The sequence below is a fragment of the Streptococcus sp. 2022WUSS135 genome, assembly GCF_044427045.1.
Taxonomy (GTDB): Bacteria; Bacillota; Bacilli; order Lactobacillales; family Streptococcaceae; genus Streptococcus; species Streptococcus hashimotonensis.
This window is the reverse complement of sequence record NZ_JAOTGL010000015.1, coordinates 1-51513: the sequence shown is the minus strand read 5'-3', so window position 1 is coordinate 51513 and position 51513 is coordinate 1. Positions and strand designations below refer to the sequence as shown.

Here is a 51513-nt window from a genome sequence, read left to right as displayed (position 1 = left end):
TTATAATCATCAACGATTTCAAGAACGCAACAACGGCCTTGCCCCTCTTGAAATGAGGAACAAGGCCGTCGCCTAATCTTTTATTATTTCATTGTCCACTTGACAGGGAGCAGTTCATGTTCTAGGCTAGTTTTGTTATCTGATTATCATTTGTTTTGTGTAAATTAATACTCAATGAAAATCAAAAGTAGCCTAGGAAACGAAGCCGAAGATAGAACTCTGTTACTTTCTTATTTCAAGGTAACAGGCTGAAAACCTCCACTGGAGCTTTTCACTCATCAAGGCAAGTTGACAACGGTTATTTTTGGTTTTCGAAGAGTATAAAAGCAGATAATTTCAGGGATTTAATATGTTTGAGTGGATGAAGACAGGAATCTATAATAAAGTAGTTGATGTTTCAAAATAGTCAAAATGATTGACTATTTTTCTTTTTTTGGTAAAATAGTAAAAAATATTGACTAACATGATTACAGGAGGAAGTCGTTGTGAAAATTGTTGTTGTTTTGAATACTAGTAGACCAGAGGCTTTTAGTAAGGTAGTTGTGCTCACTGAGGAGGGGGAAGGATGATGGAAGTTGAGAAAAGGAGTAAGGATTATGCTCGTATGTTTGACCAGCAAGTCGGTCTTTATGAAGACTATGCTCGTGGACATGGACTCAATGCAAAATGCTTATCCATTCTCATGTGGATTTATTATAATCCCGGAGGTGTGACGCAAAACTGGGTCAGCAAGAAGACCTATTCAAGCAAACAAGTTGTCAATGCTACTGTAAAGAAATTTTTGGATGGTGGCCTGGTAGTTTTTGAGGAGAATCTAGCAGATAAGCGACATAAGAAAATTAAATTGACAGAGGAGGGGCAACAATTTGCTAGTCGCATTTTGGACCCCTTAGAGGAGGCGGAAAATAAGGCGCTGTCTCAACTCAGTCAGGAGGAACAGGAGCTTATGCTAGGATTAATTCAGCGCTACAGTCAGAGTCTCATGGCTATTTTAAAAGGAGAAAATGATGATTGATTATCAAAATGTATCCCTGATCTGTAAGGTTAGCGGACCAATCTTGAAAAATTTGACCTTTGATATTCAAGAAGGGGAATTCTTTGTCTTAATTGGACCGAGTGGTAGTGGAAAGACAACTACGTTGAAATTGATTAACCGTCTAATTGAGCAGACCGAGGGAGAGGTTTTTTTTCAAGGTAAGCGACTTAAGGATTTCGACCTGCGTGAATTACGTTTGGAGACAGGTTATGTTCTTCAGCAGATAGCCCTTTTTCCAAATATGAGGGTAGCTGAAAATATTGCTCTTATTCCTGAAATGAAAGGTTTGGGCAAGGAAGAAACCTTGACGAGGACGAGAGAGCTCTTGACCAAGGTTGGCTTGGAACCAGACAGCTATCTGGATCGTTTGCCCAAGGACTTGTCTGGGGGAGAAAAACAGCGGGTTAGCATTCTGCGGGCCATCATTGCAAATCCAAAGGTCTTGCTCATGGACGAACCTTTCTCAGCTCTAGATCCAATCAGTAAGGCTCAGTTGCAGGACTTGATTAAGGAGTTACATGAGGAATTCAAGATGACAACGGTTTTCGTTACTCATGATATGGATGAGGCGGTTAAATTGGCGGATCGCATCTGTCTCATGCAAGATGGACAAGTTGTGCAATTAGGAAGTCCTGATGAATTGAGGAATCATCCTGCCAATGATTTTGTCAAGGAATTTATCAGAGCTCGAGGAGGTATGTAATGAACCTATTTGAAACCTTTATAGAACGCAAGGATGAGTGGGGAATCGCTCTTTTTGAACACCTTCGCATCTCCCTTCTAGCTTTGATTATTGCGATTGCAATTGCAGTACCTTTGGGACTGATTCTATCTAGTAAAAAACGCTTGACTGAGTGGAGTCTGCAAATAACAGGTATCTTCCAAACTATTCCATCCCTTGCTTTGCTTGGTCTTTTCATTCCTTTTATGGGAATTGGAACCTTGCCAGCAGTAGTAGCACTCGTTATTTATGCTATCTTTCCTATCTTGCAGGGGACATTGACAGGCCTTGGAGAAATCGACCCTTCTCTGGAAGAAGCAGCAACCGCTTTTGGTATGAATAAATGGGAGAAGTTGAAAAAATTTAAGTTAGCTCTTGCCATGCCTATTTTGATGTCAGGGATTCGGACGGCTTCCATTATGATTATCGGAACGGCGACTCTGGCAGCCTTGGTGGGGGCTGGGGGTCTAGGCTCCTTTATTCTACTTGGAATTGACCGCAATGATTCAGCCCTGATTTTGATTGGTGCGGTATCGTCGGCTGTCCTTGCAGTACTTTTCGGTTACGGAATTCGTCTGTTGCAGGATAAGAAACCCAAGACAATTTTGTTGGCTCTATTGGTGACTTTATTTACTGTTGGAGCTAGTTATGTTCCCATGCTTAATTTTTCCACAAAACAGTTGGTCATTGCAGGGAAGCTCGGTGCAGAACCTGAAATTCTCATCAATATGTATAAGTTGTTGATTGAAGACCAGACAGACATCAAGGTGGAGATAAAACCTAATTTCGGAAAGACTAGCTTCCTTTATGAGGCACTCAAATCAGGTTCTATTGATATTTATCCTGAATACACAGGGACCATTACAAGTACTCTTTTGAAAAATTCATCAATGGATTTATCTACTAATTCTGATGAGGTTTACACTTATGCCAAAGAGGCGATTTTGGAGCAGGATGGCTTGGTTTACCTGGCACCAATGACTTTCCAGAATACCTATGCTTTGGCTGTAACGGAAGATTATGCTCAGAAAAATGGGATTGAAAAGATTTCGGATTTGGCAAAAGTGCAACAGACAGCTGTCGCAGGCTTCTCTTTAGAGTTTAATGACCGCGAAGATGGTAATATCGGTCTAAAAAATCTGTACAATCTCCAACTTAATGTCAAGACCATGGAGCCAGCCCTTCGTTATGAAGCTATTAAAAACGGAGATGTGCAGATTGTTGAAGCCTTCTCGACAGACAGCAAGGTGGTCACTTATAAGCTGAAAATCTTAGAAGACGACAAACAGCTCTTCCCACCCTACCAGGCCGCTCCGCTATTGTCCAAAGAAACCCTAGAAAAATACCCTGAGTTGGAGCAAGTCCTAGGGGTCTTGGCAGGCAACATCTCGACCGAGGAAATGACCCAGATGAACTATGCGGTCGATGTGGAAGGCAAGTCGGCAGAGCAAGTGGCGAGGGAATATTTGGAACGAGAAGGATTGTTAAAATAGGAGAACATCATGTCACATCAACTAGATAACGCTAAAAATCTTTACCTTCGTGGCATTCGGGACGGGGAAATCAAGGAAGTTCATGAAAACTATATGGGTGCCAGTTATACCCAGCACAGTACGGGTGTGCCTGATGAGAAAGAGGGCTTTTTCAAACGCAATCCCAAGCGGGAAATCACCATTGTGCGTGCCATTGAGGACGGGAATTTTGTCTTTGTCCATGTTCACCAGAAACTCTATGACGGTGAAGCTGAGTGGGTGACGGCGGACATCTTCCGTTCGGATGAAAATGGTCGTATTGTTGAACATTGGGATGTTATCGATGCCTATCCAAAAAACATTGGTGAAACAGACCCGATTTACGCAGACTTTGAGCTGACTGACCCGGACAAGACTGAGGACAACAAGAAAATCGTCCGTCGTTTCTTGGTCGATGTCCTTCAAAATGGGGAAATTGAGAAGTTTGACGACTATGTAGCGGCAGACCTGATTCAGCACAACCAAGAAATCGCCCAAGGCGGTGCGGCCTACAAGGACTATCTGGTAGAGAATCAAGTCAACTACGACTTCGTCTTTAAGGTGATGGGACAGGGTGACTATGTCGTGGCTTATTCGAAAGTCTGGATTGCAGGTCAAGACTACGCCCACTTTGACATCTACCGCCTCAAAGACGGAAAGATTGTTGAGCACTGGGACAACAAAGAAGTCATGCCAGACAAAAAAGACTTGACCAATTTAGGGAAGTTTTAATCCATTAAATGATGAAAGTAGGCATATGCTTTTGTTAATGCCATTAAGTTAACTGGTAGTTGGAAATACTTTGTTTGTAACAGTCATAGAGGTCAGATTTGGAGTGTAAAACACAAACCGTGGAAATGTGCTCTGCAAATCCTATTTAATCTTTGAGGCTGCGCGAAAAGACTTAAAATATAGAAAATAGCTTAGAATTACGTCGTCAAAAACGTTGATTTTAAGCTATTTTTGTTTGTTCAAATTTTAATTGAAGCGGGAAACGAGCGTAGCTTCCGTCAAACAGTCTGTGGGGGAGCGTTGAAAGTTTGAAATAAAGCAAACATAGTGTATCTATAAAATGAAATCCTTTTTACACGTAATGCTATGTGCAAATCAAAGGGGAATTTGAAAAATTCTAGAAAAAATTTAAAAATATACATTTAGAAATATATTAAATTTTATATTTGTTAAGTTCAGAATGCTTATTCTATAAGGCTTCTAAAGAATGGCTTTTGGGTGAAATAATAGTATTAGTCTTCAAACGAATAAAAATACAGATAAAACAGGAAAAATATTCACTTTAAAAGCAAGTTTATTTCTTTAAAAAACGCATAAAACCTTGACAAATTTGAAGATAGGGTGGTAAAATAAACAAGCTAGTAGTGAATGGCATTTAATAATTATAGTTTTAAGTTATCTTTTTATAAATTTATAAAACTGTCCTAAAGTGAGGCAAACTGTAGAAATAGTTTGAAGTATCAATGTCAGTTGCTCTGGTTATGTTTTTTAATAAAGAAGGAGATCGTTAACATGGAACGAAAACGACCGAAAAAATTTGATTGGTACAATGCCAAGCAACGTTTTTCAATTCGTAAGTATCATTGTGGAGCCGCAAGTGTATTACTTGGGGTATCGCTTGCTTTGTCAGGAGGTATGGAAGTTTCAGCATTGACGATGGATACAGCGCCATCAAATTCTGTTGCTGAGACAATAAGTTTATCTACTGATAAAACGGAGGTATCCACTGATGCAACAACATCAACAGATACGACTGCAACAGATGCTGTGTCCTCTAAGGATGTGGTAGAGCGTGCAACAAAAATTGACTATACAGTTGAATATCAAGATGAAACTGGTACTGCTGTAGCTACAGTAGCCAAATCAGTTTCCTTGACTACAAAAGACCCTATTGCGATTGCAGTTGTGACTGAGACAGCCGAGCTACCGAAAGGGTATCAACTAGCAGCCAATGAAGTGGCAACGATTAATTCTGGAGTAGTAGAAGGAGGAAGTACAAAAATTGTTTTCAAAGTTGTGAAGCAAGCAGCGGAGACAGCAAGCGTAACAACCTCAACTTTACCAATTGATACTGCAATCTCAACGTCATCAGCTGTACCAGCTGAATTTAAAGCAAGGGCAGCTACAGAGCCAGCAACTATTGAAGACGTAAAACATCTTTTAGCCCAAGTGTCATCTGAAGCGGCAGTTCTTGCCTCACAGGGTGAGAGATTGGTTGCAAAAACTGAATCTAATAATTCATTGCTAAAAACTGTAGTGACAAATGCTCGTTTGGTAGCTAATCAGTCAGAAGTATTACTGGCAAATTCAGCCGCAACGGTTGAACAGTTGTATAAACAGATTGATTCGGTTCGTACAAACGTAGAAGCACTAGCTGTGGAATTGCGCAAATTTAGTCCAGATGGTGTCATCACGGCTCAATTAGGTGCAACAGCCCTTGCGGACCCTGTGGAAGTTTTAAATCGTCCATCTGATTGGAAGAATGGCATCAAGTCAGTTACGTCTCAATATATTGGTAAAGACTCAGAAGGCTTAGATATGGTCAAATGGGTGATTACCCATGATTCCAAATCTAAGTGGCATTGGCAGTATATGGTAATTGCTACTAGTGATAAGTTTAACAATACTGCTGGTGGGGGTGATATCAATATTACATCTGGTGCTTCAGATTTGAAAGTTTATGATGCTCAAGATCGTTTGGGCTATATTAATTTTGATGGTGAACTGGCTAAATATTTTGGAAATAGAGGTGGCAACGCCTTTGCTCCAAATGAAAAACCATCCAAAGGAGCTGGAGCGAACAGAATTATTTTGAAAGATTCATCTTGGCGTGATGTAACTGCTCCTAACTATATCATTGAAGTAATTACTCATGGTTCAAATCACACTCTATATGTTAGGACAGCGGCATCTCGAACAGAACTAGATACTGAGCAAGATATGAGAGACTCCTCAGCTATTAAAAACCCTGACTGGGATGATACTCTAACCCGTTTAACTCAAGAGCAACGTTATGGAGATAGAAAAATCATCACTGATGACGGTTTCTTGAAGGGTGCTGGTCCGATAGAAGAAAATACACCATCGACAGCTACCAATAAGCACGACATCTTTATCTTCAATAAGACACCAATTAAGACAGTTGATAGCTCTAATAAGCCAGATGGTTTGGATAAGGTAAAAATCGCTGACTTAGTAGATCCAGAAGGTATTAAGTCTGTCGAAGTTAACCAACCAAGTTCATTAGGTTATTCAGTAGACAAAGACGGAAACGCATACGGTACTGCTTCTGTAGACAAACTTGGTTATTATTCTCGCGGACTGAAAGTGACAGATAATAAGGACAATGTAACCGATGTCCTTTCCAACAATAAATACATGACCTATGTTTTGGATACTGCCGTTAAAGGTACTGTAATCAAAGAAGACTGGGAAGGTGTCACTGAAAGCGATATTCTAAGCCAAGTAGAAGTCAATACAGGTGGTGTAGCTAACGTAGCAGAAGGCAAGGGGTACCGTAAAGTTCTCTTGAAGAATGAGAATGAAGATTTGTCTAAACTTAAAGCCGGTACTTATGTATTTACAGTCAGAGTTGTTACAGATTCTAACGTCTACAAAGAGGAGGAAGTCACTGTCATTGTGAAAGCCACTGTAAGTACAGTTGAAATTACTGACTTTAAAGAAGGTGACAGAAGTGTTGAGCTTGTTCCAAAATCTGACGTTGACCAAATCTTTGTCGGAGTTCAAGGGAAATCTGTTAAATTAGTGAAAAAGCCAGATGGAACTTATGTGGCGGAGGAAAATGCGGCGAATGTCACTGTATCAACTAATCCAAAAACAGGAAATATCACTCTAACCTTACCAGATGGAAAAACTTTTGCGGCAAGAGATCGTGTTGTTACTCGTGCTGAAAAGCAAGATCCTACCGAGCTAGATGGCTATGTTAGATCTCCAGAAGTAGAGAAATTTGCGACTGCCTTGAGCAATGTTGTAAAAGCAAAGCCAAACTATCCAGTCACAAATGTCGTTCCAGGTACTCCAGCTATCTCAACACCTACATTTACAGATGCAAGCGGTCGACCAGTAGCAGCTCCAAAGAATGCAACTTATGAAATTCCATCAGATTTCAAAGTTCCAGAAGGATATACTGCAAAGATCAACCCAACGACAGGCGTTGTAACAGTTACAGTTGCTAATGGCACGACAGTTGAAAGCATTGAAGTACCAGTTAAGGTGACTTATGAAGATAAGACTGTGGAGAATGCGAAAGCTAAGTTCCAATTAGACACAGATGGTGACGGTATGCCAGATGTGACCGATAAGGATGATGATAATGATGGTATTCCGGATACAGAGGATAAAAATCCTAAGAAAGCAACGAATACAGTTATTACAGCAGATGATGCTACAGTAACCGAAGGTCAACCAGTTAAACCAATCCCAGTGACTGTAACATCTGATAATCCAAAGGCAACAGTTAAAGTAACAGGCTTGCCAGATGGTCTCACATTTGATCCAAATAAAGGAGAAGTCACAGGAACTCCTAAGAAGATTACAAATTGGGGCAAAGATGAAGAGAAACGTGATTTCACTGTAACAGTTGAAGCTAAGGATGATAAAGGTAATCCGATTGTCGACAAAGACAATAAACCAGTAATCAAAACCATTACAATTACTGTTCAACGCGATACAGATGGCGATGGTATGCCAGATGTGACCGATAAGGATGATGATAACGACGGTATTTCAGATGAAGTCGAAAAAGAAAAAGGTACTGATCCAAAAGTTCCGAACGCTGGTGTAACAGTAACACCTAAAGATGTTCTTGAAGGTCAACCAGTTCCGGATGGCACTCAAGTTGTCAAACCAGAATCACCTAAGACAGTAATCACACCATCTGAGCCAGTCAACGGCGTATCAGTAGATGGCAATGGTAACCTTGTAGGCACACCAAAAGTAGACGATTGGGGCAAAGACGAAGAAGAACGTGGAATCACTATCCCAGTCACTGTTACAACAGATGGCGAATCTAAAGTAATTGATGTTCCAGTTACAATCCAACGCGATACAGATGGCGATGGTATGCCAGATGTGACTGATACTGATGATGACAACGATGGCATCTCAGATGAAGTCGAAAAAGAAAAAGGTACCGATCCAAAAGTACCGAATGTGGGCATAGCAGTAACGCCTAAAGATGTTCTTGAAGGCAAACCAGTTCCGGATGGCACTCAAGTTGTCAAACCAGAATCACCTAAGACAGTAATCACTCCATCTGCCCCAGTCAACGGCGTATCAGTAGATGGCAATGGTAATCTTGTAGGTACACCAAAAGTAGACGATTGGGGTAAAGATGAAGAAGAACGTAAGATCACTATCCCAGTTACTGTTACAACAGATGGCGAGTCTAAAGTAATTGATGTTCCAGTTACAATCCAACGTGATACAGATGGCGATGGTATGCCAGACGTAACCGATAAAGATGATGATAATGATGGTATTCTAGATACAGAAGATCCAGCTCCAAAGGATCCAACAAAACCTAATACAGGTGTAACCGTAACGTCTAAAGATGTTCTTGAAGGCAAACCGGTTCCAGATGGTACTCAAGTTGTCAAACCAGAATCACCTAAGACGGCAATCACACCATCTGCTCCAGTCAACGGCGTATCAGTAGATGGCAATGGTAACCTCGTAGGCACACCAAAAGTAGACGATTGGGGCAAAGATGAAGAAGAACGTGAAAACATTATCCCAGTCACTGTTACAACAGATGGCGAATCTAAAGTAGTTAATGTACCAGTCACCATTCAACGCGATACAGATGGCGATGGTATGCCAGATGTGACTGATACTGACGATGACAACGATGGTATCTCAGATGAAGTCGAAAAAGAAAAAGGTACTGATCCAAAAGTTCCGAATGTGGGCATATCAGTAACACCTAAAGATGTTCTTGAAGGTCAACCAGTTCCGGATGGCACTCAAGTTGTTAAACCAGAATCACCTAAGACAGTAATCACTCCATCTACTCCAGTCAATGGTGTATCAGTAGATGGCAATGGTAACCTCGTAGGCACACCGAAAGTAGACGATTGGGGCAAAGATGAAGAAGAACGTGAAATCACTATCCCAGTCACTGTTACAACAGATGGCGAATCTAAAGTAATCGACGTACCAGTTACGATCCAACGCGACACAGATGGCGACGGTATGCCAGATGTGACTGATACTGACGATGACAACGATGGCATCTCAGATGAAGTCGAAAAAGAAAAAGGTACCGATCCAAAAGTACCGAATGTTGGTGTGACAGTAACGCCTAAAGATGTTCTTGAAGGTCAACCAGTTCCAGATGGCACCCAAGTTGTCAAACCAGAATCACCTAAGACAGTAATCACTCCATCTGCTCCAGTCAACGGCGTATCAGTAGATGGCAATGGTAACCTCGTAGGCACACCAAAAGTAGACGATTGGGGTAAAGACGAAGAAGAACGTAAGATTACTATCCCAGTTACTGTTACAACAGATGGCGAATCTAAAGTAATTGACGTTCCAGTTACAATCCAACGCGACAAAGATGGCGACGGTATGCCAGATGTGACTGATACTGATGATGACAACGACGGTATTACTGATGAAGTAGAGAAGGAAAACGGCACCGATCCTAAGTCTCCTAATACAGGTGTAACAGTATCACCTAAAGATGTTCTTGAAGGTCAACCGGTTCCAGATGGCACTCAAGTTGTCAAACCAGAATCACCTAAGACAGTAATCACTCCATCTACTCCAGTCAACGGTGTATCAGTAGATGGTAATGGTAATCTTGTAGGTACACCAAAAGTGGACGATTGGGGCAAAGACGAAGAAGAACGTAAGATCACTATCCCAGTTACTGTTACAACAGATGGCGAGTCTAAAGTAATCGACGTTCCAGTTACAATCCAACGCGACACAGATGGCGATGGTATGCCAGATGTGACTGATAAGGATGATGATAACGACGGTATTACTGATGAAGTAGAGAAGGAAAACGGCACCGATCCTAAGTCTCCTAATACAGGTGTAACCGTAACGCCTAAAGATGTTCTTGAAGGTCAACCAGTTCCGGATGGCACCCAAGTTGTCAAACCGGAATCACCTAAGACAGTAATCACTCCATCTGCTCCGGTCAATGGCGTATCAGTAGATGGCAATGGTAACCTTGTAGGCACACCAAAAGTAGACGATTGGGGTAAAGACGAAGAAGAACGTAAGATCACTATTCCAGTTACTGTTACAACAGATGGCGAATCTAAAGTAATTGACGTTCCGGTTACAATCCAACGCGACACAGATGGCGACGGTATGCCAGATGTGACTGATACTGACGATGACAACGATGGCATCTCAGATGAAGTCGAAAAAGAAAAAGGTACTGATCCAAAAGTACCGAACACTGGCGTGACAGTAACACCTAAATCGACCGAAACTAAGTCAACGAAATCTACGACAGCTCAACTACCAAATACAGGTGAAACAAGCACTGTTGCAGTTTCAGCTCTTGGTGTAGGCATGTTGATTGCAACACTTGCCTTTGCAGGTAAGCGTCGTAAAAAAGGTGAAGAATAATTAGGTTTAAGAACCCATAATCTCCACTTTTAAATATACAAAACAACCTCCGAGATTTATTCTTGGAGGTGGTTTGTTGTACGAATAATCACCCAAATAACGAGGTATCTATCCAATCACTCCCTTCTTCAGTATACTGTTAGAAAAAACAAAACTGGAGGGTATTTTGATGTCACCCCCTCTTCTGCGGAGATTGAAAGAGTTGGCTTGAATGAACAAGAATTTTTGCTATTATATAAAGGTTTTTGATAATAAAAAATAACTTAGTTAAATGGTGAAAAAGATGTTGGATAGGTAGCTTGTTGAGGAGAAATAACCTCATTTTTACTGTAAAATAAGACTCAATTCCTTGGGGGTGAGATGCTATTCTTAGAAAATTGTAAATATCATAAAAACACGCTGAAGAAATTATAGACCTATATAATAAATACATGTATTTTTTGTTGGAATGGCACGCTTGATTTGTGATAATGTTAGCTTTTCATAAAGTGCTGTGATATAATCAGTTGTGTATTGATAACTTATCTTGTGCAGTTGCGACTTAGCATAAGAGGAATTAATGAGGAAAAAAAGTGAAAAAAAATAAAATTAAATTATATTCAGCGCTCATATTAACAAGTCTTGTGACAGTAGACATTAGTAGTGGTTGGAACATTAGTGCTGAAATTATAAAACAAGTACTTACCTTGGAAAATGCAATAAAGATTTCAGAAGGGAAAATCACATTAGAAAATCGTCAAGTAGACTCTCTTTTACTTGGTAGTGATATTCTGCCAGATAATGATAATGATGGTGATGGTTTAGCAAATAAAGAAGAAATCTATACCTATGAGAAAGACAAAACTACTTATTTCGGTTATTATAGTCATCCATTTCTTAAAGACAGTGATGGTGATGGTTTTTCAGATGGCACGGAGCGGACGGTTACTGATTCCCATCCTCAATTGACAGATCCCTTGAAATGGGATGTTACGTCTAGAGAGATGGCCATGTTTATGGAATTGGCTTATAGAGACGATGATTATATAAGAAAGGTACTAGATCCACTACAGCCACTTGATACTCTTTATGATGGTAGACAAGAGTATGCTATGATGCATAAGGAACTCTCTCCATACTGGCGAATGGTAAGAACTTTCCATGAAAATAATGGATTTGATGCAGTTTTGTTCGAGACGACTTCTAATTATCCATTTATCAATGCTGGTGAAGTGCAAGTCCTTGCAATTAGGGGTACAAAAGGAACTTCCGATGTGGATGATGATCTTAGTATTTTCTTTGCAACAAATCCCAAACAGGCAAATAGTATTGAAAGATTGATGGATCAGCTTCAGCAGTCCACACAAATCAATAATTTGTATTTGACAGGACATTCTTTAGGTGGTTATCTTGCGCAACGTGGCTTTATTTATGCTAATCAAAAGAACTATGATTGGGCAAAAAAATCCTACACATTTAATGCCCCAAAAATAAAAGGCCTTGTTAGCAATCTCAATGGTATTGCTGCAATAGGAGACCAGCTGACAAATGAAGGAAAATCGATTCATTATGCAACAGATAATGATACTTTAATTACTAATGGTGTTGGGCATTTTTCTGGCACAAAATTTGTTGGTAAATCCGTGGCGGGGCACGGTTCTAGATCTTTCTTAGAACCGTTAATGAATGGGCAATATGACTTTACAACGGGGGACAAGAAAAGCATTAATGAGACAGGTTACATTGATCCCAAATTAGCTAATTTATATTATTTTACATTGCCAGAAGCAAATGTCTATGAACCAATTTTTTCTGATGAAGAAATTTTTGAGGGAGAAGAAGTAGATTTTAATGATAATCTTACCAATTCTAAGGACCTCCCTAATACTATAACTATACAAGATATTACTCCAAAAGGCACTGTTAATACGAATAAAGAGGGAGATTATCTTGCAACTGTACAAGTTTTGTATTTTGACAATAGCTATGATGTACTGCAAATTCCTGTAAAAGTGCATAAGAAAGACTATCCTGCCTCTCTAAGTGTAGCCCTTCCTGAAGCTGTCATTATGGAGAAAGAAATCCCTTTTGATACCCTTTATCAAGACGATCCCACACTTCCAGTTGGTCAAGAGTTCGAGCAAGTTGCCGGTGTAACAGGAAAAACCAATGTGATTAGTATTGGAGACCAGACGACAGAGGTCATTACCACTGCCAAAGTAGATCGCATTGTTAGAGTTGGTACGAAGTTAGCAGCTGCTCAGAGTGCAGACCTTGCCGAAGCTGTTATCACGGAGAAAGAAATCCCTTTTGATACCCTTTATCAAGACGATCCCACACTTCCAGTTGGTCAAGAGTCTGAGCAAGTTGCCGGTGTAACAGGAAAAATCAATGTGATTAGTATTGGAGACCAGACGACAGAGGTCGTTACCACTGCCAAAGTAGATCGCATTGTTAGAGTTGGTACGAAGTTAGCAGCTACTCAGAGTGCAAACCTTGCCGAAGCTGTTATCACGGAGAAAGAAATCCCTTTTGATACTCTTTATCAAGACGACCCTACTCTTCCAGTTGGTCAAGAGTTTGAGCAAGTTGCCGGTGTAACAGGAAAAACCAATGTGATTAGTATTGGAGACCAGACGACAGAGGTCATTACCACTGCCAAAGTAGATCGCATTGTTATAGTTGGTACGAAGTTAGCAGCTGCTCAGAGTGCAGACCTTGCCGAAGCTGTTATCACGGAGAAAGAAATCCCTTTTGATACCCTTTATCAAGACGATCCCACACTTCCAGTTGGTCAAGAGTCTGAGCAAGTTGCCGGTGTAACAGGAAAAATCAATGTGATTAGTATTGGAGACCAGACGACAGAGGTCGTTACCACTGCCAAAGTAGATCGCATTGTTAGAGTTGGTACGAAGTTGGCAGCTGCTCAGAGTGCAGACCTTGCCGAAGCTGTTATCACGGAGAAAGAAATCCCTTTTGATACCCTTTATCAAGACGACCCTACTCTTCCAGTTGGTCAAGAGTCTGAGCAAGTTGCCGGTGTAACAGGAAAAACTAATGTGATTAGTATTGGAGCCCAGACGATAGATGATGTTCGAGAGGTTGCTGCTGGTTCATTAGACTTGGTTTCTACATCTGACTTAGGGGAATCTCGGGAGTACACTGCTAAAAATAAGGTAATTAATGGTACAAATACAGATGATGTTCCAAAACCTAAGAGACTTCCTCAAACCGGAGAAAATAAAGGGAGCTTACAGACTTTTTTCGCAGTAGTTGGTATCGCAATGATTAGTGTTTTGGTTTATGTTAAGAATCAAAAAAATCTGATTTTCTCGAAATTAAAACAAAAGATGTAGAACACTGTAAATCCTTTTTGTATCAGCAAGTCGTGCTAATACTAAAGATCTAATGATTCAGTCAACTGAAATGGATTAAAGATTATTTGTTAAGTAGGAAAAGTTCCAGAATTAAATCGTAATTTTGGGACTTTTTTTCAATATACTCCATTATTGGGCGGTACAGATTATCCGTTGTCAACTTGCATTGATGAACCCTGGTTCTATCTTTAATTTTGTTTTTAAGGCTACTTTTGATGTTTATTGAGTAGAATATGAGAGTGTGGCAATCATATATTCCTTTTTGGTACGTCGGGGATGAAGTGAAAGTTCTTTGTGGCATCTGCTATTGGTATTGGTGAACCCAAAATAGACTTTTAAGCCTGACTACTGTGAGGCGGCGGATTAAAACGACTCCCTAACTGTTTCAATCAGTCAAGGCGTGTTCAAACAATCCACTGGAGTTTTTCACTCGTCGAAGTAGTAAAATAGAAACTAAATGATGATACAATCAGTATTCTCTCAAAAAATTAACTTGATTAGCGACAAACTATTTCTTACAGAAAAGTACTTTACTTGGGAATGTTTGTATATTTATACGTAATTTTAAGTAATATGGTACAATAAGAGCAGAATAAATAAAAGTAGGAAGTCTTATGAAATTACCACGTTTTGGCGTTGAGGAATGGCTGAATGTCCATGAAAATAGCGCGATTTATGATATAGCTGGGGTGTCCATTTCTTCATTGACTTTGGAGGAACTGTTTACCTTGTCGGGCACCAATCCTGAGGATTTTTATGAGAAATTGCAGGGAACCAAGCTCAACTATGGCTGGATAGAAGGTTCGCCAGCATTTAAAAAATCGGTCAGTCAACTCTATACAGGCGTCAAGCCAGAACAAATTCTCCAGACCAACGGGGCAACAGGGGTCAACTTGTTAGTTCTTTATAGTTTGATTGAACCAGGAGACCATGTCATTTCCCTTTATCCGACCTACCAACAACTCTACGATATTCCAAAGTCCTTGGGAGCGGAAGTAGATTTGTGGCAGATTGAGGAGGAAAATGGCTGGTTGCCAGACTTGGAAAAACTGCGTCAGCTCATTCGTCCTAACACTAAGATGATTTGCGTCAACAATGCCAATAATCCAACTGGTGCTGTCATGGATAGGACTTATTTGGAAGAATTGGCGGAAATTGCTGGTGAAGTTGGAGCTTACATTCTATCGGATGAAGTCTATCGTTCCTTTTCTGAGCTGGATGTGCCATCTATTATAGAAGTCTATGATAAAGGAATTGCTGTAAATAGCTTATCCAAGACCTACTCCCTGCCAGGTATTCGCATTGGTTGGGTGGCTGCCAATCTTGAAGTGACAGATATATTGAGAGATTATCGGGATTACACTATGATTTGTGCAGGTGTCTTTGACGATCTGGTGGCTCAATTAGCTTTGGCCCATTATCAAGAAATTCTAGAACGAAATCGGCGTATTTTAGAAGAAAATCTAGCAATTTTGGACCAATGGATTGAGAATGAACCCCTCGTTTCCTATATCCGCCCAGCGGTTGTTTCGACCAGCTTTGTCAAGATTGCAGTAGATATGCCCATGGAAGATTTTTGCTTGCAACTTCTGCAGGAATACGGTGTTCTCCTAGTTCCTGGTAATCGATTTGAACGTGACGGCTATGTCCGTCTAGGTTTTGCCTGTGAACAAGATATTCTAATCAAAGGATTAGAAAAACTATCCCAATTTTTAAGAAGATTTGATAAAGAAAACTAGCTCAGTGGTTGAGCTAGTTTTCTTTATTTTCAGCTGTATTTCTTTTGAAAAGTTTCCGCCAATCTGGTAGAGAGATTTCAGGGCTTGGAATGGAGGTGCTAATATTGTCCCTCCAAATTTGGTAGCGGGTGTCAAAGAGTAGCCGAATGAGTTTGTCCATCATCTCAGCTTCTTCTGGAGCTACTTCTTTTCTCAGTCGATCAATTTCTTGTAATTTCTGTAGGGGATTTACCGTGATGTCGCTAAAACGTTCAATTCCTGCTTTGATGAAAATGCCGAAAAATAAATCGAAGAAGTTTCGTAATTCATCGTCTGTTAAACTAGCCGTCCAAGTTTTTAAGGCTTGGTCTGTTTGTAGGCTATCGCTGGTCAGGGCAGGGGCTAGTTTGAAGTCGCTTCCGTCAACCTCCCAAGAAAAACTGATGTGTTGTAGAATGCCGAGGGTATTACTCTGAACGATTTGAGCATTTTCTGGTGTTTCTAACATCATACCGACAATTGAATTCTGGGGAATGACAGGGAAAATCCGTTGGTGAATAGCTTGGTAACTAGGTGCTTCCAAGTGTTTTTTGTGTAAGCCAGGTGAATCAAAGGGATAGATAGCTAGGATTCTATCCTGTTGGTCTGTAGCTTGCTGGCATGCTGCATAGAGGGCTAAATTTCCGCCTTTCGAATGACCGGCCAGATAAAAATGGCCCATCTGCTGCATCATAAGTTTTTCTAAGTAGCCACTCGCTGCACGCTGGGCAGGAATTTCATCCATATAGGTCATGTGGAAGTCTTCCTTCCAACCGATAATGGTGTCATCTGTTCCTCTGAAGCAAGTCACAATTGTTTTTCGGTCAATGCGATAGCTGATTGCTGAAAACTGCTTTTCCTGTTCCAACTGATAATCGTCAACGAAGCCAAATGCCTTGATAGATTTGAAGCGTTTGGATTTGGCTAGAAGTCCAAGTAAGGCTAGGCGGTTTTTGGTCACCATAGAAAAGGGAGGGAAATTATTTTTGTAGGTCTCTTCAAAGGCCGTTGCCAACCGATCAAGTCGTACACCATTTTCTGTAAAAGAGTAGGGGACCAGATTATCAAAAGGGAGGTAGGAAAGTTCGGTCAGAGCCAGAATATCTAGCTTATTGATAGGTTTATCATAAAAATTATCGTATTGAGTTTCTTCAATATAGGTTAATAAATTCGGCATAGGAGTCCTTTCCTTTTTTATCTAGTATAACGAAATATGTGGGGAATGACAAATTTGCACCACTGATGACCTGGTTTTTTAGTCAACTTCTTGTGTAAATGTATAAAAATACTCAAATTTGTTCCAATGTAAGCTATAATAAATGGTAGGGATATGAAAGGAGATAGTTATGCAGAAAATACTTCTTGTTGAGGATGATAAAACCATTAGCCAACTAGTTGCCAAAAACCTGATCAACTGGGGCTATCAGGTTCAAGAGGTCAAGGATTTTCAGACGGTTTTGGACCAGATAAGAGATTTTCAGCCCCATTTGATTTTACTGGATATTGGGCTGCCTTTTTTCAATGGCTATTACTGGTGTCAGGAAATTCGCAAGACATCCCGTGTGCCCATTATGTTTCTGTCTTCCCATGACCAGCCTATGGATATTGTCATGGCAATCAATATGGGGGCGGATGACTATGTGACCAAGCCCTTTGAAATGACGGTTCTCCTGGCCAAAATACAGGGGCTTCTCAGAAGAACCTATGACTTTGTTGGCGAACAAAGTTTACTCTGGTTTGAGGAGATTTCTCTAGACTTAAAGACCATGCAGGTGTCCTATGGACAGGTTGTGGAAGAGCTGACACGAAATGAATTTCAGATATTACGGGTGCTTTTTGAGCATGGCAAGGAGGTGGTCAGCCGTGAGGAGCTGATGAGAGAACTCTGGAACAGTGATATTTTTGTGGATGACAATACTTTGTCGGTTAACATTGCTCGCCTGCGTAAAAAGTTGGCAGAACTGGGTCTGCCAGATGTGATTGCGACCAAGAAAGGAGTAGGCTACGGCCTGGTGTGGACACATGAATAAGGATGATTTTGGCTCATTAGTACCAGGATTTTTGACCTCATGGCTTGGTCATCGCTTGATTTTTCTGATAGCCTACGCCATTTTTGCTGTGGCTATTCTGGCTTATAGTAGCCTCTTTGACATCAAAAGAAACCTGATTTTCTATGCCATCCTCCTCCTCAGTATTTGTTGGATTCTCGCCCTCCTCTGGGATTTTGTCAGGGAAGTTTCTCGTTTTAGAAAAATCTGGCGTGGTCAGAAAGTGGCTACTGGGACAGCCAGTGAGCGTTGTTTGCAGGAGAGAGTGGAGCGACTAGAAGTCCAAAACAAGCTCCTGCTGGAAAAACAACGTCAGGAACAGACAGAATTAGATGACTACTACACCCTGTGGGCCCACCAAATGAAAACGCCTATTGCAGCCAGTCAGCTCTTGGCCAAGGAAGTGGACAGCAGTTCAGTCCGTCATCAGCTAGAATCCGAACTTTTTAAAATCGAACAATATACAGGTTTGGTCTTGAACTACCTCCGTTTACAATCCTTCCATGATGATTTGGTTATTGAATCTGTCAATTTGGAAGAGCTGGTCAGATGTCTGGTCAAGAAATATTCCCTCTTTTTCATTCAGGTCAATACCAGCCTGGATCTGGGTCAGCTGGATAGGAGCGTAAAGACAGACAAACGCTGGCTGGGCCTGTTGATAGAGCAAATTTTATCTAATGCCCTCAAGTATTGTCAGGAAGGGACCATTTCGATTGTTTTGGATGGAGATGATTTGGTCATTCGCGATACGGGAATTGGGATTGCAGAGAGTGACTTGGAACGGGTCTTTGAGCGTGGTTTCTCAGGTTTCAATGGGCGCAGAACCCAGCAATCTTCGGGTCTGGGGCTCTATCTCTCACGGAAAATTGCTGCGGAGCTGGGCTATTCCCTAAAGCTAAAATCAAAAGTGGGGCGGGGAACAGAGGTGCGAATCGGTATCAAAGAAGTGGAGTTGATTTTTGATTAATCTTACAAAACTGTCACGTAAATGAAAGCTAAGGCTATGGTAGTTTATCTTGGGACCGTGTAGAATGAAGGTAGAAAAATGAAGGTAGAAAAAGAAAAGGAGTCAAGTTATGTCAGTTTTAGATGTTCAACACGTTCAAAAGATATACAGTTCTCTCTTTAAGGCGGGACAGGTTGAGGCTTTGAAGGATATTCATTTTACAGTGGAAAAGGGTGAATATGTCGCTATTATGGGTGAGTCTGGTTCTGGAAAATCCACCTTGCTCAATATTTTGGCAACCCTTGATAAGCCAACGCAGGGCAAGGTCCTGCTTAACGGATTGGATACCCAGTCTATCAAGAGCAAGGAAGCGGCAGCCTTTCGTCGGGAGAAATTGGGCTTTGTCTTCCAAGATTTCAATCTCTTGGACACCCTCTCTGTCAAGGACAATGTGCTCTTACCTCTGGTTTTATCCCGCTATCCGATTGATGAGATGAACAAGCGACTCGTTCATACGCTTAATAGCCTGGGAATTGCGACCTTGCAAGACAAGATGCCCTACGAGATTTCGGGTGGTCAGCAGCAGCGAGTTGCGGTGGCGCGTGCCATCATTACCCAGCCAGAAATACTCTTAGCGGATGAGCCGACTGGGGCTCTCGACTCTAAATCAACGGCAACTCTTCTAGATATTTTTGAAAAAATCAACCAAGAAGGGCAAACTATTCTGATGGTAACCCACTCGACAGTAGCAGCTAGTCGTGCCAAACGGGTCCTCTTCATCAAGGATGGCATTCTCTACAATCAAATCTACCGAGGTGAGAGAACCAGTCAGGAAATGTATCAGCTGATTTCAGATACCTTGACACTTATGGCGAATCGAGGTGAGTAGTATGTTTGGACTAACCGTTCGATTGGCTCTGACCAATCTCAAAAAGAACCGCAGACTCTATTTTCCCTATGCCCTGATGACCATTTTGTCCACAGCCATTGCCTATATTTTTGCCTCGCTTGCCTTTCATCCTGATTTAGGTCAGGTCAAGGGGGCCAATGGAGTGATTCAAGTGCTGGGCTTCGGTATGATTGTGGTTATGCTGGCCGTTGCCATCATGGTCTTCTATGCCAATAGTTTTGTTATGAAGCAGCGGTCAAAAGAGTTTGGTGTCTATAGCATTCTTGGTCTGGAGAAAAAACATCTCTTCTTGATGACTTTTCTAGAAAATCTGGTCTTTTCAGTCGGTACCATTCTATCTGGCTTGCTCTTGGGACTGGCTCTAGATAAACTCTTCTATGCCCTCTTGCTGAAAGCTATGCAGATGCCTGTGGTCCTGGCTTCAACCTTCCAGTTGAAAAGTCTAGTCACTGTACTTATCTATCTCTTTGGCATTTTCGCCTTGGTCAGCCTCTTTAATATTGGAAAACTGGGCTTGACCGACTCACTCAAACTGGTTCAAGGTAAGAAGCGTGGGGATAAGAAATCAGGCTTACTCTGGCTACAGACCCTCTTAGCTCTTATCTTATTGGGGGCAGGCTATACCATTGCCCAACTAGTGACCAGTCCGATGCAGGCTATTCCAAGTTTCTTTGGAGCGACTCTTCTGGTTATCCTTGGGACCTACCTGCTCTTCCACGCAGGTGTTATCAGTCTATTAAACTGGCTAAAGAACCGTCAGACCTATTATTATAAGCCAGATAATTTCATTTCTGTATCCAACTTGATTTTCCGTATGCGGAAAAATGCTCTGGGCCTTGCGACCATTACTATCCTCTCTAGCATGTTTTTGGTGACCATGGTTGGAGGACTCAATATTTACATCGGTGGTAAAGATTATATCGCCAATCAAAATCCAAATGATTATTCTATTGATTTTGGAATGCAACCAACCACTTCAAAAGCTCAAACGGAGAAGTGGGAGGAGTGGGCGGAAGCTATCTTAGAAGAGACAGATATTCCTGTTGAAAGTAAGGTGGTCTATCCTTATCAGCAAGCCTATTTTTCTGAGGTGACAAATCAGCAAGTAAAATTTTTGACAGAAAAAGAGTCATGGATGGATTTTTCTAATCAAGTAGGTGTAGGCTATATTTTGGATAAAGCTACATATGAAAAAATGACTAGTCAAAAACTGGAGTTGGCAGCTGACCAAGTGGCCATTTATAGTAAGGGAGTCCAGTATCAAGCTGGTCAAACCCTCACCTTTGATGAAAAGGAGATGAAAGTTGCCCAAGTCTTGCCCAAGAATGTGACCTTGGGACATCTGCCTGACCATGTGACTTTTAATTTTAGTAAGTATTTAGTCATTGTTGTTCAAGATTTGACAATATTTGAAAATCTAGCCGAAAATCGCTATTATATGGGCTTTGAAAGTAGTCTATCAGAAGAAGAGCAGGTAAATAGCCAGGAGGTCTTCTTATCCGGTACCTTTGAAAGTGAGCTTTGGGAGTCCAATATATTACCGAATGGAACGAACGCCATCAGTCTCGCCTACCGTGCCTATGCGATGCGTAGTTTCTTCAGTTTTGCAGGTTCACTTTTCTTCATCGGCCTCTTGCTATCACTCATCTTTTTGATGGCGGTGGTGCTGGTGATTTACTTCAAACAGATTTCAGAAGGCTATGAAGACAGAGATCGCTTCGTCATTATGACCAAGGTTGGTCTGGATGAGGATCAGACGAGACAGTCCATTCGCAAGCAATTGCTGACCGTCTTTTTCCTACCTATCCTACTTGCCTTTGTTCATCTTGCATTTGCCTACAAGATGCTCTCGTCTATCTTGTTGTCTATTGGTGTGGTCAATGCAGGGCTTATGCTGCAAGTAACGGTAGGCATCTGTGGTGGCTATCTCCTCCTTTACCTAGTGGTATATGCCATCACGACACGGTCTTACAAACAAATTATTTCCTAAACTTGGGACAACCCAAGTTTTTTATGTGTTTTTAGATATGTTGCTACCGTAACTTTTTATTTCCAACTTCCAACAATTTCCCAGATTGTTTGGACACAAACTGCGTTTGTTTTATTTCCCACCTTCAACAGTCTCTCCCCAGACTGTTGAAGCAATCTATCACTGTGCTGAGATGTTGACACAAACTTTGAGTAGTAGTGTTGATTTTTTTACTCATTTTCCACTATTTTGCTTTACATACTAGCTACCTTGTGTTACACTATAGATACAATACTAATAGGTAAAACAAACTAGTGATAGAAGACAAAGAAAATCACTTTTATTTTTACAAGACTAGTGTGTATTACAAACTAGATGGGGAGGCAGTATGAAACTGGATAAGAAAAGTCGGGAAAGTTGGAAACTAGCAGGTATCACGCTTGTGACGGCCATTATAACTGGCTGGGCCTTGGATTCTATTTTGATTTTAGGTATCCTGTTAGCATCAGGCTTGCTGTTTGGATTTTTTACAGATGATGAGGAGGGCTTATGAAAGAAACCCAAATGCTAAAGGGGGTCCTAGACGGCTGTGTCTTACAAATTATCAGTCAGAAGGAGATTTATGGTTATGAGCTGGTTCAGGAGTTGAGAAATCAGGGCTTTGAAAACATGGTCGGAGGGACAGTCTATCCCCTCCTTCAGAAGTTAGAGAAAAATAGCCTGATTCTTAGTCAGAATAAGCCCTCGCCAGACGGACCGGACAGGAAGTATTTTTATCTGACAGACCAGGGAAAGGCTTATCTAGAAGATTTTTGGAGCCAATGGACGGAATTGGTCCAAAAGGTTCAGCGATTGAAAGGAGAGTAGGATGAGCAAACAAATGGAATACCGCAAGCAGATTGAAGTGATTGAAAGCCAGCTGACTAAGGAAAACAAGGAATACATGGGCCGTATCAATGGCTACATGATGATTGCCTCTGTCTTTCACAGGCAGGAAGAAGCAGTGACTGCCCAGCTCTTATCCATTTACCAAGATGTTCTTGAAGCCCAAAAAGACGGGCTTTCGGCGGAGGATTTTCTGGGTAAAGATAGCAAGCAGATGGCGGACGACCTACTCAGCTATCTCCCTCCGATTGGTTTCGTGGAAGTTGCAAACCTGAGTGGCCTCATGCTCATCATTTACCTCGGTAGCCAATGGCTCATGGATTTTGCAGGGACAGGAACCATCTCCCTCAACTGGCTGGACTTGATCTGCGACGCGGTACTTAGCCTCCTCCTCCCAGCAGGGATTTTCCTCATCATTCGCAGTCTGATTTACCAGACCAGCAAAATCAAGGTTTGGGCAAGTTTTCTCTGCATCCCCCTTCTTTTTCTCGTGATTTGTGGACTTCGTCTCTGGGCAATGCCCAAGGAACCTGACCTAGTCTTGACTGGCTGGGGGCTTCTAGTGCCACTCACTTTGCTCGGTCTTGCTCTGCTATTTTTCCAAAAGGAAAAATTAGTCCGCTATGTCTTTTTACCGACCTATCTCTTCATGATTGTTGGCGGTGTGGTAAATATGGTCATGACCGTTCCAGTTTGGCTCAATCTGATGTTGGTCATTCTTCCAGCGATGGCCTTTTGGATTGGAACTGCGGTTTTGTTGGTGAGGAAAAAGAAATAGATGGTATATTTTGGTATAATAAAGAAAAACAGGAGGTGCCTGTATGGAGTTTGAGGAAATTCTTGCATCGAAGACGATTTGCAATGCCATGAAGCCTTGTATTCTGTTTTTCACGAGGATGAGCGGTTGGTTAGTCAAGCTGGATAGTTTGAATTTTTGACCACCTTTCGTGAGTTGGAAAAGTATGTGACTGACCAGTCTAAGATATTGGACATTGGGGCAGGGACGGGAGTTTATTCTTTTCCCCTTGCAAAGATTGCTAAGGAAGTAGTCGCACTAGAGCCTGCCTCTCGAAACTACCAAAGATTGACAGAAAAGATTGTGACTAGCCAGCTCACCAATCTAGCAGCCCAACAGAAAAGCTCCTTGGAACTGGAAGAGTTTCCCAGCGGATATTTCGACATCGTTTTACTATTCGGACCGCTTTACCACCTATCGCAAGTAGCAGACCGTGAGGAAAGTCTTCGCCAAGCTAAGCGACTTCTGGCACCAGGGGGCAAGCTGTTCATCGCCTTTATCAATCATGACATGATACCGATGACAGAAACTGCCCGGAATCCTCATTATCTAACAGCTCAGGACAGCGGTTTTCAGGCAGATAAAGGACGCGTCAGGAATAGACCTTTTGTGTTCTTTACTTTGAAGGAGTGCCGAGAAATGCTGGAACAAGTAGGTCTGTCTATTCTTTCTATCCTTGCCACCGACGGATTTGCTGAAATGCTGGCTCCACAGATCAATGCCATGGATCAGAGGACCTACCAGACCTATCTGGACTGGCATTTTGCTCACTGCAAGGATCCCCATTTACTTGGGGCCAGCAACCATTTTCTATTTATTTGCCAAAAAGATGAATTCACAAAGGAGTAAATCATGACATTTGAAGAGATTTTACCAGGCTTGAAAGCCAAGAAAAAGTACGTTCGCACAGGTTGGGGCGGAGCGGAGAACTACGTCCAGCTCTTTGACACCATTGAGGTCCACGGGCAAAAGCTGGAGGCGACGCCTTATTTCCTCATCAACGTGACAGGCGAGGGCGAAGGTTTCTCCATGTGGAGCCCGACCCCTTGCGATGTCCTTGCGACCGACTGGGTGGAAGTCCATGACTAAGACAGCCCTCATCACCGGCGTTTCCAGCGGCATTGGACTAGCGCAGGCGGAGATTTTTTTGGAAAATGGCTGGCGTGTCTACGGCATTGACCAGTCCAACAAGCCTGATTTGTCAGGCGATTTCCACTTTCTACAACTAGACCTAACTGGTGATTTATCCCCAGTCTTTTCGTGGTGCCAGACAGTTGATGTCCTCTGTAATACCGCAGGCATTCTAGATGATTACCGTCCCCACCTCGATATTGAGGAGGATGAATTGGCACATATCTTTGCGGTTAATTTTTTTGCGGTGACCAGACTAACCCGCCCCTATCTGCAACAAATGGTGGACAGACAGTCGGGTATTATTATCAATATGTGCTCCATTGCCTCCAACCTAGCAGGTGGAGGAGGCTCTGCCTATACTGCCTCCAAGCACGCTTTGGCAGGATTTACCAAGCAGTTGGCACTGGACTATGCCAAGGACAAGGTCCAGGTCTTCGGCATCGCCCCTGGTGCTGTCCAGACAGGCATGACCCAGAAGGACTTTGAGCCTGGTGGCCTGGCGGACTGGGTGGCAGACCAGACCCCTATCGGACGCTGGACACAGCCTCAAGAGATTGCAGAGTTAACCTTCATGCTGGCCAGCGGAAAACTGGCTTCTATGCAAGGTCAAATCATCACCATTGACGGCGGCTGGAGTTTGAAGTAGGGGGGAAGTGATGTTGATTTTTGATGATAATCCTCATGTAGCAGTGGTGATCTGTAAACACATAAGTGAAGAGAATAAAACGATAACCTATATCAGTCACGACTTGGAAGATGGGATGTGGCAATTTCTTTGTGGAGATATTCATGACATTGCAGATGTTCAATTAATTGCTTTAGTTGAGATACTCCAGTTTGGGATAACCGAAACACTTCTAAATCAAATCCCTTATGGATTTGAGGCTTTACTTGATCAAGCAAAGAATTGGCAAATTTCTAGAAAGGTCCCCCTATGACCCCAACACAACTCTGGCAAGAATTTCTTGCCATCAATCCCCAAGCAGGTCCTGAGCCGGAGGCCTGGGCCTTTGGGGCGGAAGCTGATCGGCTGGCTGATTTGGTGGCTAGAGGCATCAAAACCTCGACCAGCTCTGCTCATGCCCTTTACGCAGTAGAGGGAGAAGAAATCCCTACAGCTGGTGGCTATGACATCATTCTTGACGGGCAAGGTCAGGCTGTGTGCATTATCCAGACCACCAAGGTCTATGTGACGCCCTTTTCCCAAGTGACGGAAAATCATGCCTATAAGGAGGGCGAGTTCCGTCAGGAAGGTGACTTGTCTGACATAAAAGCGAAAAGTCTGATTCACTGGCGACAGGTCCATGAAGAGCTTTTCACTATCTGGCTGGCAGAAGCAGGCCTATCCTTCTCAGAAGATATGCTGGTCGTCTGTGAAGAATTTGAATTGGTTTACCCTAAAAATTAGATCCTTGCTTGATTATTTTAGTTATTTATATTATAATAATATAAACTTAAACAAGGAGGTTCCTATGGATAAGGAACGTGTCATCAATTTATTGGACCAGCTTTCTTCTATTCTTGCTGGAAAAGAGGAGGAGATTGGCAAAGAGAAGACAGGGAAGTTGCAGTCGGTCTTGCTTGTTGCCAAGGAAGATGTGGCTAGTAAGGAAGGAGTGGCTTTGGCAAATAGTTTGTCAGGCTTTGTGCAGACCATTTCTAATGCTAGTCTTCCAGGTGCCAATCTCCGTTTTACAGACCAAGAACGCCCTGTTTGGGAAGAGTTTAAAGCCTTGACAGAGAAAGCAAGAGAAGATGGTCAACGAGGTCTTCATCTAATATTCTAAGGAGCTCAGGCTCCTTTTTCTATCCTAGATTGTAGCATCTTTCTTGAACCTGGCATCAAAACAGTCTAGGCTATTCAGTGAACTGATTCAGCCTAAACTTAGAAAGGGAAAAGCGAGGAAAAAGTTGGGAAGTTGGCGGTAGTCGGTTTACATCATTCAGGAACTATAGTTAGCCCAGACTAGATGTTTGGAAGTGAGAGGAATACTTTGCATTTTGTCGAGTTCTATTTCACTTCTTCCGCTATTTTCCAAAAACATCAAAATTTGCTATAATAGGAGTATATCATTGAAAAGAGAGAAAACTATGAGCAATAACTATGCAATTATCCTAGCGGCGGGTAAGGGAACTCGCATGAAGTCTGACTTGCCAAAGGTCTTACACAAAGTGGCAGGAATTACCATGTTGGAGCATGTCAAACGGGCTGTAGATGCTATGGAACCTGCTAAAACAGTAACTATTGTCGGTCACAAGGCAGAATTGGTGCAGACTGTTCTCGAAGGGCAGTCAGAGTTTGCCCTTCAATCTGAACAGTTGGGGACAGGCCACGCCGTTATGATGGCTGAGCCAGCTCTTGCAGGTTTGGAAGGTCAGACCCTTGTTATCGCAGGGGATACACCGCTGATTACAGGAGAAAGCTTGAAGAACCTCATTAACTTCCATGTCAGCCACAAGAACGTTGCGACTATCTTGACAGCTCAGGCTGATAACCCATTCGGATATGGTCGGATTATTCGCAATGCTGATGGGGAAGTGCAAAAAATTGTTGAGCAAAAAGATGCCAACGATTTTGAAAAACAAGTGAAAGAAATCAATACAGGAACCTACTTGTTTGATAATAAACGTCTTTTTGAAGCGCTTAAAGATATTAATACGGACAATGCCCAAGGTGAGTACTATCTGACAGATGTTATTTCGATTTTCCGTCAGGCAGGCGAAAAGGTTGGTGCCTATGTATTGCGTGATTTTGATGAAAGTTTGGGTGTCAATGACCGCGTCGCTCTTGCGACTGCAGAAGCTGTGATGCGCAAGCGAATCAATGAAAAACACATGATTAACGGAGTGACTTTTGTTAATCCAGAAGCGACTTATATTGACATCGATGTGGAAATCGGTGCAGAAGCTGTTATCGAAGCTAATGTTGTCTTGAAAGGTCAAACGGTGATTGGTGAACGCACTGTCTTAACCAATGGTACTCGTGTACGCGATGCGAAAATTGCAGCAGATGTAGTTATCAGCAACTCAGACATTGAAGAATCTGTCATTGAAGAAGGTGTGACGGTAGGACCATACGCCCATATTCGTCCAGGTAGTCTTTTGAAAAAAGATGTTCACGTTGGAAACTTTGTGGAAATCAAGGCTTCTACACTTGGTCAAGGAACGAAGTCTGGTCATTTGACCTATCTAGGAAATGCAACGCTTGGCAATAATGTTAACGTTGGTGCTGGTACCATCACTGTCAATTACGACGGTAAAAATAAATTTAAAACAACCGTTGGAGATAATGCCTTTGTTGGCTCTAACTCAACCATTATCGCACCAGTAACTATTGGGGACAATGCCTTGTTGGCTGCAGGTTCTGTTATTACAAAAGATATTCCAGAGGATGCCATCGGTATTGGTCGTGGTCGTCAAGAAAACAAAGAAGGTTATGCGACTCGTTTTCCGTTCCATCCAAGTCAAAAATAGGTAATCGTATGAATTTTGAAGAAAAAACCATTGAGCGGACAGAAATTTTTAAAGGGCACATTTTTGATGTAGTAGTAGATGATGTTGCCTTGCCAAATGGTGGAACTGGTAAGCGCGAACTCATTTTCCACAAGGGAGCAGTTTGCGTTTTAGCCGTCACTCCAGAAGGTAAAATGATTTTAGTCAAACAATACCGCAAGGCTATTGAACGTACTATTTATGAAATTCCGGCGGGGAAATTGGAGCTGGGCGAAGAAGATACGCTTGAAGATGCTGCTTTGCGTGAATTAGAAGAAGAAACAGGCTATACTAGTGACAAATTGACCTTGTTGGCAGATTTCTATTCAGCCATCGGTTTCTGTAATGAACGGATTCGCCTTTATTTAGCAGATAACCTTATCAAGGTTGAAAATCCTCGTCCAATGGATGAAGATGAGGTTATCGAATTACATGAGGTAACCTTGGAAGAGGCTTTGAACTTGGTGGCTACTGGCGATATTTGTGATGCAAAGACCATCATGGCTATCCAATATTTACAACTCATGAGAAAGTAGGAAACTAGCAATGGGCAAGCCCTTGTTGACGGATGAAATTTTAGAGAAAGTGAAAAAGAAACAGTATTCCGACCAATCTAGCCAGTTTGGGCACTATCGTCCAAACCAGGATATATCAATGGATGATGCTCTATTCGATCCATATCTAGAAGAAGATTATCAGGGATATGAAGAGGGACAAACGATCCGAATCCCGGTCAAACCTACTGTAGTAAAAAGTCGCCGTATCGAAACCATCAAGCGAGAAGCTTTCCGCAGTAAGGTAAACAAAATCCTTTTTTGGGTCATCATCTTACTGATAATGTTTATCATTGCAGTATTATTTATTTAGGAGAAGAGATGAAATTTGGAATTATCGCAGCCATGCCTCAGGAATTAAAGATTTTGGTCGAGCATCTACAAGATGCAACTGAAATCGATGTCTTGGGTCGAACTTACTATCAGGGACGAATCGGTCAACATGAAGTCGTTCTTGTTCAGTCAGGTATCGGTAAGGTTATGTCAGCTATGTCCGTGGCTGTTTTGGCAGATCGTTTTTCAGTTGATGTCATTGTTAATACTGGCTCGGCAGGAGCTGTTGCCGAAGGTATTGCCATCGGTGATGTGGTTGTAGCAAATCAATTGGCTTACCACGATGTGGATGTGACGGCTTTCGGCTATGCTTACGGACAAATGGCAGGGCAGGAATTATATTATCCAGCAGACCAAGCCTTGTTAGAACAGCTAAGAACCGTTTTAGCAGAGCAGGAAATGATTAGCCATGTGGGTCTGATTGTGACAGGTGACAGTTTTATCGCAGGTCAGGAGAGAATCGCTACGATCAAAACTCATTTCCCAGAAGTCCTTGCCGTAGAGATGGAAGGAGCAGCTATCGCTCAAGCAGCTGTCAATACAGGTAAGCCATTCTTGGTTATCCGTGCCATGAGTGACACAGCTCAGGGAGATGCCAATATCACCTTTGATGAATTTATTATTCAAGCAGGAGAACGTTCTGCCCAGACCTTGATTGCCTTTCTGGAGAAAAATTAAGCAGATTTTGACAACAATACATTGAAATAGGATGACAGTAGCAAAAAGTTGTTACTGTTTTTCTTATGCAGTGATTTGAGCCCGATATTATAAGGTTTCAGCCATCTGTCCCCAGACAATTTCTGATAAGAGTTATTGAAAAGCTCGTGAAAATACTTTACAATTTTGTTTAAGAAAAATAATTTAGGAGGTTGTTATGGTTCAGCGATTATTGCTTGCAAATGATTTACCTGGTGTGGGCAAGGTTGCCCTAGCCACTAGCATCCCAATTGCAGCAGCCTGTCAGGTAGAAACGATTCTTTTACCAACGGTACTACTTTCTTCTCATACGGGTGGTTTTCCAGATGTTGTCGTTGAAGATATGACTGACTTGAATCGAGCCTATTTTGAACAGTGGAAGAACTTGAATTTGGAGTTGGCAGGCATCTTGTCTGGCTACTGTAGAAATCCTCAGCAACTAAGTCAATTGGCTATGTATGCTAAACAAACAGAGACACTATTGATTGTTGATCCGGTCATGGGGGATGGAGGGAAGTTGTATACAGGTTTCACCCCTACCTATGTAGAAGCCATGAAAGAATTGATTCAGTCGGCCAAGCTCATTCTCCCCAATGTAACAGAGGCAGCTTTTTTGACAGGGAGGGATTATTTGGGAGCTTGCTACGATAGGGCGGCTATTGAGGACTTACTGGAAGCTTTAGCAGAGCAGGTGTCTGCAGATATTGTACTGACAGGGATTTCCTTTGATGATAGCCAAATAGGTGTAGCCTATTTTCAGCAGGAAACAGGGGAAATAACTACCTATATGTCTAAAAAATATCCAGCAAATTTCTTTGGAACAGGTGACATTCTATCTACCTTGTTGGCTGTAGCAACCATCCAACAAATCAATCTCCATCAAGCCATCCCACTAGCTTTAGATTTTATCGATAAGAGTTTAGAGCGTACTCTCGCTTTGGATAGAGACTTGAAATTTGGGATTTCCTTTGAACCTTTTCTAGCAGCATTACAGCAGGCATTTCAAACATTAAAGGAGAAATTATGAAACAGAATCAATTACGTCAATTAACCGAAGTTAGTTTATTTGCAGCCCTTATTTGTGTGGTTGTCTTCTTTATTCGTATTCCTTTTGGGAGTCAATTTGTCCATCTAGGCAATGCTCTGGTGGTAGTAGGAGTACTAATCTTTGGTGCCAAAAAAGGGGTATTGGCAGCCTCACTCGGTCTAGGCATCTTTGATTTACTGTCGGGATATGCTTCCGTTGCTTGGATTACCATTCTAGAATCACTCATTGTCTGTTTTGTCCTCCACTTATTTTATGAGAAATTCCTACAGGCAAACGATAGTCTATCAAATATTATGTTGGTTGGGATAGTTGCAGCCCTCACAAAAATTATCTTGAACCTGTTGAAGTACACATTGACGGGGAGTTTAGTCGGTGGACTAACGCCATCAGCATCATTTTTAGCTGCTTTGGGTCGGATTTTAGGAACCTATGGCACTGCGATTACGACCATCATTGCTGTACCTATTCTCTATCAGGTATGTAAAAAGTTATATAAGAGAAAATAATTTATATTGGTGACATTAGTTAAATTCAATATGAAAAAAGGTCAGAAGGACTACACTGTAAGTGACGAAACAAACAGGAGGTTATACTCTTTGAAAATCAAAATTATCCGTTGTCAACTTGCCTTGATGAACTCCAGTTATATCTTCGGCTTCGTTTCCTAGGCTACTTTTGATTTTCATTGAGTATTAGTACAAGTTCTTTCAAATATCGCCGCAATGTTGTCCTATCTTATAGTAGAGACAAAAATAAAAGCACAGACAATTCGGCTGTATTTCATCAAAAATCAGCTTGAATCTATCTGTGTTTTTATTGGCTAGTTCTTATACTCATGTTTGTTGCGTATTTTTTAAAGCTCGTCAGTAGAGTGGGTTAGTTTTTCCGGCGATGACTAACATCATTAATTCGTCAAGCACAAAGCCCTCACTAAGATTATACACCTAGTGAGGGCTTCATATTTATTTTCATTATTCTGTGGGGGAGGTCGGAACCATCAGGGATGCCTTTCCCAGCTTTTTTTATTATTTTTCTAAAGTAAATTCTTCATTTCCGTTAATAATGGTGGTATTTCCCTTGCGAGAATAGGAAATAATATCTTTTACGGAAATATCGTATGTAGTCAGTTGTTTGATTGCTGCGTCATTAATTTTTGTAATGGTTACTGTATGGAGGAGCTGATCGACATCTCCCTCGAAAAAGGTAGCAGAGATAGTACCAGTTTCTTGATTGTATGTGGCACCTAGTTCTTTAGCATACTCGTCTTGGTACTTATGAAATTCTTTTTCCGCCTCAGCTTGTGTAGGTAGAAATGATTTCAATTGCTTTTCATAGTCTGCTCCGAGAGCGGTTGTTAAGTATTCTTCTACGGAAATTCCCAGAGAACTTGCTTCTTTTTGTGCTTCCTCTAACATTACCTTATAGGCTTGATCCAAGGTTAATTTTGCGATTTTAGGAATATCAAAGCTTGTTGTAGCGGTGAAGACAGCTTTCTTATCTACGACTGTCATCGTATAAGTTGCATCAATCCACGTTTTATCGATACCTGGAAGTTGATTTTGTAACTCCTTGATACTGGTTTTGACAATGTCTTGTTCAGCTTGGGAATTGCGCCATGTACCGCTAATGTTGCCACTATTATATTTGAATAATGCAAGACAGGCAAAAAATACGATAATAGCGGTAAAGAGTGTGATAATAATTCTAAGGATGCGATTACGTTTCTTTTTCTGTTTCGCAACGAGTTCTTCGAAAGTTTGAGTAGATGTATTTTCCATATATTCTCCTTTTATTTCCCTATTTTTAATATACTATAGTTTGTTTGCTTTGTCAATGGTCGTAGGGATGGAAACACGCTATCTGTATGAAGAAAAAGGTATGTAACTATTTTCTTGTTGTATACATTTTTTTAAAAGCTTTTGTAAAACCTTCGCTTTAACAAGGACAATCCCTCATTTCCAAGGCTATTATATTACATTTTTTCTACTAAAAACTGACAGCAGTCGTGAAAATATGGTTTATAAAACAAATTTTTTCATACGTTTGTCGTGGAATGGAAAATTTATTCATGAACAATCATTGTCAGTTGTTTTTTCTTGCAAAAATCAAAAATAAAATATATACTAGTTAATTGTTAACTGGTTAATAAGCCTAGGAGGACAAAAATGAAAAAGAAAACAACCTTATTTGCCTTGACAGGCATTATCTTATCTTGTCATCTTTTTTTGGCGGGTTGCCAAAAAACAGAGAATACTGCAATAAATCATCAAGATGTTCAAAGTAGCAATGTCTCAAAAGTAGATGAAAATACGATTGTGGTGTCTGAAATTAAATCTAATGGCTATATGCGTCTATATGGAGAAGAGTCATACTTTTTTGAAGGTCCTATCCCGTATGCGGCACACTTTTTAAAAGATACCCTTCCAGATTCTGATTATAAATTGAATAAAGAAGATATTCAGTATCAGCTAGAGAAAGGTTATATTATAAAAGTAAATGAGCAGTACTTCTACTATCCAAAGGATAAAGATGCTAATGTAATTTCTATTTCTGAAGCTAAGAAACTCACCAAAAATCAAAAGAAACCTACTTCTCAAGCTAAAAAAGGGGTAGCTGGTGTTGATTATCCTACGGATGATGGATTTCTTTTTGAAAATGAAGGTCAAATTCTTTCAAAAACGGATGAGGGACTGGTCTTAGAACATAATGGTCATTCACATTTTATTTTCTATAAGGATTTAAAAGAAAGCAAATGGTCCTATTTGGTACCCAAAGAGTACATTGAGAATAGCCAATCCAGCTCACATTCCAAGGTAAAGCAAGCGAAGCTATCACAAACTTTTGATGATGGTTATGTATTTGATCCGAAGGATATAGTGGCTGAAGATGCGAATGGCTATACGGTACGTCATGGAGATCATTATCATTATATTTGGAAATCAAGTTTGCAACACGGACAAGGAAATACTGGGGAGACCATTGGAAAAAAGGGACAGATTACTGTTCTTGATAATCATTCGTTGCATACTCCGACCACAAGAAATAATTTCGTCCCACTCAAGTCTACCACAGAAAAAGGGCATACTTCCACTCAGTCTAATTCAAAAAAAGCTTTCCCAGGCATTGATTATCCAACAAGCGACGGTTTCATTTTTGATGGTAGTGGAGTCCAAGGTCAAACAGCGTTAGGGTTACTCATTGGCCATGGTACGCATACTCATTTAATTCCGTACAGTCATTTGATAGGAAGTCCGTGGGAGTCTTATATTCCTACTCAGTATTTAGAGACTGCTAGAGCAGAATACCATTCGTCAACTTCCACTCAAGTTGATGTAGAAATTCCGTTGTCACCACAAGAAGGTGGGAAACCTAACTCAAGTGTAGAAGAAGAACGAGAAGCTAAAAAGAGCTACCTAGCCGAAAACCTGCATGTTTCAAAAGAAAAAATCAAGGTGATAGAAACAGATGCAGGATCTGCTTTCGTTTACCCTCATGGTGACCATTCTCATACAATCTTGATTGAGAAAGTTGAAGTTGGAAAACCAATCGAAGACCCTCACGGTGACCCACATGCTCATGATAAAATTGGAATGGCTACTTTAAAACAATTAGGTTTTGATGATGAGATTATTGAAGATATTTTGCATGCTACGGCCGATACTCCTTTCCCATCTAATGAAACAGATTCCGAGAAGATGAGAGAGTGGTTAAAAACGGTAAAATATCTAAATATTGGTCAGCGAAAAGATCCGCTAAAGAGAGCCGGTCTGGACTTGATGCCAAATGTTGAAGTGTTAGGGATAGGTTTTACACCAATTGATGATGTAAAACCTATCTTGCAATTTAAAAAATTGAAACAATTATGGATGACCAGCACAGGCGTTAAGGATTATCAGTTTTTGAAAGAAATTCCAACATTGGAGGGAATTGACTTATCACAAAATGGTGTTTCTGATTTGGGCTTTTTGGAAGAATTTCCAAACTTAAAAGTAGTTTCTGCTGCAGGAAATGACATTGAAGATATCACTATTCTAGCTAAATTAAAAGCTTTGGAATCCTTAAATTTAGATCATAATAAAGTGACGGATTTATCCCCATTAGCAGATTTGTCACAATTGACAGCTGTTAGTTTAGATAATAATCGTATCACAGATTTATCTGCGCTTCAAAACAAGAAGAAGTTAACCCGTTTGTATATATCACAGAATCCTCAATTGGATATATCAACTCTAAAAACAGAGAATTTAGAAGAACTGACAGCTAATGAAAGTAATGTAAAAAATCTTCAGTTTGTAAAAAATAATCCAAACTTAACTAGTCTTACTCTTAAGAATAATAAGATCACTGAATTACAAGGGATAGAAGAAAATGAAAAATTAGTAAATCTGGATGTAGAGGGTAATCAAATTAAGACTTTGGAAATAGAGGGTAAACAAGAATCGGTTGTTCGATTAAATGTTGCAGATAATCAATTGAAGAATCTAGAAGGAGTCAATGATTACAAAGCCTTAGAAGACCTGAATGCTTCAAAAAATGATATTGAAACACTTGCCATCACAGAGCCAAATAAGACTTTGAAAACAATTGATGTGAGTGAAAATCACATTCCGAAGGAAGAATTAAATCTAAATGATAAGAAGATCCCATCTGCGATTGCAGAACATTTTCCAGCAGTTGAAGGTGGCAGTATCGAGAACAATCAACCTAAAGAAGTTGATAAGGAAGCAAAGGTAAGCGAATAATTCTCATGTTTGGTAAAGACCTAGTGTCTAAGATAGTCAACTAGTAGCTTTTTGTGTTATACTATAGAAAAATACCAAAGGAGTCATATTATGGGACTATTTTCAGGTTTACTAGGTAATGCCTCGCAAATGGATAATGATAAGATTGAACAGGAATTGGAGCATGTTCTACTGGATAATGAACAGGTTGAGATGGCATTTAGTCTAGTTCGTGATTTGATTGTTTTTACAGAATATCGATTGATTTTGGTCGATAAGCAAGGAATGACTGGGAAAAAGGTATCTTATAAATCGATTCCTTACCGCTCGATTTCACGCTTTACGGTAGAAACCTCTGGTCATTTTGACTTAGACGCTGAGCTGAAAATATGGATTTCCTCGGCTGCTGAACCTACTGAAATTCTTCAGTTTAAGAGCGATAAGAGTGTCATTGCTATTCAAAAAGCTCTGGCTTCAGCTGTCTTAGGAAAATAGGAAAAAAGTACAGAAAGTGGCTATCCGCTTTCTGCTTTTTTTGATATACTAAGGTGGACTGTTTGTGAGGAGAGAAGATGATGCAGATAAAATGGAGAGACTGCTTATTGATATGTTTTGGGGCAATCCTATATGCCCTTGTTTTGAATATGCTCATCATTCCACATGAATTTGGCGAAGGTGGGATTACTGGTGTTACCCTACTTTTGTTTTATACGACAGGGATTGAAACAAGTCTGTCCAGTTTTGTTTTGAATGGGATTTTGATTGTATTAGCCTATCGCTTTTTGAGTAAGTTAACGGTTTTCTATACTTTCTTAGCGGTTGCTACTATGTCCTTAACCATGCATTATACGACTTTTCTGCAAATAAAATGGTTGCCCCTGATTCCCTCTGCTCTCTTGGCGGGATTGGTGACAGGTTTATCAATGGCTCTAGTCATTTATGGAAACGGGTCCACGGCAGGAAGTGATATTATTGCATTGTTGTGTAATAAATATTTCAAATGGAAGATTTCCACCGTTATTCTCATTTTTGATGTATTTGTGGTAACTCCTTTGGCTTTTAAAATTGGGCTTGTAAAAACATTTTGGACATTGGTAATGGTTGTCATTATCAGTAAGAGTTTGGACTGGTTCTTGCAAGCATTGAAAAGGAATAATCATAAATAAAAATACAAGAAAAAACTAGTTGTGCATATATAGCTAGCTTTTTTGTTATAGTCGAATGAATTAACTTTCAGACAAGGAGCTGGTACTAGAGTAGGGCAAACCGAAAGTGTCGGTGTATCAAAGCTAATTCAAATGACTATAAAAATGATGGACTCCTCATGAAAACGTATTATTGAGTTTTTAAAGGTAAATACTAACTATTATTGTTAGATTGTGTTATACTTGGTAAGTTGCAAATCCAATATCAGTGGTTCGACCCTGATATCTTGTTACAAAAAAAGTTAGATAAGGTAGCTTCGCACTGCCTTTTAGAAAAGAGAATACATTGAAATTTACAGATTTACAATTGTCAGAAGACATTTTGCTTGCCGTTGAGAAGGCTGGTTTTGAAACGCCGTCACCTATCCAGGAGCAGACTATTCCGCTTGCTCTGGAAGGGAAAGATGTGATTGGTCAAGCCCAAACGGGTACAGGGAAAACTGCAGCCTTTGGTCTGCCGACCCTTAACAAAATTGACATCAATAATCAAGCAGTTCAAGCCCTGATTATTGCCCCAACGCGTGAGTTGGCGGTGCAGAGTCAGGAAGAACTCTTCAAATTTGGTCGTGAAAAGGGTGTGAAAGTCCGCTCTGTTTACGGTGGATCAAGCATTGAAAAACAAATCAAGGCCCTTCGCTCAGGTGCCCACATCGTTGTTGGTACGCCAGGGCGTTTGTTGGATCTAATCAAACGCAAGGCCCTCAAACTTGACGGCGTTGAAACCCTCATTCTTGACGAGGCTGATGAAATGCTCAACATGGGCTTTTTGGACGATATTGAAGCGATTATTGAGCGTGTGCCAGAAAGTCGCCAGACTCTCCTATTTTCTGCGACTATGCCAGAGCCAATCAAGCGTATTGGTGTCAAATTCATGAAAGAGCCTGAGCACGTTAAGATTGCGGCTAAGGAATTGACCAATGTGAACGTGGACCAATACTATATCCGTGTCAAAGAACATGAAAAATTTGACACCATGACACGCCTCATGGACGTTGACCAGCCTGAATTGTCTATCGTCTTCGGTCGTACTAAGCGCCGTGTCGATGAATTGACTCGTGGTTTGAAACTGCGTGGCTTCCGTGCAGAAGGTATCCACGGAGATTTGGACCAGAACAAACGTCTACGTGTTATTCGTGACTTTAAAAACGATCAGATTGATGTCCTTGTTGCGACGGACGTTGCGGCGCGTGGATTGGATATTTCAGGTGTAACGCATGTCTATAACTACGATATTCCACAGGACCCAGAAAGCTATGTGCACCGTATTGGTCGTACAGGTCGTGCGGGTCAATCAGGTCAGTCTATTACCTTTGTTTCGCCGAACGAGATGGGCTACTTGGCTATCATCGAAGATTTGACCAAGAAACGTATGAAAGGTCTCAAGCCAGCAACTGCTCAGGAAGCATTCGAAGCTAAGAAGAAAGTTGCTTTGAAAAAGATTGAGCGCGAAATGGCGGATGAAACTATCCGTAGCAATTTCGATAAGTTCAAGAAAGATGCAGTCAAGTTGGCAGCAGAATTTACCCCTGAAGAGTTAGCGCTTTATGTATTGACCTTGACTGTTCAGGATCCAGAAAGCCTGCCAGAGGTAGAAATTGCGCGTGAAAAACCTTTGCCATTCAAGTTTGCACCTGGTCAAGCTAAGGGCAAGGGCGGCCGTGGTGGTCGCGACCGTGATCGTGGTGGCCGTCGTGACGGTGACTGCAACCGAGACCGTGGAGGACGCCGTGGCGATCGCAACGACCGCAACCGTCGTGATGACAAGTTCAAACGTGACAACCGCCGTCAGGACAACAAAAAACCACACCAACGCACATCAAGTGAAAAGAAAACAGGCTTTGTTATCCGCAATAAAGGGGAAAGATAAGCTCAAAACCGCTTCATAATTGGAGCGGTTTTTGTTATACTAGAAGTAGCAAAACAGGAGGAAAGTCCATGGGTGTTTTGACAATGGATAGAGCCTTTGTATTCTAAAAAACAATACAAAGGAGAAGATCATGATTACTTACAAACAACATCCTCAGCTTGATTTTCAAGCTGTCCTTGACCTCTATGCTTCAGTTGGTTGGACAAATTATACTGACCGGCCTGCCATGTTACAGAAGGCTTTGGAACATAGCCTGTTTGTTCTTGCGGCCTTTGACGGTGATTGTCTCGTGGGTCTCTTGCGAGCAGTTGGTGACGGCCATTCAATCGTTTTTATTCAGGACATCTTGGTCCTGCCAACCTATCAGCGACAAGGAATTGGGCGTCAGCTTTTGGAGCAGGCCATTACCCACTTTTCAGGGATTTATCAGCTGCATCTCTTGACGGACAATACTGAGAAAACGCGGTCTTTCTATGAGGCAATTGGCTTTACAGCCGTTGATAGCCTGGACTGTGTCGCCTACACCTATTTAAAAAAATGATAACAGTTTTGAATGCAGAGGCTGGGAGACCAGCCTTTTGCTTCGAGCAAATGATTTGAATTTCAAATAAAAAAGAGTAGAATATATTTGTCAATAATTAGTAACAAAGGAGATGAACAATGGCAACTGTATTAATTGTAAAGGCCCACCCCCTCGATGCACAAAAGTCCTATGCCTTGCGGGCTTTGGAAGAGTTTCAAACTCGGTACGCGAGTTTGCACCCAGAAGATCGGATTGAAATAGTCGATGTCTTTGAGGACCAGATTCCAGCTTTGGATAAGCCTTTGTTAGAATCTATGGGAGCAGCAAAAAAAGGTATAGAAATCAGTCCTGAACAAGCGGAGCAGTTGGACCGCTACAATGCCTTGACCCAACAATTTCTTGCAGCAGATAAGATTGTCGTGGTCAATCCCCTTTGGAACCTCAATGTGCCAAGCCAGCTGGTATCCTGGATTAACACTATTAACGTTGCAGGTCTGACCTTCAAGTATGGACCAGAAGGCTCTATCGGTCTGGTCAAGGGCAAAAAATTGTTGCATATCCAGTCCAATGGTGGAGTTTACGCAGGTCAAGATCCAGCAGCCCAATACATCAAGTCTATCTTTGAGTTTCTGGGCTTTGAAGACATCCATCAGGTCTTCATCGAAGGGCAATCGGCTGATCCAAGCCAGGCTCAAGCGATATTTGAAGAAGCTATGGGGAAAATTGATACAATTTTGGAAGTATTTTAAATAAAAAGCCTCGTACTATTTTGTACGAGGTTTTTTTGTCATTTCTGCAATATAGTCTAACTTGCTCTGCCGGCTGCGTTTCTTAAAGAGTGCCTCAGCGGACAAGGCTTCCTGCTTACTAGCAAAGGCTTCTTGATAGAGCAGGCTGACAGGCAAGCGTCCGCGGGTGTACTTGGCCCCTTTCCCACGATTATGGGTAGCAAGCCGCTTCTCCACATCAGTCGTATAACCAGTATAAAGACTCCCGTCGGCACATTCCAAGACATAAAAGTAGGCCTTATTTTCCATAATAAATCTCATGAATAGCAGGAGTATAGTCGCCGTTTTCCTCGTGAACAACCAGAGGTGGCAGGATGTGCAGACCGTCCACCGAGCCGTCCTTGATAGCCTCAATCAGTAGCATATTGGCCTCCTTGCTGGCCTTGGGATAGACAAACTGGATCCGTTTGGGAGCCAGCTTGTAGGTCCTTAGCGTGTCTAAAATATCTAAAAATCGGTCGGGTCTGTGGACCATGGCCAAGCGACCATTGGATTTGAGCACCTGTTGGGCCACCTGGCAAATGCTGTCTAGGTTGGTTGCGATTTCATGTCTGGCTAGAAGATAATGCTCGCTTTCATTGAGGTTTGAACCCTCGTCTACCTTGAAGTAGGGAGGATTGCAGAGCATCAAATCCACCTTGGACCGCAAATCATACTGGGGCAGGTTTGCCAAGTCATCATTGATGATTGAAACTTGCTCCTCCAGACCATTGAGGGCGATGGAGCGGCGGTTCATGTCAGCAAGTCGTTCCTGCAACTCGACCTGAATAATCTGAGCCTTAGTACGTGTGGAGGCAAAGAGGCCCACTGCCCCATTTCCACTACAAAGGTCAACAATCAGCCCCTTCTGAGCAGGCATTTTTGGAAAACGAGAAAGGAGGACACTGTCGATCGAGTAGCTAAAAACCTCCCGGTTTTGAATAATCTGAACATCTGTCGAGAAGAGCTGGTCAATCCGCTCTCCGTCTAATAACTCAATTTTTTGCATGATTTTATTATATCATCTTTAGCAGAAAATCTCAGTCCATTTTGGAAGAAAAAAGGAGCGCATTCACCGCTCCGTTCAATCTAACTAAAAAATTCAATCCAAGCCCCGACCAGCAAGAAGGCGATACAGAGATAGATTTGCCAATTTGCTTTCAAGGTCCATTCTTTAGACCAAAAGGCACTACGGGCAGTACCGACAGTCGCAAACAGCAAGAGTGCAAGCCAGAGGCTAGGTCCCTTATTTAGCCATTCTCCTAGACTACCCAGCAATAACAGGATCATCAAATAAAAATTCAAACTCCGATAAAATTCTTTATTAAATTCCTTAAACATAGAAAATCCTCACAATACAAAGAAGGAAATGATTATCCAACTAGCAATCAATCCAATCGTCAGATAAATCTGCCATGTTTTTTTTATCCAGCTACGTGACTTAAAGAAAGCTAGATAACCAGCATAAAGTCCGACTCCAAGCTTGAGAAAATGGATAAACCAAAACGGTCCATTTACAACAGCATAAATCACTTGTAGGATACAAAGAATGGAGAAGTAAAATTCCCAAGTTCGATAAAATGTTCTATTGAATTGTTTAAACATTCTTGTCTCCTTTCAGCTATTTACCTAAAATAAAACGCAGGAAAATAATCAATACAATCAATCCGATATAGAAGATATAACCCATGCGAGTGAGCTCCTTTTCTTCTTTGAGGAAAAAAGCCCTGAAAATATGAATAGGAATGATTATTAGAATTAGGCTTGTATACCAGAGTGGCCACTGATCAAAGCTATCATTGGCAGTTGGTAGCAGAAAACAAATCCAAAATATCATAGAATAAAAATTACTGAAACGGTAGAAGTATTTGTTGAATCTGATTTTCATAATGACCACCTCTTTGTCATTATATCAAATTAATAATGGATAATCTAGCAAGTATATGTAAGGGGGGGAGATGTTGTTATAAAGAAAAACTATAACAAAGCTTGCTATTTTTCTATAAGTATTTTTGGATATTTTTCACACCAAATCTCCTATTTCATGCTAGACTAGATTGTAAGTTAGAATGGAGTAGATGTTATGACAGATTATAAGATTGATACGATTTTAGCGCATACGGGCATCAATAGCGATGAAAAAACTGGGGCATTGATTTCCCCTATTCACCTTTCGACGACCTATCAACACCCTGAGTTTGGTCAATCGACAGGTTATGACTACACGAGAACAAAAAATCCGACACGTGCCAGTCTAGAGACGACTTTGGCAGCTATTGAAAAGGCCGACTATGCCCTAGCAACGAGCTCGGGAATGGCTGCTCTGGCCTTACTTTTTAATGGTTTTCCTGTAGGGAGTCAAGTGGTAGCGGCGCGTGATTTGTACGGTGGTTCCTTCCGCTGGTTAAATGAGCAAGAGAGTATCGGTAGATTTCAATTTACCTATGCAAACACCGAGGAGGAGCTGATTGCAGCCATCACCGAAGAGACAGACTATGTTTATCTGGAGACGCCGACCAACCCACTCATGGTGGAGTTTGACATCGCCAAGGTTTCGGCTATCGCCCATGCCAAAGGTGCTAAGGTAATTGTCGATAACACTTTTTATAGCCCTATTTATCAAAATCCACTTGTTCTAGGAGCGGACGTTGTCCTACATTCAGCAACCAAGTACCTATCTGGGCATAATGATGTACTAGCTGGCGCTTTGATGACCAATGATCAAGCCCTATATGATAAGCTCTTTTATGACTAAAATACATCAGGTCCAACACTATCTCCACTGGATTCTTACTTACTCATGCGTGGACTCAAAACCCTCTCGCTTCGAATGGAGCGGGCGACACAAAATGCTCAGAAAATTGTTGCCTATTTGGAGAAGAGTCCAGCAGTCAAGCAAGTTTACTACACAGGAAAAGGTGGGATGATTTCGGTTAAAGTGGTAGATGAAAGTCGGATTCCCCATATTCTCAACACCCTGAAAGTCTTTACCTTTGCTGAAAGTCTGGGTGGAGTAGAGAGTCTGATTACCTATCCAGCCACTCAGACCCACGCAGACATTCCAGCTGAAACCCGTCATTCTTACGGTTTGACAGATGATTTGCTTCGTTTATCTATTGGTATAGAGGATGCGGAAGACTTGATTGCAGATTTAAAAATAGCCTTGGAGGGATAAGATATGACACAGTATAATTTTATAGATAGTCCGAATCGCCTATCCCAGCATGCGGAAAAATGGAGAAAAGTAGAGACGGATAAAGAACTCTTACCCTTGTGGATAGCAGATATGGACTTTGAGCCTCTACCAGAAATTCGCCAAGTTATCCGTGACTACGCAGATCATCATGTTTTTGGTTATCCTTATGCTAGTGACAGCCTCTATCAGTCCATTATTGACTGGGAAGATAGACAGCATGGCTACAAGATTGAAAGAGAGTCCATCCTGCTCATCGAAGGTGTTGTTCCTGCCTTAACTGTGGCTATTCAATCTTTGACTGAAGAAGGGGATGCAGTCCTAATTAACACGCCTGTCTACCCACCCTTTGCACGGACTGTCAAATTAAACAATCGCCAGCTTGTTACTAATTCACTTGTAAATGTGGATGGCATTTTTAGAATTGATTTTGACCAGCTTGAAAAGGACATTGTTGAGAATCAAGTGAAACTCTATATTTTCTGTAATCCACACAATCCAGGTGGTAGGGTTTGGAGCAAGGAAGAACTCTTAGCTATTGGACGTCTCTGTCAGAAACATGGCGTCGTTCTTGTCTCAGATGAAATTCATCAAGATTTGGCCTTATATGGTCACAAACATGATACCTTTAATACGGTGGATAAAAATTTCAAAGATTTTTCAATCATCTTATCATCTGCAACTAAAACATTTAACATTGCTGGAACGAAAAATAGCTTTGCTATTATTGAAAATCCAAGCATTCGCAAGACTTTCGCTAAGCGTCAATTGATAAATAATCAGCACGAGATTCCAACGATTGGCTTGTTAACCACAGAAGCTGCGTTTACTTATGGAGATGAGTGGTTGAAGGAGTTGAAGGTTATTTTGGAGAGAAATATAGACTTTGTTGAGGAGTATTTGACAACCCATACAAGGATCAAGGTCATGAAGCCCCAGGGAACCTACCTCATCTGGCTTGATTTTTCTGCTTATGAGTTAGAGCATGCGGAGCTCTTTGATATTCTTCATTGTAAAGCGAAGTTGATTTTGAATGATGGTTTGACCTTTGGTAAGGAAGGTAAGCACCATGCACGTCTAAATGTGGCAGCACCATTTGATGTCATTGAAGAAGCCTGTCAACGACTTGGAAACGTTTTTGGATAAAGAAATAAGGACTAGGTGTGAGTAAAATCACCTAATCCTTATTTTTTTGTGTTTTTCTAAATTCTGTCGGGCTCATATGGAAATAATTTTTGAAGGCCGCACTGAAGGTGAGAGGGTCTTGGTAGGTTATATCAACCTAAAAGAAAAAAACTTTGAAATTGTTGAAATAGAAGAGGGCAAAATTACCACAATTGAGTTATAATATGATTATATAGAAAGAGGGGAACTCCCCTTTTTCTTGCGTAAATAAGATTGTACAGAAAGGATCAATCAAATGTCAGAAATACTAAAAACAGATTGGTGGAAAAAATCCGTCATTTACCAAATTTACCCTCGTAGTTTTCAAGATTCAAATGGAGATGGAGTAGGGGATATTCGAGGGATTATCAGCCGATTAGATTATCTTCACGAGCTAGGAATTGATGCTATTTGGCTTAGTCCTGTTTATCAGTCCCCCATGGATGACAATGGTTACGACATCAGCGACTACCAAGGAATTGCTCCAGAATTTGGGACCATGGAAGATATGGAAGAGCTGATTGCAGAAGGCCATAAGCGCAATATCAAAATAATCATGGATTTGGTGCTCAATCATACCTCGGATGAACATTTCTGGTTTCAAGAAGCCCTCAAAGGACCAGATAATCCCTATTATGATTATTATGTTTGGGCTGATGAGCCGAATGAATTACGCTCGACCTTTTCAGGCTCTGCTTGGGAATACGTTCCACATCTGAACAAATACTATCTCCACCAATTCTCTGTTAAGCAACCAGATCTGAACTGGAAAAATCCTGCTCTGAAACAAGAAATCTGGGACATGATCAATTTTTGGATTGAAAAAGGTGTCGGCGGTTTCAGGCTAGATGTGATTGATTTGATTGGAAAAGAACCGGAAAAATTAATTACAGCCGATGGACCGACTCTCCATCCTCTTATTCAGGAATTAAATGAGAAAACCTTTGGTGCATACGATTTAGTGACTGTTGGGGAAACCTGGAGTGCCAATCCAAAAAATGCTCAGTTATATTCGCATCCTGACCGAAAAGAATTTTCGATGATTTTCCAATTTGAACATGTAGGACTTGATCAGCAGGAAGGGAAAGAAAAGTGGGATTTGGCACCGCTTGATCCAGCTCGTTTACATAACGTTCTATCCAAATGGCAGACTGAACTGGTTGGTAAAGGCTGGAACTCACTTTTCTGGAATAACCACGATTTACCTCGTGCCATTTCTCGCTTCGGTGATGATCGACCTGCATTTCGTGAACTAAGTGGTAAAATGTTGGCTATTTATCTTCATTTTATGTCAGGGACACCTTATATCTACCAAGGTGAGGAAATTGGTATGATTAATACACCGATTACGGATATTAACCAAGCGGACGATATCGAAACACGTCGCATGTATGCGGAACGGATTGAAAATGGCTTTACCAAGGAGGAATTGATTATTTCTATAAATGCCAAAGGTCGTGATAATGCTCGCCGTCCAATGCAATGGACAGGAGCAGAAGGAGCGGGCTTCAGTACAGGTCAAGCCTGGCTGGCTTTGGGAGATACTGTCAAAGACATCAACGTTGAAAAAGCACTTGCAGACAAACAATCGCTTTTCTATACCTATAAAAAATTAATCGCTCTTCGGAAAGAGTATCCTTGTATGTCTGAAGGAAAATATGAAGTGATGGAGACTGAAAATAGCTCGGTAATGGCCTACCGTAAATATGATGAACAGGATGATTTCATCATATTAGTAAACTTTTCAAGCAAGGAGCAGGCTTATACTATAGCTGTGGAAGAATATTCTATTTTCATGAACAATTATGAAAACGAAGAGGCGATTAATAAAGGGATGTTGAGACCTTTTGAAGCTATCGTTTTCAAAAAATAAATAAATTTGCCATATTCTCAAGCATTTTTTCAATTTTTTTGGTAAAATAGAAAAAACAAAAAAGAGAGGTTTTATCATCATGGGGAAATTCCAAGTCATTTCACACCCACTCATTCAGCATAAGTTGTCTATCCTTCGTCGTACATCTACTTCAACAAAGGATTTTCGTGAGTTGGTTAATGAAATCGCGATGCTGATGGGTTACGAAGTTTTGCGTGACTTGCCACTTGAAGATGTGGAGATTGAAACGCCAATCACTAAAACAGTTCAGAAACAAATTGCAGGTAAAAAATTAGCTATCGTACCAATTCTTCGTGCAGGTGTTGGTATGGTTGATGGTTTGCTAAGCTTGGTACCAGCAGCTAAAGTTGGTCACATCGGTATGTACCGCGATGAAGAAACCCTTCAACCCGTTGAGTATCTTGTGAAATTACCAGAAGATATTGATCAACGTCATATTTTTGTAGTTGACCCAATGCTTGCTACAGGTGGTTCAGCCATTCTTGCAGTTGATTCATTGAAAAAACGTGGTGCTTCAAATATCAAATTTGTTGCTCTTGTTTCAGCTCCAGAAGGTGTAAAAGCTCTTCAAGATGCACATCCAGACATTGATATTTACACAGCAGCTTTGGATGAAAAACTCAATGAAAAAGGCTACATCGTACCAGGTTTGGGAGATGCAGGTGACCGCTTGTTCGGTACAAAATAATTGATTAAAAGGAATCAGCTCTGCTGGTTTCTTTTTCATTTCCTGAAATCGTGTTTTTTATTTGACCAATTTTGACTATTCATATATAATGGGTACAGAAAATCTCGAAAAGGAGTAATTTTATGATTCCAGTAGTTATTGAACAAACTAGCCGTGGTGAGCGCTCGTATGATATTTATTCCCGTTTGCTCAAGGATCGCATTATCATGTTGACAGGACCAGTTGAGGACAACATGGCTAATTCGATTATTGCACAATTGCTTTTCCTTGATGCCCAAGATCCTACAAAGGATATTTACCTCTATGTTAATACGCCAGGAGGCTCGGTGTCAGCAGGTCTTGCCATTGTAGACACGATGAATTTCATTAAAGCTGATGTTCAAACCATCGTTATGGGAACAGCTGCGAGCATGGGAACCATCATTGCATCCAGCGGTGCCAAGGGCAAACGTTTCATGTTGCCAAATGCAGAGTACATGATTCACCAACCGATGGGTGGAACAGGTGGTGGCACTCAGCAAACAGACATGGCTATTGCAGCAGAACACCTATTAAAAACACGTAATAAGCTAGAAAAAATCTTGGCAGATAATTCAGGTAAGACAGTCAAGCAAATCCATAAGGATGCAGAACGGGATTACTGGATGTCAGCAGAAGAAACCTTGGCTTACGGATTTATTGACCAGATTATGGACAATACAAAAGTCAAATAAGCAGTGACAAATATGTAATAACACTGACTATTCCTATTAGCTCCAACTCTTTTACAGGTAGTTGGAGCTTTTCATTTGTCATTGAAAACGGTATAATATAGAAAGAGAATTTTTAGAGGAGAAGACATGTTTGAGAAGAAAAATCGCACTTGCTTAACTGTCTATTTACACTACAATCGTGATGCACGTAAACTCAGCCAATATGGAGATATTGTTTACCATTCCAAACGATTGCGATATGTTTTGGTGTATATGGATCAAGAACTAGTAGAAGCTACCATATTAAAATTGAAAAAGGAACGTTTTGTAAAAAAAGTAGTTCCTTCGTACATTAAGGAACTAGACCAAAACTTTGTAGGTAATCTATGGAGAGATGAAGAACAATCAGTCGTAGGATAGTCGGAATTAGCAGGGGATACATACCTGCTAATTTTTTGTCTTAAACAAAACATAGATTTCTAATTATCCTTTTAAATCTCATTAAATGCTCGCAAATCCTTATTCTAAAGGGCTTCGAGCATTTTTACTGTTGGAAGATACTTCACGTTTCCTTATATATTTCCTCATGAATTGACTGTCAGAAGTGGTAAATTAGTAGTAAATTCATCTGTACTACTAAGCAACAAGACGTTCCTGCTGTTTCTTTTTTTCCAAGCGGTTCATCTCTGCCATAGCAGAATCGAATGTAGCATGTGCGTAATAGTTCAGCGTCATGTTTATATTCGCATGCCCCATAATGTACTGCAATGCTTTTGGGTTCATTCCTGCATTTGCATAGTTAGTGCAGAACGTATGACGCAAAATGTGTGGAGTGATATGGGGTAGCTTATCCTCATGATATTTATTGTATTTCTTGACAAGGTTTTTCAACATACCATTGTAATCACTTGCCACTTTAGGATAGTCTTTCCCATTGAGAAAAAGGAAATTACTATAACCATCAATCACAACACATTTACGGTTCTTCCGATTCGCCAGCACTCGCTGAAACGCTTGATAGGCTTCTTCAACCATAGGAACTTGTCGTTCGCCACTTTTAGTCTTGGGAGTTTCAATGTAGTATCCATTTTCAGTATCTCGTAGTAACTGATGGTCTACCTTGACAAGACGATTTTCAAAATCCAAATCTGGAAGTGTCAGACCGCCAAACTCTGAAATACGAAGACCCGTTTTTAAGAGTATCAGGATTTCATCATAATTCTTGCTGTAGGTCTTATCAGCTTTCGCAAAGGATAACAGCTTTTCTTCCTGCTCCGTTGTCAATGCGACTTTAGGAACAGTATCATCATCAATGACGGTATTTAGCTGGAAGTCAAAGGGATTCTTCCGAACACAATCGTCTTCAATCGCAATATAGAATGAAGCCCTTAAAGAACGCTTATAGTTATTGATGGTTTGATAAGCATATCCATCTTCACTCATTCTAATCGCCCATTCTTTAGCGTCAGACGGTTTAATGCTGTCTATGCTCCTTGCACCTAACTTGTCCTTTGTCAAAATATCCATCAGATATTTCCGTCCAGTTTGCGTGCCTTTCTTCACATTGGGTCTTTGAGCATTCTGCTTTGCGTAAAGCTGACAAAGTGTCATTTTCTTTCCTACAACATCAATGCCATCATGAATGTCTTTCAGTAGCTCCGCAACTTTTTCCCGAAGAGGAACACAATCACGCTTTCCTGCTGGTACTCTGTCTGTAGCCACCAGTTTCCATGAGTAGATAAATTGCGGTTCTCCAAATGAATCTACATATTTATATAAGTATCTTCCGTCTTTTCGTTGGCTCTCCCCAGTCTTTAAAATGCGACCTTTATTGTCACGTCTTTTCTCTGACATGGCTTTCGCTCCTTTCCAAAATGGAAAGAGCCTTGATACGACTTAATGCTATTTTATCATATCCAAGACCCTTTGGCGACGCTAGATTGCGTCCAATTTATCAATAATTTTTTCAAACTGTTTTCGCTTTATCTGAATACGATTGCCATTCATAATCAGCCAATCAGCATTTTTATTTTCATCTGCCAAACGACGGAGCTTATTTTCGCCAATACGGAAATACTTAGACGCTTCTTCAATGGTCAGGGTATAACGCTCCCAGATAGGAATATCTGTCTGCTTCATAAAATCCTCCTTTCCCAATCACACGTTAGATTTCATAAAAGTAGTTTTACAAGCAATCGAACAGCTTTAGCAAAGCTCACGGGAGTTCCACCCTTGCACGGTTCTCGTCCAACTGTACTCATTGCCTGCGACGCTTTTAACGCTCGGACTATGACGATACAGGAGTATCATTATTACGATAAGAATGTCTTCGCTGGCAATCCTGCTAAAGATTACTTCTCGGATCACTGACATGAATCGCTCGCTATCTTTACAGGGCAGGTCATGGCGGTCAGCTCCGTTGGCTCTTTTCTTATCGAAATGTATTCGACTGCTGTTATTCAGTTTTCAAAGAACAGATGGCTTGTCAGCCTATCAAAACATACTGAAAGACAATATGCTTTGATGGAATAACAAACCTCCCCAATCGGGAAGTATGGAAAGCTCGTCCGCACTTCCACGAAAAGAGAGATAAATCGGTGCTACTCAATCTCAAATGACAGGATTTTTGTAATCAACCTGGTTTCCATTCGTCCACGTAAGACCTCATCAACGACCATACTTTGATTGCCATATTCATCTTTCATCAACCGTAGAGAGCGTTTAGCAATGTACCCTCTGTAATAATGTAGAATCTGGTTAATCGCTTCTGTATCGCCATCACAAGCCTTTACAATCAATGGGAATGGAATTCTGGAATATTCTTTTCTCATTCTTCGTTTTCCTCCTCCATAAACTTCTTGATTAAGGCTAGTCCGCTCATTCTATGCCGATAGACAGTAGAGCGGTTCAATTTCAGTAAATCCGCTATTTCTGAATCGCTCATGTCCATAAAATAGAACAGCAGTAGGATTTCACGCTTCTTGTCTGGCAATTCTTTTAGTGCTTCACTCAATAAATCATTTTCGATACCAACCGAAACATCAGTGAGCGTAAAAATTTGAAAATCAGATGAATAGCTGTCTGTCGTCGCAAATTGGTTGACGAGATATTCGCCAATATCCGAAAAGGACACTTCACGCTTTGCCAGCCTTGAAAGATAAAGGAAATAATTCTTCCGCTCATCGTCCATAGCTCGCATACAGATAAAATCAAACTGATGTTCAATTCTCTCTTGAAAAGAAGATGGTTTCATGTTTCTCACCCCCTTTCTTTTGAAAGGAAGTGAGCTTTGCTCTTTTATCTCCTTTCACTCTTACTCCCAATGTGAAAGGGGGATTTGTTGCATTAAGAATTGAAAAAACTTTAAAAATTATCCATAGATACAAAAAAAGCACATAGACAGATTGATTTATCTGTTTATATGCTTTAATTGTTCTTGCTATATGATGTATAAAACCACATCGATAGACGTATTTATCTATTGCTGGTGGATAACTTTTTTTGATAAGAACCCAGTAACAGGAATAAGATTGTATGTAATATATCTCATGGCAACTTCGACCTCCAACGAACCGCCATTTGAAAGTGAGAATTACGTTTTTACAGCACAAATAGCACTACCAAACAACGGCTTTTTTTTATTGGAGTTGAGTAGTGCTTGTATTAATATATAAACCTTAGGAACTCACAAACTATATAACACGTTTTTCTATACCTGTTTCAAATTTAATAGGAACAGTAAAATGTATAGAGGTGGTCTATTATGCGTAAAAAAGAAGATAAATTTGATTTTAGAGCCTTTGGTTTAGCAATCAAAGAAGCTCGAATGAAACGAGGTTTGACTCGTGAACAAGTGGGAGCATTAATTGAAATTGACCCACGGTACTTAACTAATATTGAAAATAAAGGGCAACACCCCAGCATACAAGTTCTTTATGACCTTGTATCGTTACTTCATGTTTCCGTTGATGAATTTTTCTTACC

At 40.9% G+C, this 51513-nt stretch carries 48 protein-coding genes and 1 pseudogene; 39 read left to right on the top strand and 10 right to left on the bottom strand.

Features of this window, described 5'->3' with window-relative positions; all coding sequences use genetic code 11:
* Window positions 1-565: 565 nt before the first annotated feature.
* From ODU45_RS06235 to ODU45_RS06205, 7 genes are all read left to right on the top strand, one after another.
* On the top strand, window positions 566-1015 hold the full coding sequence (locus tag ODU45_RS06235) for a MarR family winged helix-turn-helix transcriptional regulator (RefSeq protein ID WP_248021050.1): 450 nt from the start codon (window positions 566-568) through the stop codon (window positions 1013-1015).
* Entirely contained in the window at window positions 1008-1739 is a 732-nt protein-coding gene (locus ODU45_RS06230) for an ATP-binding cassette domain-containing protein (RefSeq protein ID WP_398580978.1), read from the top strand. Before ODU45_RS06235 ends, ODU45_RS06230 begins: the two co-directional genes overlap by 8 nt.
* Window positions 1739-3250: an ABC transporter permease/substrate-binding protein gene (locus tag ODU45_RS06225; RefSeq protein ID WP_398580977.1), complete on the top strand. Its 1512-nt coding sequence runs from the start codon at window positions 1739-1741 to the stop codon at window positions 3248-3250. Before ODU45_RS06230 ends, ODU45_RS06225 begins: the two co-directional genes overlap by 1 nt.
* 9 nt (window positions 3251-3259) lie before the next feature.
* Window positions 3260-4000: a nuclear transport factor 2 family protein gene (locus ODU45_RS06220; protein WP_398580976.1), complete on the top strand. Its 741-nt coding sequence runs from the start codon at window positions 3260-3262 to the stop codon at window positions 3998-4000.
* A gap of 792 nt (window positions 4001-4792) precedes the next feature.
* A complete protein-coding gene (locus ODU45_RS06215; RefSeq protein WP_398580975.1) occupies window positions 4793-10891 on the top strand; it encodes a YPDG domain-containing protein in 6099 nt (2032 codons plus the stop codon).
* A gap of 572 nt (window positions 10892-11463) precedes the next feature.
* Complete coding sequence (locus ODU45_RS06210) at window positions 11464-14226, top strand: G5 domain-containing protein (protein WP_398580974.1); 2763 nt, start codon at window positions 11464-11466, stop codon at window positions 14224-14226.
* Window positions 14227-14861: 635 nt separating this feature from the next.
* Window positions 14862-15986 (top strand): aminotransferase, encoded by a 1125-nt coding sequence (locus tag ODU45_RS06205; RefSeq protein ID WP_398580973.1) that lies wholly within the window; start codon window positions 14862-14864, stop codon window positions 15984-15986.
* Between the two features lie 13 nt (window positions 15987-15999).
* Here ODU45_RS06205 and ODU45_RS06200 read toward each other — a convergent pair whose 3' ends face one another.
* Window positions 16000-17181: a DUF2974 domain-containing protein gene (locus tag ODU45_RS06200; protein WP_398580972.1), complete on the bottom strand. Its 1182-nt coding sequence runs from the start codon at window positions 17179-17181 to the stop codon at window positions 16000-16002.
* Between the two features lie 169 nt (window positions 17182-17350).
* Between ODU45_RS06200 and ODU45_RS06195 the strand changes: the two genes are divergently transcribed.
* From ODU45_RS06195 to ODU45_RS06105, 19 genes are all read left to right on the top strand, one after another.
* Window positions 17351-18034 (top strand): response regulator transcription factor, encoded by a 684-nt coding sequence (locus ODU45_RS06195; protein ID WP_398580245.1) that lies wholly within the window; start codon window positions 17351-17353, stop codon window positions 18032-18034.
* A complete protein-coding gene (locus ODU45_RS06190) occupies window positions 18027-19019 on the top strand; it encodes a HAMP domain-containing sensor histidine kinase (RefSeq protein ID WP_136671483.1) in 993 nt (330 codons plus the stop codon). Before ODU45_RS06195 ends, ODU45_RS06190 begins: the two co-directional genes overlap by 8 nt.
* 109 nt (window positions 19020-19128) lie before the next feature.
* Window positions 19129-19887: an ABC transporter ATP-binding protein gene (locus ODU45_RS06185; RefSeq protein ID WP_024382815.1), complete on the top strand. Its 759-nt coding sequence runs from the start codon at window positions 19129-19131 to the stop codon at window positions 19885-19887.
* Between the two features lies 1 nt (window position 19888).
* On the top strand, window positions 19889-21898 hold the full coding sequence (locus ODU45_RS06180; protein ID WP_398580246.1) for an ABC transporter permease: 2010 nt from the start codon (window positions 19889-19891) through the stop codon (window positions 21896-21898).
* A 367-nt stretch (window positions 21899-22265) separates the two neighbouring features.
* Complete coding sequence (locus tag ODU45_RS06175; protein WP_024386445.1) at window positions 22266-22430, top strand: membrane protein; 165 nt, start codon at window positions 22266-22268, stop codon at window positions 22428-22430.
* Window positions 22427-22744: a PadR family transcriptional regulator gene (locus ODU45_RS06170; protein WP_024387534.1), complete on the top strand. Its 318-nt coding sequence runs from the start codon at window positions 22427-22429 to the stop codon at window positions 22742-22744. Before ODU45_RS06175 ends, ODU45_RS06170 begins: the two co-directional genes overlap by 4 nt.
* A gap of 1 nt (window position 22745) precedes the next feature.
* Window positions 22746-23540 (top strand): hypothetical protein, encoded by a 795-nt coding sequence (locus ODU45_RS06165; protein ID WP_398580247.1) that lies wholly within the window; start codon window positions 22746-22748, stop codon window positions 23538-23540.
* Window positions 23541-23696: 156 nt separating this feature from the next.
* Window positions 23697-24407 carry a class I SAM-dependent methyltransferase gene (locus ODU45_RS06160; RefSeq protein ID WP_398580971.1) on the top strand — a complete coding sequence of 237 codons (711 nt, stop codon included), beginning with the start codon at window positions 23697-23699 and terminating at the stop codon, window positions 24405-24407.
* Between the two features lie 3 nt (window positions 24408-24410).
* Window positions 24411-24647, top strand: a complete 237-nt coding sequence (locus tag ODU45_RS06155) for a DUF2829 domain-containing protein (protein ID WP_004194840.1) — start codon at window positions 24411-24413, stop codon at window positions 24645-24647.
* Window positions 24640-25338, top strand: coding sequence for a 3-oxoacyl-ACP reductase (locus ODU45_RS06150; protein WP_398580970.1), 699 nt, complete (start codon window positions 24640-24642; stop codon window positions 25336-25338). Before ODU45_RS06155 ends, ODU45_RS06150 begins: the two co-directional genes overlap by 8 nt.
* A 10-nt stretch (window positions 25339-25348) precedes the next feature.
* A complete protein-coding gene (locus ODU45_RS06145; RefSeq protein WP_162495987.1) occupies window positions 25349-25630 on the top strand; it encodes a hypothetical protein in 282 nt (93 codons plus the stop codon).
* Window positions 25627-26100, top strand: a complete 474-nt coding sequence (locus ODU45_RS06140; RefSeq protein ID WP_398580969.1) for an ASCH domain-containing protein — start codon at window positions 25627-25629, stop codon at window positions 26098-26100. Before ODU45_RS06145 ends, ODU45_RS06140 begins: the two co-directional genes overlap by 4 nt.
* A gap of 64 nt (window positions 26101-26164) precedes the next feature.
* Window positions 26165-26479, top strand: coding sequence for a hypothetical protein (locus tag ODU45_RS06135; protein ID WP_053867289.1), 315 nt, complete (start codon window positions 26165-26167; stop codon window positions 26477-26479).
* Between the two features lie 304 nt (window positions 26480-26783).
* Window positions 26784-28166, top strand: a complete 1383-nt coding sequence (gene glmU, locus ODU45_RS06130) for a bifunctional UDP-N-acetylglucosamine diphosphorylase/glucosamine-1-phosphate N-acetyltransferase GlmU (RefSeq protein WP_398580968.1) — start codon at window positions 26784-26786, stop codon at window positions 28164-28166.
* 8 nt (window positions 28167-28174) lie between these two features.
* Window positions 28175-28720, top strand: coding sequence for an NUDIX hydrolase (locus tag ODU45_RS06125; RefSeq protein ID WP_004194850.1), 546 nt, complete (start codon window positions 28175-28177; stop codon window positions 28718-28720).
* Between the two features lie 10 nt (window positions 28721-28730).
* Window positions 28731-29051, top strand: a complete 321-nt coding sequence (gene macP, locus ODU45_RS06120; RefSeq protein ID WP_002936700.1) for a cell wall synthase accessory phosphoprotein MacP — start codon at window positions 28731-28733, stop codon at window positions 29049-29051.
* An 8-nt stretch (window positions 29052-29059) separates the two neighbouring features.
* Entirely contained in the window at window positions 29060-29749 is a 690-nt protein-coding gene (locus tag ODU45_RS06115; protein ID WP_029188668.1) for a 5'-methylthioadenosine/adenosylhomocysteine nucleosidase, read from the top strand.
* A gap of 196 nt (window positions 29750-29945) precedes the next feature.
* Entirely contained in the window at window positions 29946-30794 is an 849-nt protein-coding gene (locus ODU45_RS06110; protein WP_136671183.1) for a pyridoxamine kinase, read from the top strand.
* Entirely contained in the window at window positions 30791-31321 is a 531-nt protein-coding gene (locus ODU45_RS06105) for an ECF transporter S component (protein WP_136671182.1), read from the top strand. Before ODU45_RS06110 ends, ODU45_RS06105 begins: the two co-directional genes overlap by 4 nt.
* Window positions 31322-31840: 519 nt before the next feature.
* On the opposite strand, the gene ODU45_RS06100 is transcribed toward ODU45_RS06105, so the two are convergent.
* On the bottom strand, window positions 31841-32593 hold the full coding sequence (locus ODU45_RS06100; RefSeq protein WP_044759062.1) for a hypothetical protein: 753 nt from the start codon (window positions 32591-32593) through the stop codon (window positions 31841-31843).
* Window positions 32594-32980: 387 nt separating this feature from the next.
* Between ODU45_RS06100 and ODU45_RS06095 the strand changes: the two genes are divergently transcribed.
* From ODU45_RS06095 to ODU45_RS06070, 6 genes are all read left to right on the top strand, one after another.
* Window positions 32981-35557, top strand: a complete 2577-nt coding sequence (locus tag ODU45_RS06095) for a pneumococcal-type histidine triad protein (protein ID WP_398580967.1) — start codon at window positions 32981-32983, stop codon at window positions 35555-35557.
* A gap of 90 nt (window positions 35558-35647) precedes the next feature.
* The gene (locus ODU45_RS06090) at window positions 35648-36031 is read left to right on the top strand and encodes a PH domain-containing protein (RefSeq protein WP_398580966.1); all 384 of its coding nucleotides are present in this window, start codon (window positions 35648-35650) and stop codon (window positions 36029-36031) included.
* A 77-nt stretch (window positions 36032-36108) separates the two neighbouring features.
* On the top strand, window positions 36109-36702 hold the full coding sequence (locus tag ODU45_RS06085) for a YitT family protein (RefSeq protein ID WP_050796819.1): 594 nt from the start codon (window positions 36109-36111) through the stop codon (window positions 36700-36702).
* 325 nt (window positions 36703-37027) lie between these two features.
* Window positions 37028-38608, top strand: coding sequence for a DEAD/DEAH box helicase (locus tag ODU45_RS06080; RefSeq protein ID WP_398580965.1), 1581 nt, complete (start codon window positions 37028-37030; stop codon window positions 38606-38608).
* Window positions 38609-38738: 130 nt separating this feature from the next.
* On the top strand, window positions 38739-39149 hold the full coding sequence (locus ODU45_RS06075) for a GNAT family N-acetyltransferase (RefSeq protein ID WP_398580964.1): 411 nt from the start codon (window positions 38739-38741) through the stop codon (window positions 39147-39149).
* A 119-nt stretch (window positions 39150-39268) separates the two neighbouring features.
* Entirely contained in the window at window positions 39269-39880 is a 612-nt protein-coding gene (locus tag ODU45_RS06070) for an FMN-dependent NADH-azoreductase (protein ID WP_105179319.1), read from the top strand.
* Between the two features lie 15 nt (window positions 39881-39895).
* Here the strand turns inward: ODU45_RS06070 and ODU45_RS06065 are convergent, their stop codons facing one another.
* From ODU45_RS06065 to ODU45_RS06050, 4 genes are all read right to left on the bottom strand, one after another.
* On the bottom strand, window positions 39896-40168 hold the full coding sequence (locus ODU45_RS06065; protein ID WP_105179318.1) for a GIY-YIG nuclease family protein: 273 nt from the start codon (window positions 40166-40168) through the stop codon (window positions 39896-39898).
* On the bottom strand, window positions 40158-40907 hold the full coding sequence (locus ODU45_RS06060) for a tRNA1(Val) (adenine(37)-N6)-methyltransferase (protein WP_398580963.1): 750 nt from the start codon (window positions 40905-40907) through the stop codon (window positions 40158-40160). The genes ODU45_RS06065 and ODU45_RS06060 overlap by 11 nt, the downstream gene beginning before the upstream one ends.
* Before the next feature lie 80 nt (window positions 40908-40987).
* Window positions 40988-41239 carry a hypothetical protein gene (locus ODU45_RS06055; protein ID WP_044762743.1) on the bottom strand — a complete coding sequence of 84 codons (252 nt, stop codon included), beginning with the start codon at window positions 41237-41239 and terminating at the stop codon, window positions 40988-40990.
* Between the two features lie 9 nt (window positions 41240-41248).
* On the bottom strand, window positions 41249-41503 hold the full coding sequence (locus tag ODU45_RS06050; protein WP_398578333.1) for a hypothetical protein: 255 nt from the start codon (window positions 41501-41503) through the stop codon (window positions 41249-41251).
* A 478-nt stretch (window positions 41504-41981) separates the two neighbouring features.
* On the opposite strand from ODU45_RS06050, the pseudogene ODU45_RS06045 reads away from it, so the two are divergent.
* The 6 genes and pseudogenes from ODU45_RS06045 to ODU45_RS06020 all read left to right on the top strand — a co-directional run bounded on the left by ODU45_RS06045 (window position 41982) and on the right by ODU45_RS06020 (window position 47949).
* Window positions 41982-43073, top strand: a pseudogene (locus ODU45_RS06045) (cystathionine gamma-synthase).
* Window positions 43074-43076: 3 nt separating this feature from the next.
* Entirely contained in the window at window positions 43077-44237 is a 1161-nt protein-coding gene (locus tag ODU45_RS06040; protein ID WP_398580962.1) for a MalY/PatB family protein, read from the top strand.
* Between the two features lie 274 nt (window positions 44238-44511).
* On the top strand, window positions 44512-46128 hold the full coding sequence (locus ODU45_RS06035) for an alpha,alpha-phosphotrehalase (protein WP_398580961.1): 1617 nt from the start codon (window positions 44512-44514) through the stop codon (window positions 46126-46128).
* A 79-nt stretch (window positions 46129-46207) separates the two neighbouring features.
* On the top strand, window positions 46208-46837 hold the full coding sequence (upp, locus tag ODU45_RS06030) for a uracil phosphoribosyltransferase (protein WP_012027487.1): 630 nt from the start codon (window positions 46208-46210) through the stop codon (window positions 46835-46837).
* Between the two features lie 101 nt (window positions 46838-46938).
* Entirely contained in the window at window positions 46939-47550 is a 612-nt protein-coding gene (locus tag ODU45_RS06025; RefSeq protein WP_223375679.1) for an ATP-dependent Clp protease proteolytic subunit, read from the top strand.
* 126 nt (window positions 47551-47676) lie between these two features.
* The gene (locus ODU45_RS06020) at window positions 47677-47949 is read left to right on the top strand and encodes a YlbG family protein (protein WP_024381609.1); all 273 of its coding nucleotides are present in this window, start codon (window positions 47677-47679) and stop codon (window positions 47947-47949) included.
* Between the two features lie 216 nt (window positions 47950-48165).
* Here ODU45_RS06020 and ODU45_RS06015 read toward each other — a convergent pair whose 3' ends face one another.
* The 4 genes from ODU45_RS06015 to ODU45_RS06000 form a co-directional block, all read right to left on the bottom strand.
* The gene (locus tag ODU45_RS06015; RefSeq protein WP_001291569.1) at window positions 48166-49383 is read right to left on the bottom strand and encodes a tyrosine-type recombinase/integrase; all 1218 of its coding nucleotides are present in this window, start codon (window positions 49381-49383) and stop codon (window positions 48166-48168) included.
* Window positions 49384-49464: 81 nt separating this feature from the next.
* Complete coding sequence (locus tag ODU45_RS06010) at window positions 49465-49668, bottom strand: excisionase (RefSeq protein WP_000814510.1); 204 nt, start codon at window positions 49666-49668, stop codon at window positions 49465-49467.
* Between the two features lie 461 nt (window positions 49669-50129).
* On the bottom strand, window positions 50130-50360 hold the full coding sequence (locus ODU45_RS06005; RefSeq protein WP_001224508.1) for a helix-turn-helix domain-containing protein: 231 nt from the start codon (window positions 50358-50360) through the stop codon (window positions 50130-50132).
* A complete protein-coding gene (locus ODU45_RS06000; RefSeq protein ID WP_000804877.1) occupies window positions 50357-50782 on the bottom strand; it encodes a sigma-70 family RNA polymerase sigma factor in 426 nt (141 codons plus the stop codon). The genes ODU45_RS06005 and ODU45_RS06000 overlap by 4 nt, the downstream gene beginning before the upstream one ends.
* Window positions 50783-51292: 510 nt before the next feature.
* Here ODU45_RS06000 and ODU45_RS05995 point away from each other — a divergent pair.
* Window positions 51293-51513, top strand: a 221-nt coding sequence (locus tag ODU45_RS05995; protein ID WP_398580960.1) for a helix-turn-helix domain-containing protein, incomplete at its 3' end; no start/stop codon positions are given.

Bases quoted from the DNA above. Each gene is read 5' to 3' on its own strand.
- ODU45_RS06235 (WP_248021050.1), top strand. From the start codon at position 566: ATGATGGAAGTTGAGAAAAGGAGTAAGGATTATGCTCGTATGTTTGAC.
- ODU45_RS06230 (WP_398580978.1), top strand. From the start codon at position 1,008: ATGATTGATTATCAAAATGTATCCCTGATCTGTAAGGTTAGCGGACCA.
- ODU45_RS06225 (WP_398580977.1), top strand. From the start codon at position 1,739: ATGAACCTATTTGAAACCTTTATAGAACGCAAGGATGAGTGGGGAATC.
- ODU45_RS06220 (WP_398580976.1), top strand. From the start codon at position 3,260: ATGTCACATCAACTAGATAACGCTAAAAATCTTTACCTTCGTGGCATT.
- ODU45_RS06215 (WP_398580975.1), top strand. From the start codon at position 4,793: ATGGAACGAAAACGACCGAAAAAATTTGATTGGTACAATGCCAAGCAA.
- ODU45_RS06205 (WP_398580973.1), top strand. From the start codon at position 14,862: ATGAAATTACCACGTTTTGGCGTTGAGGAATGGCTGAATGTCCATGAA.
- ODU45_RS06200 (WP_398580972.1), bottom strand. From the start codon at position 17,181: ATGCCGAATTTATTAACCTATATTGAAGAAACTCAATACGATAATTTT.
- ODU45_RS06195 (WP_398580245.1), top strand. From the start codon at position 17,351: ATGCAGAAAATACTTCTTGTTGAGGATGATAAAACCATTAGCCAACTA.
- ODU45_RS06190 (WP_136671483.1), top strand. From the start codon at position 18,027: ATGAATAAGGATGATTTTGGCTCATTAGTACCAGGATTTTTGACCTCA.
- ODU45_RS06185 (WP_024382815.1), top strand. From the start codon at position 19,129: ATGTCAGTTTTAGATGTTCAACACGTTCAAAAGATATACAGTTCTCTC.
- ODU45_RS06180 (WP_398580246.1), top strand. From the start codon at position 19,889: ATGTTTGGACTAACCGTTCGATTGGCTCTGACCAATCTCAAAAAGAAC.
- ODU45_RS06175 (WP_024386445.1), top strand. From the start codon at position 22,266: ATGAAACTGGATAAGAAAAGTCGGGAAAGTTGGAAACTAGCAGGTATC.
- ODU45_RS06170 (WP_024387534.1), top strand. From the start codon at position 22,427: ATGAAAGAAACCCAAATGCTAAAGGGGGTCCTAGACGGCTGTGTCTTA.
- ODU45_RS06165 (WP_398580247.1), top strand. From the start codon at position 22,746: ATGAGCAAACAAATGGAATACCGCAAGCAGATTGAAGTGATTGAAAGC.
- ODU45_RS06155 (WP_004194840.1), top strand. From the start codon at position 24,411: ATGACATTTGAAGAGATTTTACCAGGCTTGAAAGCCAAGAAAAAGTAC.
- ODU45_RS06150 (WP_398580970.1), top strand. From the start codon at position 24,640: ATGACTAAGACAGCCCTCATCACCGGCGTTTCCAGCGGCATTGGACTA.
- ODU45_RS06145 (WP_162495987.1), top strand. From the start codon at position 25,349: ATGTTGATTTTTGATGATAATCCTCATGTAGCAGTGGTGATCTGTAAA.
- ODU45_RS06140 (WP_398580969.1), top strand. From the start codon at position 25,627: ATGACCCCAACACAACTCTGGCAAGAATTTCTTGCCATCAATCCCCAA.
- ODU45_RS06135 (WP_053867289.1), top strand. From the start codon at position 26,165: ATGGATAAGGAACGTGTCATCAATTTATTGGACCAGCTTTCTTCTATT.
- glmU (WP_398580968.1), top strand. From the start codon at position 26,784: ATGAGCAATAACTATGCAATTATCCTAGCGGCGGGTAAGGGAACTCGC.
- ODU45_RS06125 (WP_004194850.1), top strand. From the start codon at position 28,175: ATGAATTTTGAAGAAAAAACCATTGAGCGGACAGAAATTTTTAAAGGG.
- macP (WP_002936700.1), top strand. From the start codon at position 28,731: ATGGGCAAGCCCTTGTTGACGGATGAAATTTTAGAGAAAGTGAAAAAG.
- ODU45_RS06115 (WP_029188668.1), top strand. From the start codon at position 29,060: ATGAAATTTGGAATTATCGCAGCCATGCCTCAGGAATTAAAGATTTTG.
- ODU45_RS06110 (WP_136671183.1), top strand. From the start codon at position 29,946: ATGGTTCAGCGATTATTGCTTGCAAATGATTTACCTGGTGTGGGCAAG.
- ODU45_RS06105 (WP_136671182.1), top strand. From the start codon at position 30,791: ATGAAACAGAATCAATTACGTCAATTAACCGAAGTTAGTTTATTTGCA.
- ODU45_RS06100 (WP_044759062.1), bottom strand. From the start codon at position 32,593: ATGGAAAATACATCTACTCAAACTTTCGAAGAACTCGTTGCGAAACAG.
- ODU45_RS06095 (WP_398580967.1), top strand. From the start codon at position 32,981: ATGAAAAAGAAAACAACCTTATTTGCCTTGACAGGCATTATCTTATCT.
- ODU45_RS06090 (WP_398580966.1), top strand. From the start codon at position 35,648: ATGGGACTATTTTCAGGTTTACTAGGTAATGCCTCGCAAATGGATAAT.
- ODU45_RS06085 (WP_050796819.1), top strand. From the start codon at position 36,109: ATGATGCAGATAAAATGGAGAGACTGCTTATTGATATGTTTTGGGGCA.
- ODU45_RS06075 (WP_398580964.1), top strand. From the start codon at position 38,739: ATGATTACTTACAAACAACATCCTCAGCTTGATTTTCAAGCTGTCCTT.
- ODU45_RS06070 (WP_105179319.1), top strand. From the start codon at position 39,269: ATGGCAACTGTATTAATTGTAAAGGCCCACCCCCTCGATGCACAAAAG.
- ODU45_RS06065 (WP_105179318.1), bottom strand. From the start codon at position 40,168: ATGGAAAATAAGGCCTACTTTTATGTCTTGGAATGTGCCGACGGGAGT.
- ODU45_RS06060 (WP_398580963.1), bottom strand. From the start codon at position 40,907: ATGCAAAAAATTGAGTTATTAGACGGAGAGCGGATTGACCAGCTCTTC.
- ODU45_RS06055 (WP_044762743.1), bottom strand. From the start codon at position 41,239: ATGTTTAAGGAATTTAATAAAGAATTTTATCGGAGTTTGAATTTTTAT.
- ODU45_RS06050 (WP_398578333.1), bottom strand. From the start codon at position 41,503: ATGTTTAAACAATTCAATAGAACATTTTATCGAACTTGGGAATTTTAC.
- ODU45_RS06040 (WP_398580962.1), top strand. From the start codon at position 43,077: ATGACACAGTATAATTTTATAGATAGTCCGAATCGCCTATCCCAGCAT.
- ODU45_RS06035 (WP_398580961.1), top strand. From the start codon at position 44,512: ATGTCAGAAATACTAAAAACAGATTGGTGGAAAAAATCCGTCATTTAC.
- upp (WP_012027487.1), top strand. From the start codon at position 46,208: ATGGGGAAATTCCAAGTCATTTCACACCCACTCATTCAGCATAAGTTG.
- ODU45_RS06020 (WP_024381609.1), top strand. From the start codon at position 47,677: ATGTTTGAGAAGAAAAATCGCACTTGCTTAACTGTCTATTTACACTAC.
- ODU45_RS06015 (WP_001291569.1), bottom strand. From the start codon at position 49,383: ATGTCAGAGAAAAGACGTGACAATAAAGGTCGCATTTTAAAGACTGGG.
- ODU45_RS06010 (WP_000814510.1), bottom strand. From the start codon at position 49,668: ATGAAGCAGACAGATATTCCTATCTGGGAGCGTTATACCCTGACCATT.
- ODU45_RS06005 (WP_001224508.1), bottom strand. From the start codon at position 50,360: ATGAGAAAAGAATATTCCAGAATTCCATTCCCATTGATTGTAAAGGCT.
- ODU45_RS06000 (WP_000804877.1), bottom strand. From the start codon at position 50,782: ATGAAACCATCTTCTTTTCAAGAGAGAATTGAACATCAGTTTGATTTT.